This is a genomic window from Myroides sp. DW712, assembly GCF_046557355.1.
In the GTDB taxonomy this organism is placed as follows: Bacteria; Bacteroidota; Bacteroidia; order Flavobacteriales; family Flavobacteriaceae; genus Flavobacterium.
Window position 1 is genome coordinate 288,358 of the sequence record NZ_JBKFDO010000001.1, and the last position, 57,671, is coordinate 346,028.

At 34.5% G+C, this 57,671-nt stretch carries 55 protein-coding genes and 3 pseudogenes (1 of these 58 running past the window's edge); 34 read left to right on the forward strand and 24 right to left on the reverse strand.

Going from position 1 to position 57,671, the window contains the following annotated elements:
* Positions 1 to 712, forward strand: partial view of a hypothetical protein gene (locus tag ACLJX0_RS01315; RefSeq protein ID WP_410877836.1) — the 3' portion only. Its footprint begins 53 nt before the window's first position; only the last 712 of its 765 coding nucleotides appear in the window; its start codon lies off the left edge, out of view; the stop codon is at positions 710 to 712.
* A 66-nt stretch (positions 713 to 778) separates the two neighbouring features.
* Here the strand turns inward: ACLJX0_RS01315 and ACLJX0_RS01320 are convergent.
* Positions 779 to 874 (reverse strand): annotated as a pseudogene (locus ACLJX0_RS01320) (RteC domain-containing protein); the annotation flags it as partial.
* Positions 875 to 1,241: 367 nt separating this feature from the next.
* On the opposite strand from ACLJX0_RS01320, the gene ACLJX0_RS01325 reads away from it, so the two are divergent.
* Positions 1,242 to 1,430: a hypothetical protein gene (locus ACLJX0_RS01325; protein WP_410877837.1), complete on the forward strand. Its 189-nt coding sequence runs from the start codon at positions 1,242 to 1,244 to the stop codon at positions 1,428 to 1,430.
* A gap of 167 nt (positions 1,431 to 1,597) precedes the next feature.
* Here the strand turns inward: ACLJX0_RS01325 and ACLJX0_RS01330 are convergent, their stop codons facing one another.
* Positions 1,598 to 2,353: a LuxR C-terminal-related transcriptional regulator gene (locus tag ACLJX0_RS01330; protein ID WP_410877838.1), complete on the reverse strand. Its 756-nt coding sequence runs from the start codon at positions 2,351 to 2,353 to the stop codon at positions 1,598 to 1,600.
* Positions 2,354 to 2,454: 101 nt separating this feature from the next.
* On the opposite strand from ACLJX0_RS01330, the gene ACLJX0_RS01335 reads away from it, so the two are divergent.
* From ACLJX0_RS01335 to ACLJX0_RS01365, 7 genes are all read left to right on the forward strand, one after another.
* A complete protein-coding gene (locus tag ACLJX0_RS01335) occupies positions 2,455 to 2,748 on the forward strand; it encodes a hypothetical protein (RefSeq protein WP_410877839.1) in 294 nt (97 codons plus the stop codon).
* Positions 2,749 to 2,759: 11 nt separating this feature from the next.
* Positions 2,760 to 3,542, forward strand: coding sequence for a hypothetical protein (locus ACLJX0_RS01340; protein ID WP_410877840.1), 783 nt, complete (start codon positions 2,760 to 2,762; stop codon positions 3,540 to 3,542).
* 79 nt (positions 3,543 to 3,621) lie between these two features.
* Positions 3,622 to 4,302: a hypothetical protein gene (locus ACLJX0_RS01345; protein ID WP_410877841.1), complete on the forward strand. Its 681-nt coding sequence runs from the start codon at positions 3,622 to 3,624 to the stop codon at positions 4,300 to 4,302.
* 85 nt (positions 4,303 to 4,387) lie between these two features.
* Entirely contained in the window at positions 4,388 to 4,948 is a 561-nt protein-coding gene (locus tag ACLJX0_RS01350) for a hypothetical protein (RefSeq protein ID WP_410877842.1), read from the forward strand.
* Positions 4,949 to 5,015: 67 nt separating this feature from the next.
* Positions 5,016 to 5,573 (forward strand): hypothetical protein, encoded by a 558-nt coding sequence (locus ACLJX0_RS01355; RefSeq protein WP_410877843.1) that lies wholly within the window; start codon positions 5,016 to 5,018, stop codon positions 5,571 to 5,573.
* Positions 5,574 to 5,646: 73 nt separating this feature from the next.
* Positions 5,647 to 6,435 carry a hypothetical protein gene (locus ACLJX0_RS01360; RefSeq protein WP_410877844.1) on the forward strand — a complete coding sequence of 263 codons (789 nt, stop codon included), beginning with the start codon at positions 5,647 to 5,649 and terminating at the stop codon, positions 6,433 to 6,435.
* A 20-nt stretch (positions 6,436 to 6,455) separates the two neighbouring features.
* Positions 6,456 to 6,950 (forward strand): porin family protein, encoded by a 495-nt coding sequence (locus tag ACLJX0_RS01365; RefSeq protein WP_410877845.1) that lies wholly within the window; start codon positions 6,456 to 6,458, stop codon positions 6,948 to 6,950.
* Between the two features lie 359 nt (positions 6,951 to 7,309).
* Here the strand turns inward: ACLJX0_RS01365 and ACLJX0_RS01370 are convergent.
* Positions 7,310 to 7,480: pseudogene (locus ACLJX0_RS01370) on the reverse strand (response regulator transcription factor); the annotation flags it as partial.
* Between the two features lie 874 nt (positions 7,481 to 8,354).
* Here ACLJX0_RS01370 and ACLJX0_RS01375 point away from each other — a divergent pair.
* The 5 genes and pseudogenes from ACLJX0_RS01375 to ACLJX0_RS01395 all read left to right on the forward strand — a co-directional run.
* Positions 8,355 to 8,513 (forward strand): annotated as a pseudogene (locus tag ACLJX0_RS01375) (ATP-binding protein); the annotation flags it as partial.
* Positions 8,514 to 8,894: 381 nt separating this feature from the next.
* Positions 8,895 to 9,317 (forward strand): hypothetical protein, encoded by a 423-nt coding sequence (locus tag ACLJX0_RS01380; RefSeq protein WP_410877846.1) that lies wholly within the window; start codon positions 8,895 to 8,897, stop codon positions 9,315 to 9,317.
* 257 nt (positions 9,318 to 9,574) lie between these two features.
* Positions 9,575 to 10,105: an SMI1/KNR4 family protein gene (locus tag ACLJX0_RS01385; RefSeq protein ID WP_410877847.1), complete on the forward strand. Its 531-nt coding sequence runs from the start codon at positions 9,575 to 9,577 to the stop codon at positions 10,103 to 10,105.
* Positions 10,106 to 10,462: 357 nt separating this feature from the next.
* Entirely contained in the window at positions 10,463 to 11,026 is a 564-nt protein-coding gene (locus ACLJX0_RS01390) for a hypothetical protein (protein WP_410877848.1), read from the forward strand.
* Positions 11,027 to 11,514: 488 nt separating this feature from the next.
* The gene (locus ACLJX0_RS01395) at positions 11,515 to 12,117 is read left to right on the forward strand and encodes a hypothetical protein (protein ID WP_410877849.1); all 603 of its coding nucleotides are present in this window, start codon (positions 11,515 to 11,517) and stop codon (positions 12,115 to 12,117) included.
* 191 nt (positions 12,118 to 12,308) lie between these two features.
* Here ACLJX0_RS01395 and ACLJX0_RS01400 read toward each other — a convergent pair whose 3' ends face one another.
* The gene (locus ACLJX0_RS01400) at positions 12,309 to 12,602 is read right to left on the reverse strand and encodes a helix-turn-helix transcriptional regulator (RefSeq protein ID WP_410877850.1); all 294 of its coding nucleotides are present in this window, start codon (positions 12,600 to 12,602) and stop codon (positions 12,309 to 12,311) included.
* A gap of 255 nt (positions 12,603 to 12,857) precedes the next feature.
* Between ACLJX0_RS01400 and ACLJX0_RS01405 the strand changes: the two genes are divergently transcribed.
* On the forward strand, positions 12,858 to 13,340 hold the full coding sequence (locus tag ACLJX0_RS01405) for an Imm30 family immunity protein (RefSeq protein WP_410877851.1): 483 nt from the start codon (positions 12,858 to 12,860) through the stop codon (positions 13,338 to 13,340).
* 8 nt (positions 13,341 to 13,348) lie between these two features.
* Here the strand turns inward: ACLJX0_RS01405 and ACLJX0_RS01410 are convergent, their stop codons facing one another.
* On the reverse strand, positions 13,349 to 13,648 hold the full coding sequence (locus ACLJX0_RS01410) for a hypothetical protein (RefSeq protein WP_410877852.1): 300 nt from the start codon (positions 13,646 to 13,648) through the stop codon (positions 13,349 to 13,351).
* A gap of 713 nt (positions 13,649 to 14,361) precedes the next feature.
* Here ACLJX0_RS01410 and ACLJX0_RS01415 point away from each other — a divergent pair.
* From ACLJX0_RS01415 to ACLJX0_RS01445, 7 genes are all read left to right on the forward strand, one after another.
* Positions 14,362 to 15,225, forward strand: coding sequence for a helix-turn-helix domain-containing protein (locus ACLJX0_RS01415; protein WP_410877853.1), 864 nt, complete (start codon positions 14,362 to 14,364; stop codon positions 15,223 to 15,225).
* A 219-nt stretch (positions 15,226 to 15,444) separates the two neighbouring features.
* Positions 15,445 to 16,569, forward strand: a complete 1,125-nt coding sequence (locus tag ACLJX0_RS01420; protein WP_410877854.1) for an efflux RND transporter periplasmic adaptor subunit — start codon at positions 15,445 to 15,447, stop codon at positions 16,567 to 16,569.
* An 11-nt stretch (positions 16,570 to 16,580) separates the two neighbouring features.
* Positions 16,581 to 19,715 carry an efflux RND transporter permease subunit gene (locus ACLJX0_RS01425; protein ID WP_410877855.1) on the forward strand — a complete coding sequence of 1,045 codons (3,135 nt, stop codon included), beginning with the start codon at positions 16,581 to 16,583 and terminating at the stop codon, positions 19,713 to 19,715.
* A gap of 84 nt (positions 19,716 to 19,799) precedes the next feature.
* The gene (locus tag ACLJX0_RS01430) at positions 19,800 to 21,191 is read left to right on the forward strand and encodes an efflux transporter outer membrane subunit (protein ID WP_410877856.1); all 1,392 of its coding nucleotides are present in this window, start codon (positions 19,800 to 19,802) and stop codon (positions 21,189 to 21,191) included.
* 194 nt (positions 21,192 to 21,385) lie between these two features.
* Positions 21,386 to 22,423, forward strand: a complete 1,038-nt coding sequence (locus ACLJX0_RS01435; RefSeq protein ID WP_410877857.1) for an alpha/beta hydrolase — start codon at positions 21,386 to 21,388, stop codon at positions 22,421 to 22,423.
* Positions 22,424 to 22,468: 45 nt separating this feature from the next.
* Entirely contained in the window at positions 22,469 to 23,728 is a 1,260-nt protein-coding gene (locus ACLJX0_RS01440) for an erythromycin esterase family protein (RefSeq protein WP_410877858.1), read from the forward strand.
* Between the two features lie 75 nt (positions 23,729 to 23,803).
* Positions 23,804 to 24,247: a hypothetical protein gene (locus ACLJX0_RS01445; protein WP_410877859.1), complete on the forward strand. Its 444-nt coding sequence runs from the start codon at positions 23,804 to 23,806 to the stop codon at positions 24,245 to 24,247.
* Between the two features lie 234 nt (positions 24,248 to 24,481).
* On the opposite strand, the gene ACLJX0_RS01450 is transcribed toward ACLJX0_RS01445, so the two are convergent.
* The 10 genes from ACLJX0_RS01450 to ACLJX0_RS01495 all read right to left on the reverse strand — a co-directional run bounded on the left by ACLJX0_RS01450 (position 24,482) and on the right by ACLJX0_RS01495 (position 35,033).
* Positions 24,482 to 25,372 carry a hypothetical protein gene (locus tag ACLJX0_RS01450; RefSeq protein WP_410877860.1) on the reverse strand — a complete coding sequence of 297 codons (891 nt, stop codon included), beginning with the start codon at positions 25,370 to 25,372 and terminating at the stop codon, positions 24,482 to 24,484.
* Positions 25,373 to 25,449: 77 nt separating this feature from the next.
* On the reverse strand, positions 25,450 to 25,674 hold the full coding sequence (locus ACLJX0_RS01455) for a helix-turn-helix domain-containing protein (protein ID WP_410877861.1): 225 nt from the start codon (positions 25,672 to 25,674) through the stop codon (positions 25,450 to 25,452).
* Between the two features lie 242 nt (positions 25,675 to 25,916).
* Positions 25,917 to 26,858, reverse strand: coding sequence for a site-specific integrase (locus ACLJX0_RS01460; protein WP_410877862.1), 942 nt, complete (start codon positions 26,856 to 26,858; stop codon positions 25,917 to 25,919).
* Between the two features lie 433 nt (positions 26,859 to 27,291).
* Positions 27,292 to 28,338 carry a hypothetical protein gene (locus ACLJX0_RS01465; protein ID WP_410877863.1) on the reverse strand — a complete coding sequence of 349 codons (1,047 nt, stop codon included), beginning with the start codon at positions 28,336 to 28,338 and terminating at the stop codon, positions 27,292 to 27,294.
* A 7-nt stretch (positions 28,339 to 28,345) separates the two neighbouring features.
* The gene (locus tag ACLJX0_RS01470; RefSeq protein ID WP_410877864.1) at positions 28,346 to 28,930 is read right to left on the reverse strand and encodes a DUF2971 domain-containing protein; all 585 of its coding nucleotides are present in this window, start codon (positions 28,928 to 28,930) and stop codon (positions 28,346 to 28,348) included.
* 4 nt (positions 28,931 to 28,934) lie between these two features.
* Positions 28,935 to 31,184, reverse strand: coding sequence for an AAA family ATPase (locus tag ACLJX0_RS01475; protein WP_410877865.1), 2,250 nt, complete (start codon positions 31,182 to 31,184; stop codon positions 28,935 to 28,937).
* A gap of 39 nt (positions 31,185 to 31,223) precedes the next feature.
* A complete protein-coding gene (locus ACLJX0_RS01480) occupies positions 31,224 to 31,922 on the reverse strand; it encodes a hypothetical protein (protein ID WP_410877866.1) in 699 nt (232 codons plus the stop codon).
* A gap of 141 nt (positions 31,923 to 32,063) precedes the next feature.
* On the reverse strand, positions 32,064 to 33,191 hold the full coding sequence (locus ACLJX0_RS01485; RefSeq protein WP_410877867.1) for an HNH endonuclease: 1,128 nt from the start codon (positions 33,189 to 33,191) through the stop codon (positions 32,064 to 32,066).
* A complete protein-coding gene (dcm, locus tag ACLJX0_RS01490) occupies positions 33,191 to 34,645 on the reverse strand; it encodes a DNA (cytosine-5-)-methyltransferase (RefSeq protein WP_410877868.1) in 1,455 nt (484 codons plus the stop codon). The genes ACLJX0_RS01485 and dcm overlap by 1 nt, the downstream gene beginning before the upstream one ends.
* A gap of 103 nt (positions 34,646 to 34,748) precedes the next feature.
* Positions 34,749 to 35,033, reverse strand: a complete 285-nt coding sequence (locus ACLJX0_RS01495; RefSeq protein ID WP_410877869.1) for a helix-turn-helix domain-containing protein — start codon at positions 35,031 to 35,033, stop codon at positions 34,749 to 34,751.
* Positions 35,034 to 35,354: 321 nt separating this feature from the next.
* Here ACLJX0_RS01495 and ACLJX0_RS01500 point away from each other — a divergent pair, with 321 nt between their 5' ends.
* Positions 35,355 to 35,555, forward strand: coding sequence for a hypothetical protein (locus ACLJX0_RS01500; RefSeq protein WP_410877870.1), 201 nt, complete (start codon positions 35,355 to 35,357; stop codon positions 35,553 to 35,555).
* A 25-nt stretch (positions 35,556 to 35,580) separates the two neighbouring features.
* On the opposite strand, the gene ACLJX0_RS01505 is transcribed toward ACLJX0_RS01500, so the two are convergent.
* From ACLJX0_RS01505 to mnmE, 7 genes are all read right to left on the reverse strand, one after another.
* Entirely contained in the window at positions 35,581 to 36,186 is a 606-nt protein-coding gene (locus ACLJX0_RS01505) for a BfmA/BtgA family mobilization protein (protein ID WP_410877871.1), read from the reverse strand.
* A gap of 268 nt (positions 36,187 to 36,454) precedes the next feature.
* A complete protein-coding gene (locus ACLJX0_RS01510; RefSeq protein WP_410877872.1) occupies positions 36,455 to 37,303 on the reverse strand; it encodes a toprim domain-containing protein in 849 nt (282 codons plus the stop codon).
* Positions 37,304 to 37,505: 202 nt separating this feature from the next.
* On the reverse strand, positions 37,506 to 38,744 hold the full coding sequence (locus tag ACLJX0_RS01515) for a primase-helicase family protein (protein ID WP_410877873.1): 1,239 nt from the start codon (positions 38,742 to 38,744) through the stop codon (positions 37,506 to 37,508).
* A gap of 101 nt (positions 38,745 to 38,845) precedes the next feature.
* Positions 38,846 to 39,136, reverse strand: a complete 291-nt coding sequence (locus tag ACLJX0_RS01520) for a helix-turn-helix transcriptional regulator (protein ID WP_410877874.1) — start codon at positions 39,134 to 39,136, stop codon at positions 38,846 to 38,848.
* Between the two features lie 102 nt (positions 39,137 to 39,238).
* The gene (locus ACLJX0_RS01525; protein WP_410877875.1) at positions 39,239 to 39,907 is read right to left on the reverse strand and encodes a hypothetical protein; all 669 of its coding nucleotides are present in this window, start codon (positions 39,905 to 39,907) and stop codon (positions 39,239 to 39,241) included.
* Positions 39,908 to 40,043: 136 nt separating this feature from the next.
* Positions 40,044 to 41,171 carry a tyrosine-type recombinase/integrase gene (locus tag ACLJX0_RS01530; protein ID WP_410877876.1) on the reverse strand — a complete coding sequence of 376 codons (1,128 nt, stop codon included), beginning with the start codon at positions 41,169 to 41,171 and terminating at the stop codon, positions 40,044 to 40,046.
* 149 nt (positions 41,172 to 41,320) lie between these two features.
* Positions 41,321 to 42,712, reverse strand: coding sequence for a tRNA uridine-5-carboxymethylaminomethyl(34) synthesis GTPase MnmE (mnmE, locus tag ACLJX0_RS01535; protein ID WP_410877877.1), 1,392 nt, complete (start codon positions 42,710 to 42,712; stop codon positions 41,321 to 41,323).
* A gap of 135 nt (positions 42,713 to 42,847) precedes the next feature.
* Between mnmE and ACLJX0_RS01540 the strand changes: the two genes are divergently transcribed.
* A complete protein-coding gene (locus ACLJX0_RS01540) occupies positions 42,848 to 43,534 on the forward strand; it encodes a hypothetical protein (RefSeq protein WP_410877878.1) in 687 nt (228 codons plus the stop codon).
* Between the two features lie 80 nt (positions 43,535 to 43,614).
* Positions 43,615 to 44,448, forward strand: coding sequence for a universal stress protein (locus tag ACLJX0_RS01545; RefSeq protein ID WP_410877879.1), 834 nt, complete (start codon positions 43,615 to 43,617; stop codon positions 44,446 to 44,448).
* A gap of 52 nt (positions 44,449 to 44,500) precedes the next feature.
* Here ACLJX0_RS01545 and ACLJX0_RS01550 read toward each other — a convergent pair whose 3' ends face one another.
* Entirely contained in the window at positions 44,501 to 45,094 is a 594-nt protein-coding gene (locus tag ACLJX0_RS01550; RefSeq protein ID WP_410877880.1) for a hypothetical protein, read from the reverse strand.
* Positions 45,095 to 45,346: 252 nt separating this feature from the next.
* Between ACLJX0_RS01550 and ACLJX0_RS01555 the strand changes: the two genes are divergently transcribed.
* Positions 45,347 to 46,333: a hypothetical protein gene (locus tag ACLJX0_RS01555; RefSeq protein WP_410877881.1), complete on the forward strand. Its 987-nt coding sequence runs from the start codon at positions 45,347 to 45,349 to the stop codon at positions 46,331 to 46,333.
* Positions 46,334 to 46,387: 54 nt separating this feature from the next.
* Positions 46,388 to 46,846 (forward strand): PaaI family thioesterase, encoded by a 459-nt coding sequence (locus tag ACLJX0_RS01560; protein ID WP_410877882.1) that lies wholly within the window; start codon positions 46,388 to 46,390, stop codon positions 46,844 to 46,846.
* 66 nt (positions 46,847 to 46,912) lie between these two features.
* On the opposite strand, the gene ACLJX0_RS01565 is transcribed toward ACLJX0_RS01560, so the two are convergent.
* Complete coding sequence (locus ACLJX0_RS01565) at positions 46,913 to 48,313, reverse strand: glycosyltransferase family 2 protein (RefSeq protein ID WP_410877883.1); 1,401 nt, start codon at positions 48,311 to 48,313, stop codon at positions 46,913 to 46,915.
* Positions 48,314 to 48,763: 450 nt separating this feature from the next.
* On the opposite strand from ACLJX0_RS01565, the gene galE reads away from it, so the two are divergent.
* The 7 genes from galE (at position 48,764) to ACLJX0_RS01600 (ending at position 57,576) form a co-directional block, all read left to right on the forward strand.
* The gene (gene galE, locus ACLJX0_RS01570; RefSeq protein WP_410877884.1) at positions 48,764 to 49,786 is read left to right on the forward strand and encodes a UDP-glucose 4-epimerase GalE; all 1,023 of its coding nucleotides are present in this window, start codon (positions 48,764 to 48,766) and stop codon (positions 49,784 to 49,786) included.
* Positions 49,787 to 49,800: 14 nt separating this feature from the next.
* Entirely contained in the window at positions 49,801 to 50,292 is a 492-nt protein-coding gene (locus ACLJX0_RS01575) for a DUF4199 domain-containing protein (RefSeq protein ID WP_410877885.1), read from the forward strand.
* Positions 50,293 to 50,455: 163 nt separating this feature from the next.
* Positions 50,456 to 51,097 carry an HdeD family acid-resistance protein gene (locus ACLJX0_RS01580; protein WP_410877886.1) on the forward strand — a complete coding sequence of 214 codons (642 nt, stop codon included), beginning with the start codon at positions 50,456 to 50,458 and terminating at the stop codon, positions 51,095 to 51,097.
* 672 nt (positions 51,098 to 51,769) lie between these two features.
* Positions 51,770 to 54,058 carry a TonB-dependent receptor gene (locus ACLJX0_RS01585; RefSeq protein WP_410877887.1) on the forward strand — a complete coding sequence of 763 codons (2,289 nt, stop codon included), beginning with the start codon at positions 51,770 to 51,772 and terminating at the stop codon, positions 54,056 to 54,058.
* A 12-nt stretch (positions 54,059 to 54,070) separates the two neighbouring features.
* Positions 54,071 to 55,351, forward strand: a complete 1,281-nt coding sequence (locus tag ACLJX0_RS01590; protein WP_410877888.1) for a hypothetical protein — start codon at positions 54,071 to 54,073, stop codon at positions 55,349 to 55,351.
* Positions 55,352 to 55,355: 4 nt separating this feature from the next.
* Positions 55,356 to 56,549: an alpha/beta hydrolase gene (locus ACLJX0_RS01595; RefSeq protein WP_410877890.1), complete on the forward strand. Its 1,194-nt coding sequence runs from the start codon at positions 55,356 to 55,358 to the stop codon at positions 56,547 to 56,549.
* A gap of 1 nt (position 56,550) precedes the next feature.
* Positions 56,551 to 57,576, forward strand: coding sequence for a YncE family protein (locus ACLJX0_RS01600; protein ID WP_410877892.1), 1,026 nt, complete (start codon positions 56,551 to 56,553; stop codon positions 57,574 to 57,576).
* Positions 57,577 to 57,671: the final 95 nt, after the last annotated feature.

Sequence of the window (57,671 nt, forward strand, 5' to 3'; positions counted from 1 at the left end):
ACTAAACTATAGATATAAGTTACCTTATATGTTGGATAAAAAAATAGCGATTAAATCAATTGAGTATGATGTGGAAACTTTTTTAAGTAATGGTATAAAGCTTATTGGAGACCGTCCATCTACAGGAGCTATGTATTATTTACATCCTTATAAGAATAACGCATATATTCACGCGAATAATGTTGAAATGTATCTATTAGAGGAAAAGCTTACTCTTTATAGAAGAGTTGGAGCTTTGTTAGGTGCTACTTCCATAAGTACAAAAGTTGTTTCAACAGAAAGTGAAAAGTTAGAAATTGATGTTGAGGGAAAAGTACGTATACGACTTATAAATGCCAAAGCCAATGTGAATTATCAGAAAGACTCAAAATATAGTAGATTTGAAATTGTGTCTGAAAAGATTAAGCAAGAAGCTCACTTTGATCGAAATAAAAATATAGATGAGTTGCGTATGTTAATTGATAGATTTAATCTTCATCACGAAATAGGCATCACTTCACTTATAGAGGCAAGAGATTCTCGAGATTCAGGAGTCTTATTAAAAGAAAGGAAGATTAGTTCAGAAATTTCTTCTGAATATAACAGTTTACTAAAAATTTCTGCACAGTTGAGTGCTCCAGTTTTTAATGTAAGTTCAGAATTTAAAAGGAGTTTAGAAACTGTCAAAAGATTGAATGTGGAAATTGAATTTGTTTTTGATGAAAATAATTAATACGATTTAAGTTTTTATTTTAACTGTCCTTAGAATTTATTCACGGGACAGTTAAGATAAAATTAGTTAATACTCTTTATCCATATATTCTTCCAACCCCTGTTTCAACTTGTCCAAATAACAAGTCCTTGATTTAGCCCTTGTTTTCATCCGGTGAAAAGCAGGATAATAACAATGTTTGCGGTAAACCAAGAAGGAGTTGGAGTCGCATTCCTATCATCTGCGTTGAAGGAAATAAAACCCGCATAGGTTAAGTGTCCTAACGTTCACCTAAACGTTTTCAGTTGTTTCCAATACCGCTACTGTACCATACGAGTTACATCTTTTGTTTACATTATGCTGTGATTAAAGGCGGGATAAAAGTACAGCATTTTGTTTTTCTTTTTTAGTGTATGTGTTTGATATCTACTGTTTTATTTCTTTTGTATGCGTCTTTTTAAGGAGTTTTGTAGGCTTCCCTATTGAAGAATTTAAATTCTTCAATAGGGAAGCCTACAGTAGTATTTTTGGAAATGCACTACGTCTCAATATGAAGATTATAGAAGTAACCTATTTGAGTACAGCTATTAAACAAATTCGATTTAAAGGAGATATTTCCAAATGGAATTTTCAAGCAGGCTATGCGAATGTTATTCGAATCAACGATACCGAATTTAGCAATTACACCGTAGCGGCTTACAATTTAGAAGAGAGCACATTTGATATTATTTTGGGGTAAGATTACGATAGGAATACTAAGATTGAGGGTAATCAAAAGAGAGAAGTGTCTTCCCTTTATTACCGTCAGATTTTAATTTAGATAGTGCTTCTGGGGCTTCGGTCATCGAGAAAATTTTACCTTCCTTTTTTAGGAATAGTTCTTATACTACCACGTTGATAACTAGGTTATACCCAACCTTCTCGAATGGATTTTACGATTAATTCTTGTAGATTCACACATCCTGATTTTTGTAAAATATTCTTGCGGTGATTGCGGATAGTAAAGATACTACGTCCTAAAATTGTAGCTATCTCCTCACTTTTTTTCCCTTGTACTATATAGTGTAATATTTCCTGTTCTTTAGCTGTAAATAGTTTCTTAATGATGTTAAATACCTCGGTTAGGTGAACATTGTAATAAGAGGGAGCTCCTTGCATGCCAATAAAGGATAATTTGGGTATTCCTGTGATATTTAAATGGGTCAGATCCGTGAAAATCCCTAGTGTTCTTGCACCGCCTTCAGGGAAATAAAAAAGCGGGACAATTTGTTGTTGAATTCTTTTATAGTTTCCTTCTTTCGTCCTAAAGCGATAATCGTAAGCAAATTTATATTTGAAGAACAGTTCTTGATCTAATCCCATGAAAAAACGCACAGCACTTTGTTCGTAATGATAAAAATAGGGTAAATCTTCAGGATGAATATTATCTATAATTTCTTGTAGAAAAAACGCATCTGCATCATACCCCAACACTTTTTTGATACTTGGACTCACGTACTCTACCTCAGCTTTTAAAGTATTGAAAATCAAGTAAAAATAATCTCCAAAGTGAAATACATCCATATAGCGATTAATGAGCTCTTGTTGTGAAAGATCAATGGGTTCGGTTACGCCTTTGGGAATATCGTCCCAAATATCGCGTATTTTATCAATTTTGTTCATCGTTAGTTTAGTAGGTGTTAGGTTTTTATAGCTAGGTGTAGCTATTTTATATCAAAAATATAAAAAATACCTTTGTTAGGTTAATTTTAACATAAAGAATTATGAACATAGGAGCAACAAAAATTGGAGATTTTTTTGGTAAAGGTTTCTTACTAGACACCCAAAGTCTAAAAGCACAAATGTATTACGGTAATGCTAGTGCCATAGAAAAATATGAGACAGAAGTTTTGGATAAAGTGAATCAATTACTTAGTTCGAATGAATTTAAAGTAAAGTTGTGCAAAGATCATCATGTGCTTTTCACTGATTCAATAAGAATGACTTCCTCTCTTGATAATCCATTAGGTAAATATTCACCTGAAGATAAAACTACTAATTATAAACCTACAATTTAACTAACTAGCTCATGAAACCGTATTACATCTTATTTACACTGTTTTGTGGTTCTGTTTTATACGCGCAGGATATTCCACAAACACAACCTGAAACCGATAGCATTGCTAAGCCCGTAAAAGGGAATCTGATAAAATTAAACCCTATTCCATTAGCGTGGGGAACAGGTTCAATAACCTATGAACGAAAAGTAGGAGGCAGATTGGTTGCAGGTACAACCGTAAATTACCGTCCGACAAGTGGAGCGCCGTTTAAAAGCACCCTACAAAAAATATTTGAAAGTGATGACAGTGATGGAGATGCCACTTTTGAAATTGATAAACTAAAGTATTCAAATTTTTCATTTGCGCCGGAAATCAAATTGTATTTGGGCAAAAAAGGAGCTTTTCAAGGATTCTATATCGCTGCTTTTGCTAAGATTGAAACCACTAAAATAAACTATGATTACCAATTTGATGAATTGATAATGTTAGGGGAAGATCCTAATCTTCCGTTGACAGGTAAGATCAAGGCTTTTTCGGGCGGACTTTACTTTGGAGTTCAATGGTATTTGGGCAAAAACATTTATCTGGACTGGCAGATTATAGGCGGAAATTATGGTTCGGCAAATATTGATATCGTTGCCAACAAAAACTTATCGGTAGAAGAACAGGAAGCGTTACAGGAATTTGCAGAAGATTTAAAAGACAGTTTTGACAAAATTGATTATGAAGTCAATGATAAGGGGATTAAGCTCAAAGGGAAAATGCCTTGGGCGGGTTTGCGTACAGGATTAAGCATAGCCTATAGGTTTTAATGATACAGCGTAGAACTGCTAAAAGACAATATTGACGACAAAACTAAAAATTTAATAAAGTAAACACGATTAATAGGTAATGAAAACATTTAAACATTTAAAGAACAAGGGATTAATCTTTTTTTTAGGATTGATCATGACGGCTTGTAGTAGCAGTGATAACAACACAGGGGATTGTATTACACAAGATGATATTAACAGATTTCAAAGTAAAACAGAGGCTTTTTCTGCTAATCCCACAAAAGCAAATTGTGAGTCCGTAAAAGCTGCAGTATTTGATTATTTAAATAAACTAAAAAACTGTTCTGAAGCAACAGAGGCTACAATAACATGGATAGAGCAATGGCGAGATATAGATTGTAGTGGTTTTAATTCGGATGGTGGAAATAACACTGGAGGAGGAGGAACAGGGAACAAAGAAAAACGAGACGTAACATTTTGGACGAGTGAACCCAAAATGGTTGGTGTAAGTGTTTATGTAAAAGGTTCGTTTGCAGGTACGTTTACCAAGTATATAACAGGAGTAGAGACTATCAAAGGTGACAAGGATCCGAATGCAATATATATACCTTTTTTTTGTGGCTCTATGTGTGTACCCTGCTATTTACCTGGTATGGTTACGATACACGCATTAGAGGTAGGCACACATACTTATTCTACTTCGGATGGAAGAAGCGGCACTTTTACTGTATTTCCCAAAAATCCACCTTATGATACGGCAGCTTGCAATACACATCCAATCACAAATTATGTCTGGTAGATTAGATCTATTAAATCCAATATAACTAAAACAAACGGCGAAGCCGAAAACCGCATAGAGTAGGCAAAGTTAAAATTATCTTAGTATGAAAACATTTAGATTATTGAAAAACAAGGGATTAGTTCTTTTTTTAGGACTTATAATTACGGCTTGTAGCGGTAGTGATGATAACAATAACGGCGGAGAAAATTCTGATCACTTTAAGCATGTACCCAAAGGAGAAATTGTATCTGTTGAAAGACGTTTTGTAACCTTAACTGGATACGAGGAAAACACTGCGACCTTAAACGCAGTAACAACACTTAATACGAATGTACAAAAGTGGTGGAAGTATGTGGATGGAGAAATAAGATATCGTTGTGACGGAAAAGATGAATTTGAGGATGCTGGTGAATCGGGTGATTATTTTGCATTTTCACCGGATGGGAAACTATATTACAAATATGGAAAAAACGGAACTCCTGAAGTCGATAGTAATTGGAGATGGACGGATAGTTCAAAATCAAAAATTATAGTTAGTACCGAGGGAGAAGAAAGTATGGTGTATGAATTTACTGCGCTCAATCCCAATCTTGTTGTTTACGCAACCTATCTATCCGAAGGTAATTGTAGTTTATTGGGTTGGGCACGCTTTGGAAACGATTAGTATAAAAAATTGGTATTGGAACCAATCAATAGACAGAAGAGTAAATCAAATTAAAATTGAATTCACTATGAGTAAAATACTTAAAATAGCAGGAAAAGTGGGGGTAATTCTCTTACTTGGGGTAGCAATTATCGCATGCAGCAACAGCGATGATAATGGAGGAAGTGGGGACGCTAAATATTTAGAAAACGTGCCTAAAGGAGAAATTGTACCAACAGAACAACGCTTTGCGACCTTAACTGGTTATGACGAAAATGCTTCTACAAAATTGACTGCTACAACTGCAGTAAACCCAAATGTACAAAAATGGTGGTCTAAGATAAAAGTTGGAGCAGTATATGGAACGGAAAAAACGGAAAATAAAGCAGATTTTTTGTACTGGGCATTTTATCCCAATGGAAAAATATACTTTAAATATGTACTTGAAGACACCCCCATAGAATATGCTAATTGGAGATGGACAGATAGTTCTAAATCAACAGTTACACTTAGCTTTTCTACCCATGATAAAGAATTACAATACAAATTCACAGAACTTAACAACGCTGGATTCACCTATGCTCATTTAATTTCTGAAGATGGATTTACTTCAGTTTTATGGGAACAATACAAATCGGGCAAGTAAGATTTAAGTAAAACAAATACAAACGACGTGACAAAAAAATAAATAGAGCCGATAGAATTAAATTTATAATAGAATGAAAATACCTAAACTAGTAAAGAGCATTGGATTAATTCTTTTCTTGGGATTAACAATAACAGCTTGTAGCAGTAGTGATAATCATAAAGAAGCTGAATCTGATCAAGGAGGTTTTTTCAACCCTAAAGGAGATTGGAAATTAACCTTGGAATACGAGAACAATACGAGAGTCTATACTTTTAGCACAAATGAAGAGGGCATTTCTCATGATGCTTATGGTCCATTTACCAAAACGGTATTATCACATAGGAATAAAGCACTAAACATGAAAACTGAATGGAAATGGAATGATGACGGAGATAATACTATTGATATTGATCTTAGGTCCAAATTTAGCATTCTATATTTTGATGCTCCTAATCCAGAAGCGAATAGGTTTATGACTAAAGTTCATTATAATTATGAGCAGGGTAGCAATTCAACTTGCTATGTTACTTTAGAAAGAATGTCAAAATCAGATGACCCTAATGCTAAAAAATCCATTGAAGGAATTTGGGAGCACAGTAATTCAAAATATCAAGTAAAGATAGAAGGAAGCAAGGCAATTATATATAATTTGGATCGTGCGCCTGTTTATTTTCCTAAAAAATTAGTAGGGGATACCTTTTATGATAGAATTACAAAAACAGGAGATAGAACATGGAGTGCAGATTCTTATCAATGGAAATTTACTGATGATGATTACGAAAATGGAAGATGGGTAAACGAAGGAAATGTAACATTGGAATTAAGCACAGATGGAAATCAGTTTTATCAAGGAACAAGAACTTTTAATCGAATTAAATAAAAATCTATAAATTTTTAAGTATGAAAAAATTAGTTTTAGTAAGTGCTACTTTATTTGCTTCTATTTTAGGAGCAAAAGCACAGGAAATTAAATGGGGAGCAAAAGCAGGAATTGATTTTGCAACTGTAAAAGTTAAAATGAATGGAGGCTTTTGGGGAGAAACAGTCGAAGCTTCTGAATCTCAAACTGGTTTTTTTGTGGGTGGTTTTGCCGAAATTAGCTTTTCTGAGAAATGGGCTGTCCAGCCAGAAGCACTTTACGTATCTATAAAAGATGCCAGTATGCTTAGCGTACCTGTTTTAGCTAAATACAAGGTAGCTGAAAAGTTTAACTTGTTAGCTGGACCCAGTTTAAATTACAATTTAGACTGGGATGACGAAAAGTTTAAGGTAAATATTGACTTTGGTGCAGCGTATAATATCAATGAGAATATTGGAGTAAGTGCTAAATACTCCATGGGATTTGGAGATATACAGCTAAATGGTGTGTTTATGGCGGTTGAGTATAAATTTTAAGTATTTTATTGTGCTACATTGAAATTAAATTTGTAGAGATAACAGCATAGAAACTGTACAACTACTAGTAAAGGTAGCACTAGTACAGTTAAGGTACTTAAAAAATAAGGATGATCTTTTCTTTTACTGCTTGTTGAAAAGTAAAAACGATATAATGGAGTAAAACTAATCTCCTCCAAAGTTTAGTAGGCAAAGCAGAGAAGAAGTTTGATACCTCTCTTGCTATAAAAAGAAGAGTAGGCAACAGGTTTTGAATTTAAACCAAAATAATCATTAGTAAATAAAGGAATAGAAGTTATCTAAATAGGATAATTTCTATTCTTATTTTAGATAAAGTTGTTTACGCAATCCAATTACACTCAACCCTTTCGGATGGATTTTACGATTAATTCCTGTAAATTTACACATCCTGATTTTTGTAAAATATTCTTGCGGTGATTGCGGATAGTAAAGATACTACGATTTAGAATGGTAGCTATTTCTTCGCTTTTTTTGCCCTGTACCATATGGTGTAATATTTCCTGTTCTTTAGGGTGAAGAGTTTGTTGGCAAGCGTAAAGGCTTCCGTCAAGTGAACATTATAATAGGAAGGAGCATCTTGCATGCCGATAAAGGATAATTTGGGAATTCCCGTAATATTTAAATGGGTTAGATCAGTGAAAATTATCCGATCGCGCGGATTTGTAATCCGTGCGCTAAATTGTAAAAGAAAGGTTGTTGTAAAGACATAATTACTATTTCAGTTTGGTATGTAATTATTCAGATTTAAATAATAATCTTGAGGCTGTGTTTAAAGGATAGATATAGATACAGATTGCACTTATAGTTTTAGCTAAATTGAACGAAGTTAAACCTGATTGTGTGGATTTGTAGCCTGTATGTATAAATAAAGGCACGGATTGCTAATCCGCGCCATCGAGGGTTAGTTAATACCAACAAGAGTTTTAGGCCTTTTTACCAATCTTACCCTTTACAATCCCTTTACGATCTACCTATAATCTCACACTTTACCCATCCGTCAATCAACATTTGTTGTATCCACTAGTCATTCCGCAACGTGCTGTCAGCGCCAGATGCCTCCTTCGCTTCTCAGGATGACCTAAGGGGAAAATTTTCTTATTTTCAGGACAGGTAAATGGGATTGTTAGTAGCCGTTTTGATTTTATTGTTCATAGTTGAAAAGTTTGCAAAGTGTTGGGAAAGTTTCGGATAGTTTGTTTTCGTCAATTTTTCATTTGTCGGTTGTGGGTTTTGGCTTTGGTTTAGATGGAAAACAGCCAAACGGGTTGATGCAACTGGATTAGTTACACAAACACAAGATCAAGGAGGGGGAATTAAGAATAGCTATTATGCCAATGGCTCTTTAAAAGAAGCAGATTACGAAGGGATACACCTTTTGATAACCTAATCAGAGAAGCACTCTTTGATATTGTTGATCAAAGGTATAATCAAGCTTCTATTATCCTGTCTTCACAAATACCTGTATCGGCTTGGTACGCTTTAATCGGAGAAAATACGATTGCTGACGCTGTTCTTGATCGTATCGTGAACTCTTCCCATTGAATAGACCTTAATGGGAAATCAATGAGGAAGACAAACTTTTAGCGTTTGAAATAACTTTTTTCGCATTATTGTAGTACTTTTAAAGTGGCACCATTTGACCAAAATAGGTGGCACGGTCTGACCGAAATACCCAAGGTATCCGAAAAAAGATGTTTGATGATCTAGATGTATTACTTACTTTATCTGAAAAGGCTGAAAAATACAGTGATAGTGCTCGCAAATTTGCTGCTTAAAAGAAACAAAACCCCTGCTTTTTCTAGTAACCATCATTTATATTTTTTACATTTAACAACTAATCAAAAGAATAGGTTCAGTTGTTCTTGTATAAGGAGATAGGATGCTTATAAAGACAACATGCAACAGAATTAAAAACACAAGAATATGAGTTATGACTTAATGGTTTTTAAAAAAGAAGCCGCACCCAAGCAAAGAGCTGACTTTATGGAATGGTATGACCATCAAACGGAATGGACGGAAGATCACAGTTACAATGACCCAAAAAATACTGCGCTCGAATTGAACAATTGGTATGTAGAAATGATTCAAACTTTTCCCAATATGAATGGAGCGGATAGAGAGGATCTAGACGATGATGATTTTGATGATGCTTATGAATCGGACTACTCCATTGGTAAAGATGTGATCTATGTGGCATTTGCGTGGTCGATTGCAGAAGAAGCCTACAATAAAATGTATGAATTAGCAGCAAAACACGGCGTTGGATTTTTTGATGTATCCAGTAATGAAGGAGCGATCATGTTTCCAGAAAATGGAAATTTAGTTCCGATAGATACCAAAGGATAAGGATCTACTACGGTAGTGCCCACATCATCAACGAATGCAATATAATGGATTATCTGTTGAGCAACTTGGGTTAGTGGATTCAAAGCGTTTTGAACTGTATGCTTTATGATTCTAATTAAGAAACGACCAGATAGTAGCAAAAATGGAAAACATAAAATGGCTCGTTTTACAATTGATCAACTTAGGAATGTTGTTGTTGCTATTGCTATTGAAATAGATAATGGAGTAAGACAAAATACAAAGTGTTGTAATTAATTATGAGTGAACTTAAAATTAAAGTTATTGGTGAACCAACCATATTTGGAAATTTAGAATATTTAGAATCACATCGATTCATTAATGGTTTACCTTTTCCTAATTCTTATAAAAAATTTGTACGAGAATACGGATATGGCTTACTCTTAGGTCAATTTCATATATACATACCAATGGATAGCTATGGTGATTCTTGGAATGTAAAAAGTAATAGTATAAAAGCAACATATTATACTGATTTAGAAACTAATGATATTTGGTTTGAATTAAAACCTGATGCTTCTATTGAAATAGCAAAGAATTTGGTTCCATTTGGTTCAAGTGATAATGGATACTATGTATTCTGGGACATAGAATCTTTTCTCGAAGGAGAATATGATATATATATAACTGATTTTCGCGGTACAGGATTTAGAAAAATTGGAAAAACATTAGAAGAAGTTATAAGGAAATTTGTAACAAATATTGATTTTTTACCATTTTTGACAGCGCGTTCACCAAACATTTTTCAATGCTATACTAGTTTAAAATAGCTTTTTAATTAAGGATTGTTTTTATTTAGAAAATTTCTTTTGCTCTAAAGCAACACAAATAGACGATGACACATTATCTCTGTGAGGGCAAGTAGGAACAAAACGCAATTCTTTACGAAATGAATGTACGACTGTGAAAATGGGGAAAATAGAAGGTACTTCCTTCGACTGGATTCTTTTTTGTTGCAATTTGCCCTACTTTTTTAAAAAATGTACGCAATTGGAACTATTAAAAATGAAAGAGACAAAAAAAGAGCACGATGGCAAAAGTTTTAAAAGAAAGTACAGCGGATTTAAAGGTACTATTGAATTCAACTAAAGCACCTGAAAGAAGAAAAGCAGCTAAACTCATAGGAGTTGGAAGTAGTTGAGCTTGGAGACGTATTATATCAAGCATATCTGAAAGAAAGCAAGATTCCAAAAGCATGGGAAACCCAGTGTATCATGATAAAAGCTTTAGGTAAAATTAAGTATAAGAATGTTCTTCAAGAGTTATCTATTATCATAGAAAATAATATAATACATGACATGATAACGAATGAGGCAACTTTAGCATTTATAAGAATAAAAAGGGAAAATAAAAATGATATAATTCCTATTCTGAAATTATTGAAAGAAGGCAATTTATCAGTACTTAATGGAGCATTAAAATCGTTGGCATTTGATGATGTTATCCCTGAAAAAGAAGATAGGTATACACTTATTGATGCAGTTAATTTAAAACAAACGCTTATAAAAGAACAACATAAGGTTGGGGTTTTTGATCCAAGGGAGTATTTGTTATCTGCAATGTCTAAGTGGGATAAAAAAGATCCTAAAATTAGTAGTTTTATAGAAGAATGTTCTAAAGATGAGTATTTAGGAAAAAGACATACTCTAATTGAAAAAGTTAGAAAAGGTAAGAAAGTATACGCGGAGTAAGCGTTGAATCCTTTCTTTGTCCGATCGCGCGGATTTGTAATCCGTGCGCTAAATTGTAAAAGAAAGGTTGTTGTAAAGACATAATTACTATTTCAGTTTGGTATGTAATTATTCAGATTTAAATAATAATCTTGAGGCTGTGTTTAAAGGATAGATATAGATACAGATTATAGTTTTAGCTAAATTGAACGAAGTTAAACCTGATTGTGCGGACTTGTAGCCTGTATGTATAAATAAAGGCACGGATTGCAAATCCGCGCCATCGAGGGTTAGTTAAGTATAGGACAGACCTATCTAAAATACTTGACAAAGAAGTAGTATTGACTCTAGAAAATGACCACGAAACAATTCTTTTTCGAGTTAATAAAGACAAAGTAGAATTTGGTAAAAACATTATTCCACTAATTGGAGATTAAGAACACAATATCAGAGATCTCTCCCATCATGGGAAAATACAACTAAAGAGCATAAATTAAACATGAGTCAATATGAAAGTGAAAATACATTGTAAAATAGCTATACTATTACTTCTAGTATTATTTGCCTTAGTCAGTTGTAAAGATGATTTTAAGGTATATCCTATTGGATTAGATGCAATAGATCTAGGCAATTTGGAAGAAGAATTGTATATTAAAGAAATTGATTTTAGGTATCTGGAACGGGGAAATACAAATTTTAATGAGATTGTTTTCACATTAAATCCTTTAAATGCAATGCGCAATAGTAATCCAAATTTTGAGTTAGATGAGTCATTGAAGGTTGACATCTGGTTGACCTATAAAAACAAAAAGTATAAGATTTTTCAGCAATTTTTGTCTATACATGATATGTATAAAGGAGAGTTTTTTACTGTAGAGTGTGGGACTGAATCTATGGATACTTCAAGTGAACTTTATTCTTTTTTTCAAAAATTTGATTCATACAATACCAGGGAAAGAGTTGAAATATTAAAACAAGAATTACCTAAATTCAAATTGTATATTAGTTTTAGAAATGAAATTATGGAATTGACGGTGACAAATAAAACAAATGCAGTCTATACTAAAGTTCCTAATCATATGAGAAATATTATTAGTATAAGTTATGATTAGAACGAGTTAATGATAAAAAAGCAGTAGACCATTTACTTTCTACTGCTTTTTTCGGTAGTAGAAATCAAAACCCAATCTACTAGATTGGTACGTTTAATTTTTGAAACAAGTTAAAGATAGAATTGTTTTAATCCCAAAAAATAAAATATTGATAACTTTCTGCCTCAACATTTAAAACCTCAAAAATCAATCTAAAATTCCTTCTTTTTTAAGACATATTGGCGTGCTTTTTCTTGAATTTGATTATCAGATAAATACTTGTTTTTTAGTAGCCACTCATTAATTTCAGATTTCTGAAAGAACAAGTATGTACCATTCGGTTCAGCGTAGGGGATTTTACTATAGTGAACCAGGTGATAAATATACGATTTTTTGAAACCAGTATATTTCTCTAGTTCTTCCACGGACAGAATTTCCTTGTGATTAGCAATGATGAGTTGCTCTAAGTAGTCAAGCTTTTCAAGAATAAGTTTGATAGTTTCCATAGTCAATTACTTTTAGAATTAGAAGCAAACTACAGTTAACTAGTAAAGAATGTATATCAAGTGTAATTTAGGGTAGTACTTGGCCTATTTGGAATGCTTTCAGAACTTTTAGATCATACCACGTATTTCAAGTAAAATAAACTACTAGATTTTCGAACATAATTAGTAGAGGAAGTTAAGTATAAAAAGGTAACTTTGAAATAGAACGAAACGGCGAATGACAAGGAATCAACATAAAAAAATACGACAAAAACGATGAAAACAAGGGAAGACTTAGCCTTACAGCTATTTACCACTAGATTACTGACGACTGAGGAAGAAGTGGAACAATTTGAAGAAGCCTTAACCCTCTTGTATCAACAAGAAAAAATAGAGCATCTCCCGTTATTTCTAAGCGTATTAGATGATCGAACAGAACAGGAAGAAGTCATGTATGGCGTACTCCATGCGATCGAATCCTATGTAAGCACTTTAGGGTTTTCCAAGTATATTGAGCTTATTTTAGCCGCTATGGATTCGTTTCAGGAACAGGCGGAAGAATGGCAAGAACTGATTTTTCTTCGAATGATTAATAGCGAGGCGTGTTTTGATGATTTATTGCGCATTGTCAGCCACCAACAAAAGGAGGAACTAAGGGAGGAATTACGACTTATTTTCTTGCGAATTACACAAAGAAATGAAGCTAAATTTGGAGCGCCATGTAGCTTGCTCTTAAGTGCATTAGATCATTCAAACTAAGATTTTTCTTATAAAAGTACGCACTGCTGATCTTGAATTATTTGATTCCTAAGTAAGGCGTATTTGAAGGTAATACTATCCTGTTTGTGTATGTCGCTTAGAGGAATGGATACATTTCGCAATTGCGCATAGGATCTGGAATACCAGTGATTAAATAGTTCGTATTTCAAGGTGTCATTGTGAACGGTTATCGTGATATCGTAATGACCAGGTAAAAATTTGGGACCTTTATGAGAGGTAAAAACTTGTTCTTGCGCCTGCAATGTAAATGTACCAAGTAAGGTTAGAAGTAAAATGTAGTTTTTCATTGGTGAGGGTAATGAGGTTTAGTATAGGTTAATTTATTAAAGTTCGCTAAGACTCAGGTGAACGATACGGATCATTTACAGTGATAATTTTCTCTACTACATCCCGAAACGTCAGTATAGATCCCGTTTCTAATGCAACTGGAGTGAAGGGTAAATTTAAAAAGGATTTATCCAAATGCGCTGTTGAAGCATAATCGAATACCTCAAGACCTTTTTTCCTCGAGCTAGGATTCCGATTTGTTCAATCATAGCAGAAAAATCAGTATGGAGATAGGAGGCAATAGGGGTCTACAAATGCGATGTTGCTCTATAAAAATGTTGAGGATATCGAGCGCATTCAATTGTTGAGGTAGGGTGTTCATGACCAAGTTTACCATATAGATTATAGGCTAAGATAATCAATAGCTGCTTCACTAAAAACAGAAGTTGCGAACTACTTTGTTACGAAGGAAGCACACAGTTGATATGAAATTTACGAACAACCAAAACAAAAAATTGTATATTGGCTTGGAAAACAAGAGTATAGAAAAACAAAAGCCAAGGATACCATTGGTTTCCAAAATAGAATAAGGAAGTTGATTCATGACATTATTTTTTATGAGTCATCTCGTTTGAAACAAAAGATTGGATTTTCGAATGTACTGGGGAGTATAGCTATAAAAACGAAATTATTGTAAATAACTTTCTATTTTTGTCTATCAGCTAGATAAGATATGAAAAATGTAAAATGGGAAACCTTAGATCGCTTAAAGACTAATTTCAAAGAATTAGAGGCAAACGAGCACTATATTTATATGCCGTTTATTGATCTAGTGTATTATCCTTCGGAGCCTTATCGAGCGAATTATTATGGAATAGGACTTCTGGAAGAAGGGGAAATCACCTTTTATATTGATCTTACGGAATATACCATCAAAGCCCCGGCAATCATTTTTGTTGATACAACTTCGATAAAAAGATGGGATAAAACGCGTCCCACCTATGAGATGGTGAGTATTCTTTTTTCGGAAGATTTTTTACAGGATAAATTAGTGGAGAATAATATCTTGGCTTCTTTTTCTGACTTATCTAGTCTAGGTGGTTGTGTTACACAGCTAGACGATAGCGAGTTTGAACGCTTTAATGCGCTGTTTAAAGTCATTGATTTATACGCTAATTCTGATAGTTCCTTTCATATAGAAGTAGTTCGAGGAGTGATTTACAGCATGATGAACGACGTGGCCTATCTGTATGAAAAATATGGCAATGTGACCAAAAACGTACCTAGTTTAGCACTTAAGTTTAGGGAAACCGTAGCTAAACATTGTATAGAACATAGAAGTGTGCAATTCTACGCCTCATACCTCCATGTTCATCCTAAATACCTCAGTCAAGTTATCTCATCAGAAACGGGATTGACAGCTAGTGAATGGATACAAAAACAAGTAATCTTAGAAGCTAAAATCTTACTACAAGACCAAAACCTAACTATAGGAACCATCGCAGAGTTACTTCATTTTAGCGATCAAAGTACCTTTGGTAAATATTTTAAAAAGTATAATGGCATCAGTCCTAATGCTTATCGCCAAACGTTGTAAAGACAACGCTTGTCGAATAACATCTTCTTTAATAGGAGAGACAGATTAGGGGGGAATCAATAAGCTCCTTTCTTTTTTCTGCAACCTTACCTTTTGACTAAAAAATCTACTTTTTACCCCTTTACCTCCTTTTGTATTGATGATACATTTGCTGGGTGTTAGCATAGACGAAAAGCGGCTAGCTAACGCAATTGTTCAATCCATACTAAACAGTTACAGATGAAAAAAGGATTTACTTTTTTATGTCTTGTTGCACTGATCTTATTCGGGGCATGTCAAGATAAAAAACAAGAGGAAGCGTGGGGGACAGTGGATCAAGTAGAGCCATATCCCGTCCTTTTAATACAACCCGAGAACGCCCATTTATTTACAGATTATCCTGTGGTTTTACAAGGGATAAAAGATGTAGCGCTGCGTCCAAAGATAGATGGTTTTATAGAGGAAATCTATGTGGATGAAGGGCAAACGGTTAAAAAAGGACAGCTGCTATTCAAAATCTACGCCCCCCAATATCAACAGGAGTATAGAGCAGCAGAGGCTTCAATCAAAAATGCAGAAGCGGAAGTAAACAACGCTCGTTTACAAGTAGCTAAAGCGAAACCCTTAGTTGATGAAGGAATTATTAGTAGCTATGAGTTGGCTGCTGCAGAATACGCATTAAAAAGTAAAGAAGCACAACTGACACAAGCTAAAGCGAATGTCAGCAATGCACAGGCGAATGTTGGTTATACGCAAGTAATTGCTCCTTTTGATGGTGTAATTGGATTGATTCCCTATAAAGTTGGCGCATTGGTAAGTGGTATGTCTCCGGAACCTTTAACCACCCTTTCTGAAATAGGAAGTATCCATGCTTATTTTGCGATGAATGAAAAAGAGTTTATCAATTTTATTCAAAAAGCAGGAGAACAACCCTTAGAACAGCAACTAGCTAGTATACCTGAGGTTTCCCTTTTATTAGCTAATGGGAATGCATACAATTATAAAGGAAAAATAAATACAGTAAGTGGTCAAGTAGATCATCAAACTGGAAGTGTGAGCTTTAGAGCGGTTTTTCCTAATCCACAGGGTGTATTGCGCAGTGGAAATAGCGCTACAATTCGCGTGCATGAACAGCTAAGTGAAGCCATTTTAGTTCCTCAAAAAGCAACTTTTGAGCTACAGGGTAAGCGATTTATCTATGTGGTGAATGCGGAAGGTGTAGTGACTAGCACAGCAATTGAAATTATGGAGAAAGTTCCTTCTAGCCAGTACTTTGTGGTGACAAGTGGACTAAAATTTGGGGATACTATCGTAAGTGCCGATATCGGTGGGTTACGAGAAGGAATGAAGATCAAACTACAATAAAGGATAGCAGTATGTTGAAAAGATTTATAGAAAACCCTGTGTTATCCACCGTGATATCAATCATTATTGTAATACTAGGGTTATTAGGACTGTATTCATTACCTATCACGCAGTATCCTGAGATCGCACCACCGACAGTACAAGTGACTGCAAACTACCAGGGTGCAAATGCGGAGGCTGTAATGAAGAGCGTCATTGTTCCATTAGAAGAACAGATTAATGGAGTAGAGCATATGGCCTATATGAGCTCCAAGGCGAGTAATGATGGCTCGGCTGTTATTACCATTACCTTTGTACAAGGAGCCGATGCTGATATGGCAGCGGTAAACGTGCAGAATCGCGTGAGTCAGGCTCTGAGTCAATTGCCAGAAGAAGTAATAAAACAAGGCGTAACTACAACCAAGCGATTGAGCAGTGAAATATTTAGTTTCTTGCTCTATAGCGATGGTAATCGCTACGATCAGGCCTTTTTAGAAAACTATGCGCGTATTCATATTCTGCCTCAGATTAAGCGAATCAACGGAGTTGGAGATGCCTCTATTTATGGAGGACGGGAATATAGTATGCGAATCTGGCTTAAGCCAAACGCAATGGCCTCTTATGGCCTCACGCCAAGCGATATTGTGGCGGCTTTACAAGAACAAAATGTAGAGGCTGCCCCTGGTAAAGTAGGGGAAAATAGCAAACAAAGTTTTCAGTATGCCTTAAAATATACCGGACGATTAGAAACGCCTGAAGCATTTGGCGCTATTGTTATCCGCTCTACTAATACAGGTAAGATATTGCGTTTGCGCGATGTGGCAGAGATAGATTTAGGCGCCTATTCGTATGGGATGACCGTAACTGCTTATCAACAACAAGGTACTTATATAGCCGTTAATCAGGTGGCTGGATCGAATGCGCATGAGATTATCAAGCAATGTGAAGCCTTGTTGAAAGAAGCAGAAAAAGAATTGCCTGCGGGTGCGAAGTTTGAAGTCTATGCTAACTCTAATGATTTCTTGTTGGCCTCTATTGATAAATTAATTGCAACTTTACTAGAAGCTTTTGTATTAGTTTTTATCGTGGTATTGGTATTCTTACAAGACTGGCGTTCTACTTTAATCCCCGCTATAGCAGTGCCAGTGGCCATTGTAGGTACCTTCTTTTTCTTAAACTTATTTGGTTTTTCTATTAACTTATTGACTCTTTTTGCACTGGTTCTCTCCATCGGTATTGTAGTAGATGATGCGATCATTGTAGTCGAGGCGGTTCATGCCAAGTTATATGAAGGGGCTGAAACCGCTAAGAAGGCTACTATGAGTGCCATGAGTGAATTAACCACGGCTATTATTTCGATTACCTTAGTGATGTCAGCTGTATTTGTGCCTGTTACTTTTATTGAAGGATCTGTGGGGGTGTTTTATAAGGAATTTGGCATCACCTTAGCCGTCGCTATTTTGATTTCAGCTATTAATGCCTTGACCTTGAGTCCAGCGCTATGTGCTATCATGTTGAAGCCAACCTCTGGAATACAGCAAGAGAAAAGGGGATTTGTAACGCGATTTAAAACCGCTTTTAATAGTTCCTTTGATCGAATGACTAATCGCTATGTTGGGATATTGGGCTTCTTAAATAAAAATAAATGGTTGTCTCTAGGCAGTGTTGTTGTCTTTGGTGCCTTGTTTGTATTCTTAACCAAAACAACACCTACAGGATTCGTTCCTAATGAGGATAGCGCTTCGATCTATGGTAATATTATTCTTGCTCCTTCTACTTCTTTAGAAGAAACAGAGCGTATTGCTAATGAAATAGATAGTATAGCCATGAGTATTCCTGAGGTGAAGTTTACTTCCTTATTATCAGGGATGGACTTCTTTAGTGGGAATGGTAGTTCCTATGCTGTAGAATTTATTAAATTAAAACATTGGAAAGATCGACCAAATCCCGAGCAAAATATTCACAGTGTAGTAGGGCAATTGTTTGCTAAAACCGCTCATATCAAGGATGCTTCTATTGTATTTTTTGCAGCACCTACCTTGCAAGGATTTGGTAATAGCTCGGGATTTGAAGTACAATTACAAGATAAAACAGGTGGAGATTACAAACAGTTTGAAGAAATAATAGGAGGATTTTTGGGTGCGTTAAATGAGCGTCCTGAGATTATGTATGCCACCTCGTCTTTTACGACTAATTTCCCTCAATATGAAGTGTCTGTCAATGTAGCAAAAGCCAAAGAAGCTGGTGTAGGAGTGACGGAGATTTTAACTACGTTACAAGGGTATTTAGGAGGTATTTATGCTACGAACTTTAATCGATTTGGCAAGCAGTATAAGGTAATGATTCAAGCAGATCCAAATTTCCGCGAGAATAAAGAGGCTATCGATCGGCTATATGTAAAGAATGAACAAGGGATTATGTCGCCGATTACAGCCTTCATTGACCTAAAGAAAGTATATAGTCCAGAGTTTTTGACGCGCTTTAATTTATTCAATGCTGCTTTTGTCAATGGTAGCCCGAATCCAGGATTTAGTTCGGGAGATGCTATTCGCGCGATAGAAGAAGTAGCCGCACAGACTTTACCTCAAGGATACGGATTTGAGTATTCAGGACTGTCAAGAGAAGAGCGTGGTAGTGGGAATCAAACTGTTATTATTTTTGTACTGTCTATTCTCTTTGTTTACTTCTTATTAAGTGCACAGTTTAAAAGCTATATTCTTCCATTGGCGGTGTTGTTTTCTTTGCCCATAGGGCTCGCAGGTGCCTTTATCTTCGCTAAAATATTCGGTTTAGAAAACAATATTTTCTTACAGATTAGTTTGATTATGCTCATTGGGCTATTAGCCAAGAATGCTATTTTGATTGTTGAATTTGCGCTACAGCGCCGACAGCTAGGACAGTCTATTACTGAGGCAGCAATAGAAGGTGCTCGTATTCGTTTACGACCTATTTTGATGACCTCATTTGCTTTTATTTTTGGGTTGTTACCCCTGATGTTGGCAACAGGAGCTGGGGCTCTAAGTAATAAATCAATTGGTACAGCAGCAGTCGGTGGAATGTTAATCGGTACCTTGATAGGGGTGTTGGTTATTCCTTCTTTATTCGTTGTATTCCAAGGGCTACAAGAAAAAATAAGTGGTACTCCAGTACGAGAAGAAGAAGCGTAATTGTAAAGTGATAAGCCTATACGCGCGACTAAAATAAGCGCTTATAGGCTACACAATGAAGTCAATAAATAAAGTATCAAAAACATGAAATGGACCTATAAAATATATATAAGCGCACTGGCTTTGGGAGTAGTAGCTTCTTGTCAATCCGCAAAGACCTACCACAAACAAGAAACAATAGACCAAGCATTGTATAGAGCACTAGACAACGAGGATACGTTGAGCATAGGCATGTTGCCTTGGCAAATGCTGTTTAAAGATGTAAAGTTACAGGCGTTAATAACCGAAGGAATAGAAAATAACCTAGACCTAAAGATGGGAGTCGAACGACTCTATGCTTCACAGGCTTTAGTTAAACAAGCTAAAGTCGCTTTTTTACCTGATTTAGATCTAGGTGGTGGAGTGAAGCGATCAAGATTAGCTTATCCTCAGGGATTTGGTTTTGTAAAGAATGCTACCCAGCATGATGCATTTGCTACTACTTCTTGGGAGATTGATGTATGGGGAAAATTAGCAAGTAGTAAACGGGCTGCATATTATAGATTGTTGCAATCAGATGCGGGACAAAAAGCAATACAAACGCAAATAGTGGCTCAGATCGCTGATTATTATTATCAATTACTAGCCTTAGATCAGCAAGTTGGTATTATCGAACAAACCATCGTGAATAGAAAAGAGGATTGTACTGTCATGCAAAAACTCAAAGAATCAAATGTAGTTACTGCCGCTGCAGTAGTACAAAGTGAGGCAAATTACTATGAGGCAGCGGCTACTTTACCAGATGTGAAACGCCAAATCAGAGAAGTAGAGAATGCTTTGAGTGTTTTATTAGGGAAACTTGTAGGTACAATTGATCGAACCAATCTTGCAGGGCAAGAATTACCGGTAAAACCAAGTATTGGTATTCCTGCTCATTTATTACAACATCGACCAGATGTAATGGCCGCTGAGTTTGAGCTAGCGGCTTATTTTGAAGATGTCAATGTTGCCAAGCGCGCTTTTTATCCTGCATTAACGATAACAGGAGGTGTAGGTTTCTCAAGCTATGAGTTCAAAGATTGGTTTACTTCTACAGGATTGTTTGCCAATATAGCAGCAGGGGTATTACAGCCAATTTTTACTAAAAGGCAAAACAAAACCAGGTTAGAAATAGCAAAAGCAAGTTATAAAGAGAAAGTGTACAACTTTCAAAAGACCTTACTTGTTGCAGGTCAAGAGGTATCGGACGCTTTATATGCTTATGAGAGGGCAGGGGAACAATTATCCATGAGACAACAACAAGTAGATAAATTAGCGCTAGCTGTTGATTATACAAAGAAGTTGTTAGTATATCATTCGTCAACAAATTATACCGATGTGTTGACTTCAGAACAAGCCCACCTGTATGCGCAATTAGCACTTAGTAATGATCACCTAGCAGAATGGCAAGCTATTATTAAGCTTTACAAGGCATTAGGAGGAGGTTGGAGGGACTAATATTTTTTGCCATTTGATGTTCTACTATAAAAATGTTGAGGATGTCCCTACTTACATTCAACTGTGTTCAGAGCCGTATTAAACGAAAATAATAAGTTAAAATAAACATAACCTTGTTACTTGTTAAGATGTAATTAACTAAGTTTATTTCTCTATTAAGTGAAATATATATAAATCAAATAAAATAAGTAACAATGAAGATGAGATATCTCGGGGCTTTTCTTTTATTAACGACCCTTTGTTTTGGACAAAATGTAAAGACTCCATACGAATCCTTTATCACTGAAAAGGACAATTATGCTATTTCCACAATCAATTTTAATGTGCCTGCCTTTGATTATAGACAAAAAGTGGACAGTGTTTCTTTTGAAGGGAGTTTAATTCTTCCCAAAGATGGTTTTGATCAAGTGGTGATTATTAAACCCGGAACGGGCTATAATACGCGCAATACCCATAGTCCTTTAGCGGAAGCTTTATTGGATAATCACATTGCTGTGTTTCGATATGATGAACGCGAAATGGGAAATTCCAAAGGAGAAGGAGGAGGTGATATGCTTTACACCGCTACCATGATGGGAGAAGAGTTGGCTAGTGCGTTTAACATGCTAAAGAAACATCCAGACTTACAGGGTAAAAAAATAGGAATTATTGGTCATAGTCTAGGGGGTGTAGCAGTTATGGATGCCTTAGAACACGAGATTAATCCAGACTTTTTAGTGCTTTTTGCTGCTCCCGTTGTTACAGGTAAACAACTATTCCTCTATCAATTACAAAACAGTGAAAATATATTTAATGATTACTTTCTCTACGATACACTTGAAGAAAAAGAGAATATATGTTCGGAGTTAATTGATTTTGCCATTGCCCATCAAGAAGAAAAAAGGTTTTGGAAAGTGTATAGAAAAGAAGTAAAGAGAGTCGGTTACACAAAGAAAAGACATGCTACTCGTTTCCCTTTTTTACTTGGCTATCTGGAGCGTGATTTAGTGTCGAAAGACCGTATTGATGTATTGAAAAACACCAATATCCCCGTTTTTTATATGATTGGTTCGGAGGATGTGATTGTCGATCCGGTAGCGAATATCAATCGCTTAAATAGCCTCGCGAATCCTGCGATAGCTGCGATAGTAGTAGAGGGTGAAAACCACTTTTTCTCGGATGGAGAAAGTACGCCTTATGACATTCACCAACAACCAAAACAACAAATGGTAGATTGGATTAAAAGACAATAGGATGCCAATCTTCTACAATTTAATTTAGTATTAATCAAATCATTTATGCTACTAATGGTCAAAACTATTACAGTGCTTTTATTTGCTGTGGCCACCTTGTTTTCAAACGCTCAAGAGGCAACTGTCGAAAAGCAAATAGCCTCTTATATGATTCCATTCGAGCAGGTGGATCAGGCTTCATTTGAAGCAATCGCCCAGCGCATTGGGGATAGCGAAATTGTCATTTTGGGTGAATCCGGTCATGGAGATGGTAAAACCTATGAGGTTAAAGCAGAGCTTGTTCAATATTTGATGAAAGAAAAAGGATTTAATACCCTAGCGATAGAAGGGGAGGGATTCATTGATTTAGAATTAAAAAATAATGCCTACCCCGATCTTTTTCCCACTGCTGATTTAAGTAAATGGAAGCCACATTGGGGAGATGTGGTGCAGACCAAGGGGATGGTTCTGAATATTTTGCACAATGAAAACCTCAATTGGAAGTACATCGGCATTGAAGGATATAATCGCAATGTTCCCGTAGAAGATTTCCTTTATGCCGCCTTAGAAAAAGTGGATATTGATGCAACCACAAAGAAGCAGTTTAAGGAAACCTATGAAAAAATGAATCGGTTTGATGAAGAGATAACCGTGGAAGAAATGGATTTTATCTTACAAATAATAACGACTATCATTGAAAGTGGAAAAGATGAAACTAAAAATGGATTTACGACCCAGGCTTTAGTCAATATTAAAGGAGGGATAGAGGATTATAAATACAGTATTGTTTTAGGTGGATATGAAGGTGAAAACCAATATGTTAATATTCGAGATAAACGCATGGCTGAAAATGTAATTTGGCATAAAAAGAACAATCCAGGTGCGAAGATTATTGTTTGGATTGCCAATTTTCACGGAGCAAAACACGTACAAAACGTGCGCTATAGAGAAGAGGATCCGACGTTGTATCAAAACTATAAGCTGTTTGCTGAATACTTAGTCGATGCGTTTCAGGATAAAGTCTACAGCATGGCTTTTATATCGTCTTCAGGAGAGGTAAAAGATATCTTAACAACGAGTGAGCTGCATCAAATTTACACTCCTGAGAATGCCTTAGAACATTATTTACATCAGGGTAATACGCCCTTTGGTTATCTCGATTTTAATGAAATAAAAAAGAAAGAACCTACACTCAAACAAACCACATTTACCAGTATGATACTGGGTTATGACAATAAACCTGGTACATGGTTGGATGTATTTGATGGCGTTTTTTACATTAAAACGAATGAGCCTTTAAAAATGGCTGAGTATAAAATCTGGTAAGAGACAGGTTGATATAAAACGAATGAATCCCCTTGTATCATCTACTTCATCCTGTAATTTTGTGATAAAATAAGTATGAAATATAGAATAACCTTAAATAATAATTACCCAAATAAAATGCATGGAGTGCTTTTATGTGAAGGAAATCCATTACACTATGTGTTTTTTATGAAACCTGATCCGTTAGATTTAACTATGCGTATAGATTTTTTAGATTTTGATACAATTGAAAAGAAATGGGACTGTATTCCAACAGACAAAGTAAATATATATTTAATTAATCAAAAAGTGATAGATTTACTTCACTTGCATGATCCAAATACCTTTGAATTATTAGATGTTTCAATATATTCAAATCATGTTTTCGTTGAAACGGAATATAAACTATTACATATTTTAAATCATATAGATCAGGATAAGATTAGTTATAAAGATGGTATTTGGGTAGATCAAGATTTTAGTAAAGCCTATAAGAAACACAAACTCAAAGGTTGGGTTTTTGATCGTGAAGATGAATAAATTTTTATAGATAGTGAATCAAATATACCGACGATTTCTCGCTTGGAATAGTTAGTAGATAGATAGGGTATCTAAATAGGACTTATTGCTCAATCAAAAAAAGCCAAGGGATGTTTTTATCCTTGGCTTTGGTGTAATCATTTAATAATCAAACCTTCATTTTAACACTCAAATCAAAGTTCTGGAATGCGAACAGAAGTAACATTATAAAATGAATGTGACAAATAATAAGGTTTATTGCATTGTATTCAAAATACGATAAACTACTTCCTTGTTAACTCCCAATTTTCCACGCCAAGCTGAAAGAGGAAAATTGACTTCTGTTCGGTGATTTGGCGCTTCTTGATGGAGTTGTTTCTCCCAAGAAAGTAATTGATGATAAGGCGTAAAACCATTGAGCATGCTGTAATCCTCAACGAGCTTATTGCGTAAAATACCCAAAGCAGCTAAAATACGCAACAACCAAGTTCGGGAGGTATTGTTGCTATTTGGGAGTATCTTTGCTTTTGAAATTCGGTTTAATAGATCTGTAGGTGTTTCATTTTCATTGGCTTGCTCGATACAGGCTATAAGATTTTTAAATACCTCTATATCATTTTTATTCGCTTTAATTGGGGCTAAGGTTGAGATTTCTCTTAAATCTAAAAGGATTTCTGTATAACCACCAATACGACAATAACCGATGTATAAATCATGGCTGTTCTTTCCATCATTCTCCCAGTTCTCTTTGGGCAATCCACATATTTTACAAGGATTTCGAAAAGTGTCTTCTTCAAAAGGTTCGAAAATATGATCGGGTAGATGCTTGGCGTAGGCATAGCTAATGATGGGCTGTAAGCCACGGTGAAGTCCAGTGCCAATAGCCTTGATAAATAAATGATAGATTTTATGTTCTAATCCTTCTTGATTGACGATTGTTCTTAAATTCTGTACAACTTGATTGTGCTGATAATGTTCAATTTGATTGATTGAATACCCACTAGCAGCCAATAAAGAAAGATCTTTTTCTTTTATATTATCGGGTTGTAGTTGATAGGTATAGAACTTTTTATCGCTATCATAAGCTACTGTATTTTGATGTAAATAAACTTTAGATAGAATCTTGATTAGTTTTGGATCGATCATGATAGTTGGATTGTGCTAGAATAGTACTAAGGTATTTAAAATTTCACTTGTTCTACTTTTTAATCCGATCATTTCCGCTAAATCATTTTGTTTGTAGCCATTTGCTCCATTCTAAATTTAATCGCTTCAATTGGATTTGGTAAATCCATAGGAAAATGTTCTTTTTCATATTTTTCAATCAACATGCCCAAAATCTCCAATTCATCACTATCCTCCGTTCCAGGAAGTGCATCAAAAATCAACGCTAGTCTCTCTAAAGCTGCTTCGTAATCTTGTTCTGATTTTATAGGTTTCAATTTCATAATTTATATGGTTTATACAGAATTACAAATTATTTTTCAATTAGGGAACTTTTTTAAAATATTTTATTGAATCGCCCGCTAAATAAAAGTATAATTATTTGCTTATAATCGTTCAGCCTTTTAATAAGTTTTTTTAAAGAATAAAGCGTTATGAATTAAACACTAGGATAAAACTAAAGCCAAGTGTACTTTCAAGTACCACTTGGCTTTAGTGTAATTATAATCTGTAATTAAACTTCCATTTAAAACCCAAACTTAAGTTCTGGAATAAGCTCAGAGGCTTCTTTCATTTTACTATCAATGATCTTGGCGTAGATTTGAGTCGTTCTAATTTCTCGATGTCCTAAACGCTTGGAAACCGTGTAAATATCAGCTCCATTCTCTAAGAGGAGTACCGCATTGGTATGTCTCGCGCTATGGAAGGTAATATGCTTGTGAATACCCGCTCGGTTACACCAACGGACAATTTCATTATTGTAAATAGCAGAATATTTAAGATTAGTAAAAACGAGTTGATTCAGTGATTCTCTTTCCCCTAAGAGATCTCTTGCTTGTTTGGAGATATAAAGATATTCAACACCTTCTGTTTTTTCTTGTCTATAGATGACTCTACAAGCATCATCTTCGTCTCTTACTTCAGACCAAACAAGTTTATTAATATCCGACCAGCGAAGACCAGTTAAACAAGAGAATAAAAAGGCACGTTTAAGTACCTCGTATTTACAATCTGTTTTTACAAGACGTTGTACCTCATTAAACGTTAGGTATTCCCTTTGACTTTCCGCTTGTTTAAAACTCTTTACCTTTTGAGCATAGTTAATCGTTAGATAACCTTCTTCAAAGGCTAATCGAAGTGCAGCTCTAAATTTATTGAGATAGGAGTATTTTGAGTTTAATGAAAGCGGAAGTTTACTTTTAGTAAGGGCCTTTGTATCAAAGTAATGTCGGACTTTTTTTAAGAATTCATCATCTACTTCGTCAAAAGTAAAAGTAGTAGAAATACATTTTTTTAAGTGAAGAAAACTAGCAGCCCAGTTTCCATAGTTTTTAGGACTTTCGTATTTCTCTTCCATTTTTTCGTGAAAGAAATCTAGGAAGCAACGTTGTCCTTTGTGTTTGTTTTTAATTCCGTATTTACCTCTAAGGTTCTCGCTTTGTCTTATGGCTAGTATATTCTCAGCCATTTGAAGCGCTTCTTTGTTTTCCTTTCTTTCCTTTGGGCTATTAGGAGCACCGTGGAGGAAGAGTTTTAGGTTTTCAAATTCTCTGATGTGTCTTTTTTTACCTTCTGGGGAAACCTCAATTCCTTTATAGTATTCTATCTGAAGGCTAATTCTACCACTAGGCGGTTTTCTTTGTTTAAGTGTGATGTTTATAATGTTCTATATTAGGTTAGGGAGACTCAATTTGTACCACATTTGTACCACACTTTTTTATTATGTGGTACTAAATATAGAAAATAAGGACATCATACAAAAACATTTAACACTTAACTATTTGATTTTCAAAGCATTTAAAATAAAAGTATTAAAAAGACAGGTTATTTACCAATACAATATCTTAAATATGTTGATTTACAATGGATTGAGAGGATTATGTGATGCGGATGTGGTGAGTTTAATTGAGAAAGAAATTTTTCATAATTTGTATTTGTTCGAGTGTGAATTTTATTGCCTCGTTGATATCAGATAGTCTTTCCGAATCATTTAATTTATAACATATAAAATCTTTTTTATCTTCATGAGAACTAAATTTATCTTTTCCAATATTTGTTAATATCTCATCTCTTTTATCAGTTTCTTCTATATAACAATATACAGAAATGTAGAATTTATTGTCACTACTAAGGACTAAAGTAACATTATTTTTATTTTCAAATGGGTAAGCCCTTATAGCAATTTCATTTTTATCCCATGCGTTATTAGTGATAGGAAGAATACTTGTTAAACTAGCTTCTTTAAAAAGTTTATTCGCTATATTTTTTATTGAAGTATCTAAAATCTCTTTAGCTTTCAAGATTGATACAAAATTTTTTCCTACGAAAGTCATATCCTCTTGTTCCATAGTGTAGATGTCTTTATTTTTAAAATGGTTTATAAAATCTATTATATAATAATCCCAGGATAAAGATTTATCTTGAGTATTAATCACATTAAATATATTAGAAAAAGTATCTTGTATTGATATAAACTTCCAAAAACCTGATGCTATTTCTTCTTTATAAGATAATATTACAAACTTCTTATTTTCTACATTTGAAAAATAGCGATTTATTTCTGTCTCATAATCTTCAAGAGGATTATTCAATATATGATTAATTTTAACCTCAATGGCAACTACAATTTTTTCATTAAACAATATCAGGTCAATACGATTACCTTCTAACGTTTGATGTTCTAGTTTAACTCTACAAGTTTCTTTTAGACAATCAACTTCTTCTTTATTGCATACATCATTTAATAACATTTCGAGCACAACTCCTCTAAATTTTGACTTACAATTATCAGAAAGAATGAATGACAATATTTTTGTAAAAGGATTTTCATAATAAGCTTTTGTACTCATAGAAAAGAAATTATCAGATGAGTCATCCTTATTTAATTTTTTATATATATTGTCTATATCAGTAATAATGGTTTGAAATATTTCTTTGGCTTTTTTCATGATATATTTATATTGGAATTACTTCATCTGTGATAACAATCATTGGATTTATTTTATCAATAATTTTTTTAATAAACTCTTTATCATTATCTGACATTTTACTTCCAATTATTATTTCATATACTTCTACATCAATAAAACTTTTATTCTGTATAAAGACTCTTACTTCTTTTTCGTAATCCCAAATTTCAAGTTTACGACTAAGTATATCAATAACAGATTGAGATGTGTAATCTTGTTCTTTTAAAGTAGCTAATCCTGAATAATTAATATCTTTTATTAAGACTGAAGGGGCTTTATCCGTAACTTTTACACCAATTGCTACTCCTTTATGCCCATTGGCATAATGTGACCACATTAATTGATTGTCACTTGTTTTGGATAAAGAGCATATTTTATAACTTCCTTTATTGTTATATAGTTTGTCTCGAGTTTCTTTCTGTAATTCTCCTTTTATATAATAATATTGACCTTCTTGAGGATCATTTAAGTCTTTATAATATGCTGCATATAAACGATTGTTTAGTATTATATCTAAAAAGTTTTTTAGATTATCTATACTTCTGTATTTATACAATATATCCTTTTCCATTTTATTAGTTAATTATAGTTTCTGTAGGATTGATATTTGTGTTACTTTCTATCCCCATCATCATTTCATAATGACCGATATTATTTGTATGCACAAAAATATCTTTGAAGACTTTCAAATAAATTTCAATTGATTGATCTGGTAGTTCAACAAATAAGTCATCAGGTAACGTATGTGAGCCCTCATTAATCCAACTAAGTAGCGATCTAAATATTTCTTTTTCTTGTGGATTCTCAAATTTAGATAGGAGAGTATCATCTCTTTTACTTCCAAGGATACTAAAGTAGTTTTCTATAACCCTCCTCATCGCATTTTGAACCGTTATTCCAGAATTGTTATTGTAATCTTTTATTTCATTCCAAAGTAATTCATATGAAGATGAAATAGGATTCTTTTCATTAAAGGGAAAAATATTAGTTATAGAATTTATCTTTCTTAAAATATAATAATTGTTTTTTTCTCCTTTACCTCTATTTAATCCCTCAAATGAAGCTTCTTTATGAAAATAGATATTGTGAGTTAATAAAATAACTTGTTTTATATTTCCTTTATCTAAACGTATATCTTTTAAAATTTCTTTAATTAAGGTACTTACGATAAATAATACGTTACTATCTAAACTTGAAATAGGATCATCAATAATTAAAATACGTTCTTCATTCACTGAGTCTTCATTATGGCCTCCTTTAGTAAGTTGAAGATAATATAGAAAAGTAATAAATGTAACTTCACCTTCACTTAATGTATGCTCAGCAATTTCACCGTTTTCTCTTTCAATTTGATAAAAACCAGGTTCCGTTGAAGGTACAATTTTGAAATTTGTAAAACCATATGATAATAATAACCTATTTATTTCATCAATTGTGGGTTGAATACTTGTAACGGTTTTACTTAATTCTTTTACTTCTAGCTCTAAAGCTTTGTATTCCGCTAACTTTTGAACTAATTGAGCTTCTAAGGTTGCTACACCTGTCTCTAATCCACTTTTGCTTGTAACAAAAAGATTGATTTCAGCTTTAAATTCTTCAATTAGGAATTTCCACACAGAATTGACTAAATTCTTCTTTTCTGTAATAAAATTAGCTACAATACCATTGTGTTTCACTATTTCACTATTAGCATTTGAAATTAATCCTTTAATTAAATCGAATTGTTCTTTCAAAAGTGTCATTTCAACAATTCTACTAGGTTCTTTTATTTTATTATTTAGAAACTCATTATTAATACTTATTTGACTTATCAATGTTTTCAGATAAGCTGAAAATTTATCTACATCTAACTTTGTATCTATAGAACTCTTTTCTCTTTGCTCAATATCATTAAGTTGATTAATCAAATTTTCAGTTAGTGAGTTATATTCACGTTTGTAGTCTTTAATGGAATTGATATCGTTTAAATAGTTTTCATCAAAATAAGTTTCTAGTTGATTCTTGAAATCATTAGTAATGGTTTGTTGTTGACAAAAAGGACAACTATTATCATCCTCTTGAATATAACTTCTTCCTTGATTTACCCAGTCATTAGTATTAAGTTTCTGAATTAATTTTGCTATATCTACATCTGCTTTACCTACAATTATTTTTTTCCAGATTAAATTATTTTCTATTTCAATTACCCTATCATATTCGATTAAGTTTATTAAAGAGATATCTTGGGGGACAGATCCAAAAATAGTCCTTGCTTTCTCTCGCAATACTTCTATTGGTTCCCAAATAGCTATATTAGTTGAAGATTCGTCCAATAGTCTACTTTTAAATAACTCACCTGATCTCATTGAGCCAATAAAAGCCTCCTTAAATTCTTTGTCGTATTTTTTAAATATTTTAGTCCAACAATTTTCAGTAAACTTTTTTTCTAAAGCTTCTTTTTTCTGAATTAGAGCATTTTGTGTATCACGTTTTTTAACTCCTTCATCTTTTAGTTTTTTTAGTTCTTCTGTTTTATTTTCAATAATCGTAATTTGGTCTGTGGTAGCTTGCCCAAGAGTAAAAACACCGTTTAATTTTCCGTTACCAAAATTTCGTTTTCTAAATTCTTTGTTATAAACCAAAGTTTTAAGATGAGTTTCATTCTCCCATTCTATCGAACAGCTCATATATTTTTCATCACTAGGATTCAAAAGGAAATTGGATAGAGTTGTTTTTCCACATCCATTTGTTCCATATATAAAATTTATTTTTTTTAAATTATCTATCTTAACTCCATTTATATAGTCATAGGTTGCTATATTTTTTAAAGTAATCGATTTTATCATATTCTTAGTCTTTTAAAGGTGTGTCCTTAATAATTTTTCCTATTTCAAAACCTCTGCCAAATGCCATACTAAACGTTCCCTTGTACCTAAATCTAAGGCTCTCTGACCACTTAACATACTTGTAAAGAAAATCTTAGTCCCCTTTAATTCTACTGGTTGAAGGATGACATGCGTTCCGATATTCTTGTCAAATTCGGTTTCAATCCAATCACCTAACCAAATAGCAACCTCATTTCCATTTTTATCATGGTGTCTGTTCAATCCTAAAAATGTTCTTATTAAAGCATTACTAGCGACAATTACTTTTGGTTTTGTACGCAATAGTCTTTCTTTTAGTACTTCAAGTTGTTGAGCAAGGAATATTCTACCTTGTTCATTGTTCATAAAAACCTTTTCAATTCGAGCTTGCTTCGTTTCTCTGAATACAAAAAGGTCAAAATGAGTCCACTTTAAGTCTATTTGATAAACTTCTTTTAATCGCTCTTCAATAGTGAAAAAAGGTTTGAAATAACTTAGATCTTTAGAAAACTCTTTTGTCCAAGGAAATATTCCATCAATTTTATCTCCTCCAAATGAAGGATTCATTCCTAGAAAAAGAAGATCCGTATCTGTTTCGTTTTCATCATACTGAAAAGTTATTCCTCTCTGTATGATTTCTTGAATGTCATTAGATAAATGAGAGTTATTACTCGTAATTGATTTGTATTTTTCAATTAATTCGTCTAAATTTTTATACATGTTTTTTGTTAAGTAAAGTGATATATTTTAACGTAAAAATATCAAAACAAAACATAAGAAACTAAAAGAAAAATGTGAAGCTTATATAATTCTGAGTATAAACAACAACAGCCTTCGAGTTGAAGGCTGTTATAAGATTTTTTAAATTAAATCATCAATATTATCTAAGAATACATTTCTACGGTGATATTCTAAGTATTCTTCTCGATTTTCAGGAAAGATTCTTAAGATTGGTCTAGCTGTAGGATTAATATTTAGTTTACTCCAGGTATAATTACTGAGTTGTGTGCCACATATTAACTCTCCATTATCAGTAAATGTGATATACCCTTGATCAAATAATCTATCATAAGTTGGAGATAAAGCTAATCCATTCAAATAGTCAATTGCTTCTTCCACTTTGTTCTCTTTAATGCATACATTATAGGGTTTAATATGACTTGCAATTAATAACCTTTCATCACTTATCTTTGAAAAAGGACATTGTACCATATGTTCAATCACAGCAAGTCTATATGCATTTTGTCCAATTCTATAATTTCTTTTATTTTCCTCAATCTTTTGTGCAGCTTCCTCTTCTTGAGGGGCAGTCTCTAAAGCATTTGGATGTACGAAAGATCTATACTGATAGTCAAGTAAGATTCTAAAATAAAAACGAGGAGTCTGATCTTCATTTTCAGGATTAGAAGGGACTAATTTTAAAATTGATAAATAACTAATCTTAGGTAAAATTAATTGTCTCCATAATGCCCAAATGTTATCATCAGATCTTATGTAACCTCTGTTTTGCCTCTGTGTCAAATTATCAGAAGCATCATAAATTGAAAAATAAATATAATCCTCATTTAAAGCTTCGACACTATTTAACCTATCTTCATAAAAGTCACTAATATTTTGATGATAAATTTGTTCTTTAGCCATATATTCATTGCGAGCATCTTTTAAATATTTTAAAAGATTAGATTTACTAAAGAAACATCTCTCTTCTGACACTACTGCATTGAACTCTTTAGCAGCATTGAATGTTTTTCTATTTTTATCTTCATCAAGATACTCTGTTCCCCAATTATCATAATCAAAGAAGTTGGATAAATTTCTCCCTCCTTGACCTGCATAAGTCCCAATATGTTTTTTTGACTCTCCATTACCTCTAAATTGTGCTAATTTATTAGTTCTATGGATAAAGCTATCCTCTGCTCTAAAATCTTGTATAGAATCTACTATATAATATTCAGTATTTTCAATTTTAATTTTTTGAAACGCCTCCATTATTTAACATGTTTTGTTATATCTATTTGCTTAAGTATTGCAATTAAAACATCAACAACAATACTATTTCCTGCTTGTCGATATAATTGAGTATCACTTACAACTTGTTTGAAATCATCTTGATATCCCATTAATCTTAAACATTCTCGAGGAGTTAGCTTTCTAATTCTACCCGAATGTGTAACATAATTATCTACACCAGAGCGGTGCATTTTATGCATACTTTGCAGTAATGGTCTAGCAATTTCTAAATCAGTTTCAACAGATGTTTTAAATGTTTTTGTACCTGTACTTAGTACATAGTCTTTTGTTTTAGGAGACAAATAGTACTTTTCTTCCACTTCATTGACGTCAAAGATAAATTCATTAAATTCTTTTTGTTCTTTTTCTTCAAAAACAAAATCACCATGCCAATTAAATTGTTGGTTTGCCTTTTGACAAAGAGCTATATCTCCATTAATTTGAGTGTATCTTTTATTGCGATTCTTAGAGCTAGTTACAAATTTTACACCTTTTTCTTTTAAATAGTATTTACTATCAATATAATCTTCTAAAAAATCTTGCATTTTGCACTCTAATTCAATTCCCTCAGGAAATGTAAAATCGATTGAATTGTCTTTAAATCCAACAACAAATATTCTCTCTCTATGCTGAGGAATTCCATAGTTTTTAGCATTTAGAACTTGGTAGAAATATTTATAACCTAAATCATCAAAGGTGGCCTTTATTACTTCAAAAGTATTACCATTATCATGATTGATTAATCCTTTAACATTTTCATAAATAAATACATTAGGCTGACTCTCTTTAACAACTCTAGCAAATTCATAAAATAATGTTCCTCTTGTATCTTCAAATCCTTTTCTTTTTCCAACCATCGAAAAAGATTGACAAGGGCTTCCTCCAACTAATAAATCAATTTTATTTTTATACTTTGAACCTTTTATATTATGAACATCCTCGTACCAATTACTTTCATCAATGTCATAATTTGCAAAATAACTTTGTTTAACAAATTTGTCATTATCACAAGCAAATAATATTTCTGTTTCTAAATTTAGTCGTTTAAAAGCGTATTCTATTGCTCCAATACCAGAGAACATTGTTGCTAATTTTATTTTAGCTTTTTTATTAATAAACTCTTTTTTTCTCCAATCTTCATTAAATTTGAGTAGTAATTGTTCTTCTACTAAATTAGATATAGATTTAATTTCAGGGTGAAATTTAGAATCTTTTCCTAAGAGAGATTGATAATAAAGATTCAATAGAATATCTTTTTTTACATTTAAAGCTTCAGATAATTTATCAATTAGTTCTATCTGTAGTTTTCTTTCTCCTTTTTCTATTTTAGATAATGTAGAGGTGTCTATACTTATTTCTGATGCTACTGTTTTTAATGGAAGCCCTAACTCATTTCTTCTCTCTCTTAAATATGTACCAACTTTATTTTCCATGTAATTAGATTGTTTTGTCCAAAAATATGGAATTTATTTTAATTAAAAATATCTATTTAGATTTAAATATATACCTGAAATGTATTTTGATAGATAATCAAAATTATTCAAGCTCCCAAGTCAATTTAGCCCCCAAAGCATTCAATACTTTAAATACAGTAATAATCTTTACATTAGCGGTGCTCTTTTCTATTTTAGATATTTGCGCTTTTTGAACCCCAACTAATTCACCCAGTTGAGCTTGAGTTAACCCATTTTGTTTTCGGAGGATTTTAATTTTGGCACCTATTAATTCAAATTGAATTTTCGACTCAAACAAGTCGCGTTTAGGTGTTCCAAGAGGACCTATTTGTTCATCGATAATCTGATCTAAAGGATATGTTTTCATAGTCTTGTGATTTAGAGTACTAAGTTAGCTGTAAGTTTCTTAAAGAGGAAACTTATTGTGGTTAATAGCAATAAAATTAATTTAGCTTGTGAAAGAAAGAGTATTTTTAAGTATTGTATTCTTACATTTGCACTTGTCATTATTAGAGTAGATCTCCCGAATAAATTAGTGTGATAAAACGAACGATTTTGGAGTTCCAATTTTCAATAAACTTTTACTTCAATATATTATACAGTAACTAGGCGTTTTTAGCTGTGTAATGGTATTACAATGCTAAAAAAACTTAGTTTGATTAGATCATTAATTCAAATTTATACAACTATGACCAAAAATTTATTTGATACTTTCGGACAGTTAGAGTCTTTAAAAAGAGAATCTTTGTCCAAAGAATCCGAGGTTCCATTAAATTGTTATATCCCAAAATCATTAAGAGAGAATCTAAAGATGAAAGCTGCAAAAGAAGGTGTGCCAATGAAGAATTTAATCATCAATGCTTTAAAAGGATTTTATACTGATTTATAAGTGGATTGATCCTTTGAGGATGTGGTTATAAGCTGATTTTTTTGAGATCATCGTATTCATTCTTGCTTAATTTGATGACGAATGAAGTACTAAAACCTGTTTTTTTTTCTGCTTTATCAAGCAGGTTTTTTAGCTTGATTTTTAGGATGGCTTGAGTCTCCTTTTCTTTTTTGAGCAAGAGTTCTTTTCTTTGCAATACTTCAAAGTAATCATCGTTAATATTGGATGAATGATTACTCTCTTTTTTTTCTTCAATAGCTTTTTCTTGTGCAATTTCCTCTCGCAATTTGTTTAGAAGTTTGTCTTTAGCAATATGTAATAGAACATCTACTTCAGAAGCAATAGTCTCATTTTGCTTCATTAATCGGTCAATTTTTTTGTGATATAAATCGCCAAACCACTTTCGAAAACTATCATCTCTATTGATAAAATCTCGATTTATTTTGTCTATACTAGATTGAATGTTTAGGTTGATATTTGACTTCGGACTTAAACCGTTTTGAATAAAAAAGTCAATCATATCTACTACACATTCGTTGATCTTTTTATATTGATATTCTCGGCAAATTTTATCTAATTTGTTCTTAGTTGAGCCTTTAATCCTAATTGAAGTGTCTTTAAAATCCTGCATGCGTGTAATTTGTTGAATTTAAAATATTTATCCTGTTTTTATTCATTTAAGTATTTTTACAAAATAAATTCTTGTATACAAAATACGTATGTAAACTAATTGATTAAATGATAGTTATGCCTTTTTGTATACATAAAATAGTTTTTGTATAAGTTCTTTTTAGTTATAAGTATTTAGTATACAGGTTGTTGACTAATGTACTGCGGTTTATCGCAGTACCCTCTTGCTTATATTACCCACCCGTTAGTAATTCCTATAGATATGATTGTTAGTCCCTATTTTTATTGATTAAATAGTCATTCACGTCTTTGTGATTTTTGAATAGATAACGAATGTCTTTGGTGTAATTTTTATACTTTTTTTGAAAGTAAATTGTTGTTTCATTTCCTGTATTATCATTGTCAAAACACAAATAAATTCTCTCGTAATTGCTGTCTAATTCAGGTACTGTATCCTTTTGAGAAGTGCTGTTTAAAATAATATAATTAAATCTGTTTTCTATTTTGGGATATAGCATAAGTAGACTTAGAAAATCGATCCAACCTTCAAATAAAATAACTTGATTACGGTTGTTTTCAATTAATGTAATACTTTTAGTGCCTAAGCAACCTTTGAAATATCTATTTCTAATTTCAATACCTTCTAACACGTTTTTAAAACCTATTCCAAAGTATTTTTTATCGTTAAGGCTATAATGGAGTTCTACACAGTATTTTCTAGCCATTTTAAGACTGATATCCCTGCTTTGTATATAATTGATAAGCTGCGTATTCGTTAGAGGCTTAATTGCTCTTATTTCGTAATTCTTTTCTTTTTCAATAGTATCGTTTTGAAAAGTAGGCTGGTGAAAAGAAAGAGATTCATCATCCAAAATCTGTAGTGCTACTTTTAATTCACACTTATAATATCTCATTACAAAGTCTAAAACGTTTCCGCCTTTTCCTCCTCCGTGATCATACCAAAGATTCTTTAAAAGGTCTACTTTGAAAGATGCTGTTGCTTCATTCCGAAACGGACTTAAGTACCAAGCTTCCCGATTATTCTGTTTGACTTTTTTAGTTCCTATTTTTTCCAAAATAGACGCTAAACTTATTTTTTTTGCTTCATTGCATGTCATAATTCTACGTGACTTAAATTTTACTGATTTTTTGATGATTGATGACAGAGGCTTGTAACTTATTGATATTTAAATCCATAAGCTGTCATCAAATTGTCATCAATCATCAAACTGCTTTTAAAACTGTCATCAAAGTAAATTTGATGACAGTTTTGATGACGGTTTTGATGATGTATAACTTATTTATTTTCAATAGAGTACACTACCTGTCATCATTGTCATCAAAAAAATGTGATATTTTGCTCAACTCAATTTCATAATAGCGTCCCTTTCTATCTAATCTTGTTATTTCTCCATAGGATTGGTAGTCATATCCCGAGTATTTATTCGAATTACTAGATGGAGTAAAACCCCAATTCTTGAAAATAGTTCTGACATCATTTGCTTCGATATTACTTCTTTTATTTAGTTTTTTTATAATAGCACAGGTTTCCATTGGTGTGAGACAGATTACTTTATCGTCAAATCTTTCAGCAATTTCTCTCAGTAATTCTAATACGTCCTCTTGTAATTTGTTTTTTTCTGAATTCATTAGCCTTATAAGTGCATCAGTGCGTATTTGTTCAGGTGTAAACCACATACGAGTTTTCTTGGTTGTTGAGTAGGGGATAGTGTGTAAATAATTAAGAAAATCAGGAATTTCTTTAAAAAGTAAGTCTAAAAAATCTGGGTTCTTTTCTATCTGTGGAATTTTACGCACCCAAAAGCGTATTTCTTCTTTGTCTATCTTCATGAACGAATCTTCAAAATTACTTGTCATGACAAATTTGTAAAAAGATTCTACTTCTTCTTTATCTCTACCTTTTCTTTCAATTTTATTTCTATCAGCTGTACTTAAAAACTTGATGCGTTCAGTGATTTGTTGATTATCAGTAACTACTTCATCAATGAGCACTAATAATTTACCATCTAAATCTGAGTTAAAGTTGTTTACAAAAGATTCTGCATTGATGTAAGTAGCATTAAAAGAAAAGACCTTTCGAAGGTATTTAAGCATTGTTGATTTACCTGTTTCTCTTGCTTTAGAAACTAATACAAGTACGGGTAAAATCTGAGTCGGGTATTCTAATAGAATTTTAAAATAGTCAAGACCTAAGTGGTATTGTTCTCCGAAAATGTGACGTATAAAATCTAACGTATATTTTAGTTTATTTTCTAAGAAAGACAAGTCATCAATAGATCGTTGTACTTGGTAGTCTATAGGGTGGTAGATGTTGTAGAAGTCAGCTATCTCTCTACTGTAGTTTATATGTTGAGGGATACAACAGAAACCATAGTATTTTTTAATATTAGAAATAAAATCTTTTCCAAAATCATTTATAATAGTTTCCTTGTTCCAAGGAAGCATAACTTTTTCAGTTGTTTTATTGAGCGTAGGTCGTTCGATTATGGCATAATAAGCTGTACCCACACGAATAAATTCGGCAGAATCTAAGTTCATAATAAATAGTAGATTATAATCCTTATATTTGCACTATAAGGATTTGATTAAAAAATCAGACAATAGTAATCTGAAGCGTTCAAAGGGCAATTTTGAACGCTTTATTTTTTTCTGTTTTTAAAAGAATAGTCTAAGGCCTGTTGTTGTATCTGAGATATAGATTGACTTTTATTTTGAAGTAGCCATTCGTCTATTTCTGACTTTAGGAAGAACAGAAATTTACCATTGGGTTTTGAATATGGTATTACGTTTTTATGCACTAATTTGTAAATGTGTGAACGTGTGAAGCCCGTATAATTGATTAAGTCCTCTACATTAAATATTTCTTTCGTTGAATCAACAATTAATCGCTCTAATCGGTTTAGTTTTTCTAAAATCATTTGATTTTCCATTGCTTTCTGTTTTTAAGTTTATGAAAGCAAAGGTGTAGTAAAGGAAAAGAAAATAAAAAAAGGTATAAGGTAGTTTGTTTTAAATCAACGAATTACTTTATGTTATCCGTTCTTTTTTCGCCATTTACAATAGGCTGCATTTAGATTGTCTTCATCTATAATTTCTCCATTTCGAGTAAAGTTTTGAATAATGAAATTATAAAGTTTAGTTCGTTCTTTATCAAATAAATCTAAAATACCATCTTCTATTACTTTATTAAGCAGTTCAAAAATTTTTTTATAACCAACCATTTTATTTTTCTCTTTGTGTATACAGTTGAATTTATTAAGATTAACTTTATTTTTACCCCATTCGGTTGTTATATCTTGGTAATTATCGAAATATTGATGAAACTCACTATTTATTTCTTTTAGTTCCAACGGAGACAAATCTTTGAGTTTAAAAGTAGAATAAAATTGTTTTCGAGGCGCGAATGATCTGTTGGGGGTGCAGTTGTTAAGAAATGCATTACTCCAGGTGAAATTTAAAAACCACATACACCATAAGAAAGCGATAAAAAGTAAGCTAGTATAAAGTGGCTCATACCAATCATGTATAACTTGAACACGTGTAAATAAGAGGAAAATAACAATTGCTAGCGGACTAAAAAATGCGTAAAAGAAAACACGAAATCGCTGAGTTTTATTATCTAGAAATTTAGTCTTAGTATTTACTCTTTCTAGTTTTGTTTCATAGAAATGATTGAAGTAATTTACCCCTAGTTTTCCCATAAAATATAGCCATAGAATTGACATAATAGCAATATAAGATAGGTATCCAATCAAGTAATACGTTGAAAGAATTGAAAAACTTACTAAGAGTAATATAATTGTTGCGATAAGTAGATTTACACGTTTATACATAATCTTAAAAACTTAGTTCAGGAATTAAATTAGAAGCTTCTTTCATTTTCTCATCTACAATCTTAGCATAAATAGCAGTAGTGCGTATTTCACGATGTCCCAAACGTTTAGAAACCGTGTAAATATCCGCTCCATTCTCCAATAAGAGTACCGCGTTTGTATGTCTTGCACTATGGAAAGTGATATGCTTGGATATCCCAGCCTTATTGCACCACAGCACAATAGCGTTGTTATAAACAGCTGAGTATCGTAAGCCGATAAACACTCGATCCCGATTGCCTTTGCGTTCGCCTAATAGCTCTCTAGCTTGTGTAGAAATGTAAAGATACTCAACACCATCGGTTTTTTCTTGTCTGAAGTTTACCCGACTTGAATCATCTTCATCGCGAACTTCAGACCAGGTCATGTTGTGGATATCTGACCAACGCAAACCTGTAAGACAAGAAAACAAAAAAGCACGTTTTAATACTTCATATTTACATTCTGTATGGGCTAGTTGCTGTACTTCATTAAACGTTAGGTATTCCCGTTGGCTTTCTGCCTGTTCAAATGACTTGATTTTAGCTGCATAGTTTAGAGCTAAGTAGCCTTCATCAAAGGCTGCGCGCAAACAGGCTTTAAATTTGTTGAAGTAGGAGTATTTAGAGTTAAGTGATAAAGGGAGATCACTCTTGGTACGTGCCTCTTTATCGAAGTAAGTACGTACCCGTTTTATAAACTTCTCATCTATGTCGTCAAAAATTGTGTTAGGGGAGATACATCGCTTTAAGTGAATCATTGTAGCCGTCCAATTGCCATAGTTTTTTGGGCTATCAGATTTCTCTTCTGTTTTCTCCTGAAAGTAGTCTAAAAAGGTTCTTTTGCCTTTGGTGGTATTCTTTAGTTCAAAGCGACCTTGGTAAAACTCAGCTTCTCGAATAGCTAAGATTTGCTTGGCAAGTGCCATTGTTTCTTTATTCTCTTTTCTTTCACCAGCATTCTTAGGTTCGCCGTGTAAAAAGAGTTTTAAGTTTTCGTAATCTCTAACGGTTTTTCGTTTACCGTTAGGTTGGAGTATGGTACCTTTATAGTATTCTATAGATAGGTTAATCTTACCGCTTGGTAATAGACGTTCTCTTAGTGTGATTTTCATTATGTGATGCAATTTGCTACATATTTAAAATATGTGATGATTTTGTAGCAACGAATATACTAAGAAAGGAACATAAAAGAAAAGACTATCAGTGTTAATTTACTGATAGTCAATTAAAAGAAAGTATGTCTTAACAAGGGAAACGTAATTTATTTACCGATACAAAAATTAGCAAAAATATTCCCCAGTAACTCATCATTGGTAACTTGACCCGTAATTTCCCCGAAGAAATAGAGCGCTTGACGAATATCGATGGCCATAAGATCTGCGGAGAGATTCGTTTGAAGTCCCCATTTCACCTTTTCGATTTCTTCGAGTGCTTTGAGGAGGGAGTCGTAGTGGCGGGTATTCGTGACGATGGTTTCATTATTGCGGAGTGCTCCTGTGTTGACGAAGCCCAGTAGCGTTTGTTTCAGCTCCTCAATACCGACGTTGGTTTTGGCCGACATCAGCATCAACCCATCAATTTGCGATTGAAACAAATCAAGTTGCTCCTGAGTGAGGAGGTCCTGTTTGTTACACACCACAAGAAGTGGTTTTAGCGGATATTTATTTTTTAGTTTTTCTAGCTCAATGTTAATTTGGGCGATGGATTGTTGAGTAAGCTGTCCTCCGTCAATTAAGTAGATGACCACTTGAGCGGCTTCAATTTTCTCAAAGGTCTTTTGAATCCCGATGCTTTCTACCACATCTTGTGTATCGCGAATTCCTGCTGTATCAATAAAACGAAAACCAATACCGTCGATGACTAATTCATCCTCGATGGTATCACGTGTAGTTCCTGCAATATCCGAAACAATAGCACGTTCCTCATTCAATAGGGCATTGAGTAAGGTTGATTTACCAACGTTTGGTTCCCCAACAATAGCAACCGGAATACCGTTTTTAATCACATTTCCAACCGCGAAAGAGTCGATTAAACGTTTTAGGACGAATTCAATACGGTCGATAAGTGCTTTGAATTGAGTGCGATCTGCAAATTCCACATCCTCTTCTGAGAAATCCAATTCCAGTTCGATAAGTGAAGCAAAATTGAGGAGTTGCTCACGGAGTAGCGCAATCTCATTGGAGAAGCCACCGCGCATTTGCTGCATAGCAATTTGGTGACTCGCCTCATTATCTGATGCAATTAAATCCGCTACTGCTTCAGCTTGGGAGAGGTCTAACTTCCCATTCAAGAAAGCACGCATGGTAAATTCACCCGGTTGCGCCATTTTAGCCCCTTTTCTCAGGCAAAGTTGAATAATTTGCTGTTGAATAAATGTTGAACCGTGACACGAAATTTCAATCGTATCCTCTCCCGTGTAGGAATGCGGATTTTTAAATACAGAAACTAAAACCTGATCCAAAACACGTTCCCCATCGACAATATGTCCAAGATGCAGTGTATGTGTTTTTTGTTTCGTTAAATCCTTCTTTTTGATCGATTGAAAAATGCCGTTAACCAAGGCAATAGCATCTTTTCCCGATACCCGTATTATAGCAATTGCCCCAGCACCCGAAGGTGTTGCTAAAGCAACAATAGTATCTTGTAATATCATTTGTTCCTCTAAATAAGGACAAAGATACTATTTATTCAGCAATCTTATAATAGGAGTAGAGGAAGGAATCATGTAAGTTAATTCCTTATATTTGAGTGTAAACTCGTAGCCAATGAAAAAGACGAATACCTCCGTGTGATTTATACCGTGGAAGAACACCCTGATTGGATGAGAGCTTTTGGAGAAAGCGTAACAGAAATCAAAGAAGTAGAAATTGTTGGCGATTCCGATCTCGTTATCCAGCTATTTTTTTCGTATTGGAACACTAAAATTTATGAGGAAATACCAGTACACAGCTATAGTACATCCAAAGAAGTGATGAACGATTATGTTGTGTTGAGTGCCGTAGCATTTAATCAATATAAGATTACGATTACTAAGGGCAATATGGAAATGAATTATGCCAAAACATTCGGTCTACATCAAAAGATGTCTAGTCTCACCAACCTCACCAACCTCACCAACCTCACCCAATCCTCACCCAATCCTCACCAACCTCACCCAATCCTCACCAACCTCACCCAATCTCACCAACCTCACCAACCTCACCAACCTCACCAACCTCACCAATCCTCACCAACCTCACCAATCCTCACCAATCCTCACCAATCCTCACCCAATCCTCACCCAATCCTCACCCAATCCTCACCCAACCTCACCAATCCTCACCCAATCCCCACCCAATCCTCACCCAATCCTCACCAACCTCACCCAATCTCACCAACCTCACCAACCTCACCCAATCCTCACCCAATCCTCACCCAATCTCACCTAATCTCACCAAACCTTCTCCAATCCTCATCAATAAAAAGATACCTATAAATACTTCGATTTTTGAGAACAGGAAACTCAAAAACTAATCTTAAATTCTTATCTTTATAGAAATCAAAATTAACACTACTATGAAAAAAATACTTTTTCCAACGGACTTTTCAGAAACAGCAAATAATGCACTTATTTACGCGCTAAAAATGGCTGAAAGTCAAAATGCAACGCTGTTTGTGTTACATGCGTATGAAATGCCTGTAATTTCCGCTACAGCCAATCCTGTAATGGTGCAAGACGTATATAAGTCTATCGAATTAAGCAATTTTGAAAACTTTAAAGATCAAGTGCCTTTCATTCGCGATATAGCCAAAGAAAATAACTTAGACCAGGTGCCCATGCATTTTATCCTAGAGGAAGGGTTCCTAAATACAATTTTAAAGAAAAGAGTAGAAGAAGAGGAAATCGATTTAGTGGTTATGGGAACCAATGGAAATTCCGGATGGGATAGAAAGTTATTGGGGTCCAATACCGTGAATGCAATTAATTCTTTAAAAGCTCCCGTGTTAAGTGTACCACACGATGCGGTTTTCAACGGAATTAAGTCCATCGCCTTCTCTACGTTATTTGCGCCAAGTGATAAAATTGTACTAGACAAACTAGTAAAAATCGCTAAAGGGTATGATGCAACAATCAAGTGTATCCACGTTATCGAAGATGTTGATAAAGTGAATCGCGAAGTGGTAGAGAGTTGGTTAGAATATTATGATGGACATCCAATTACTTTTACCTTAGTAGAAGGAAAAGATGTTGAAAAAGAAATCTTTACATTTTTGGATAGAGAAAATATTGATTTACTTGTTTCGGTTAAGAGAAATAGAAGTTTCTTAGATAAATTATTCACTTCGAGTATGACTAAAAAATTAAGCTATCATAGACATGTGCCAATTATAGCGTTCCACGAAGAATAAAAACTAAAAAAGTCGTAAAGTTGATTTGCTTTACGACTTTTTTATTGAACATCTATTTAGAAATAGAAGGGTCAATTTTATTCTTATTGATTTCATCCTGAAGCTGTCTTCTGATTTTTTGCTCGCGTTCTAAAGACAATTTTCTGAATTCTTCCAATTCATCATCTGTTTCTTTTAATTTTTGAAGGGCATCTTTTGTATGAACATGACATTTCTTAAAACGATAGTAAAAGATGGCAACAAGAATAAATAACAAGCCAAAAAGGGCTAGTATAACCGTTTGAATCGTGTTTTTTTCTGCCGTAACCCCCAAGAAATCAAAGTGTTCTGCTTTGGCTAATGAGGTTTCTAACTCTTTTTGTACAGCAGCCAATTGCTGTGTAGTCGTTTCCAATTCTTTTTTGTATTGTTCAATCAATGCCTGATTAGCCACTAATTTGTTTGTATGTTGGTGTAGCGAATCTTCAACATTTTGTTGTAAATCTAAAAGACTTTGCTTATCAACAATTTTGAAGTTTTGATAATTGGAAGATTTATTAAATAACGTAGAGAATTGATGGGTAATGGTTTTGATATTGCCTTGCGCAAAAACAGTACTTGTCAGTGCTAGGGTGGCAACCAGTAAAATACGTTTTGTTCTTTTCATTGAGTAACTATTTTGTATTACAATTTTTTCTAGAGCTCTAAGATAAGTTATTTATTAGGATAAAAAAGCTTAGGTAAATAGATTTTTTAAGAAAATTTTATTTTTATTTTTAAATCTATTGGCAAAAAAAATGTTATTAATATAAAAAATGCGAACTTATGTCGGAAGAATGAATTAATTGCGAAAAATTAGTGCGACTTTTATACCATTTTGTAAGGTATAACGTTAGTTTAGAAGTAAAATTGAGAACAAATGACAGAAAAATATTTTTCTACTAGGCAATTGCTATTCTGTTGTGTGGGGATATTCTTTTTAGGATTGATGACAAATTATGCACAGTCGTTAAATCAAGATGAGGTGACGGCAGTAAAAATGTGGTTGGATGAAGATGGGGATACAAGCTTGTATATCAAAGTGAGTGCGGCTTGTAACAATTATGACAGTAAACGAGCCTTTGATTTTATCGGATTGCCTTCTGCGATTTCTCTTACGTTAAGAAATGATTTGGGTGATACTTCTTTCGTCTATGAGCATCCGCGCTATGCTTCTTCTATGCTAATGTTTTATAGTGAAGCGGTATGGTTTAAAACCTATAATTGGAAACAAGCGGTTTTTATTCCCCTTTTTTATTGTAGTCAAAAACATGGAGCCACAATGCCATTATCTTATTTAATCTTGTATAACCAAAAAATGCACGTAGTTCATTTTTCTTTTCAATGTAAACCCGAAGTATGGGGTAAGTGTACGCCTGTATTTAAAAAGCGAAATATAAAAAGTCAATTAGCTTCGTTGCCAGACGCTCTTCAAGCGGATTTTATTCAGTACGTAAAGGATATATATACCACAAGAGAGGATTTATATCCCAATCACATGACATTCAAACAAAAGAAATACAAAGATTGGAATCTTGAGTCGGTTGTATCCCTTGTAGAAGCGAGTTATCCTCACGAATTACTCCATCGACTGCATACTTTTATTGAGGATCAAAAGTGGAAATTAGCCCAAGCCTATCTTAGTGAGTTTGAATATCTCTATGTAAAGGAAGACGATATCGTTGTGATATCGGGTTTCCGCACAAGTAAACAGACTTATCAATCGGAGATGAAACGCTTTGTTCAAGCTAATTTTGAAAGTGAAAAACGAGTATTAGAACAAGCCAATCACTATGTAGAAGAGGGAGATTTTCAACGAGCTTATCAGATGTATAAAGCAATAGTAGCGGAATTTCAATCCCAATAGTTTTTGCAAATCAAGTAAAATACTTACCTTTTTAACGCAACTAAAAAAGACCATATGAAAAAAGCAATACAAGATTTATATCCAGAAAATTTAGCCCATTGTTTTGGATGTGGAAAAGCAAATGCCGCTGGACATCAACTGAAAACCTATCTTGAAGGGGAGGAAGAAACTATCGCGCACTTTACACCAAAGCCTGAATTCACAGCATTGCCGGAAAGTGTTTATGGCGGATTAATCGCTTCATTATTGGATTGCCATGGAACAGGATCAGCAGCTGCCTTCTTATGTTTGGCTAATCACATTCCCTTAGTAGAACCTATTCCCGTTCGCTGTGTAACGGCTTCACTTAAAGTAGATTTTAAAGCCATGACTCCCATGGGGGTACCACTCCTGTTAAAGGGAAAACTGAGAGCAATAGAGGGAAGAAAAGTATGGGTTGATATGACGCTATCCGCTAATGAAGTACTTTGTGCTACTGGAGAAATTCTTGCCATCCGACTAAAAGAAGAATAAAATAGTACAAATAGAAAACGAGCGATCCATTTGAATCGCTCGTTTTTGTTTAACTATGGATAACTACTATTTAGTAGGAAGTGTTCTTGTTAACCAACCTCTGCGTTTGGCTGTTGCAATCGCATAGGGGGTAATCCAAAAGAGGGTAAATGTATAGAAAATACTATAGGTATACGCCCAAAATGAATCTTTAAGGTTGTACTTCTTCGCGTAAAACAAGACTTGAATAGAGGAGAAGATTAAAATTCCAGCTAGAGCACTACTAATAAACATAATAGGATAGCTAAGGATTAAATACAACATGAGAAGCATCATGGGATAAGCTAAAATCACCTTTAGCCATTGGTTTAAGAGTAGGATACGAGGTCCAACAGTGGAGCCTGTTCGAAACTTGCGAAATGCAAATTTACTCATCATGATATTTTCTCTTACATTACTGCGTTCCCACCGAATAAACATTTTGTACAATCCCTTGAAATTCTCTGGGGTATTGGTGAGTACATATGCATTTTTTTGGAATAATACGTGATACCCTTGCTTTAAAATCATATTGGTCATGGCACGATCTTCTCCAATATCAGAGGGTGTTCCCATAAAAGTTTGATTAATCCACTGTTCTAAGCAGTTCATAACCGCCTCTCTTCGGTAAGCAGCAAGAGCGCCAGGGGTACACAATACGCTATTAAGTGCACTTTGTGCTGATCGGATAAATTCGAAACTAAAAACAAAACTCACGTTTAGCATTTTAGGGATAATCCCATCTTCTGTATTTAGTACTAAGACATTTCCTCCAACAGCACCACATAAAGCATTGTTTACAAAAGGACTAACTAATTGTCTCAAGGTGTCTTCTCTTACAATGGAATCACTGTCAACCGTTACAAATACTTCTCCTTTACCTAGCTTAAAGCCGCGATATAACGCATGTCTCTTGCCCATATTACGAGGTTGTTGATAGATGGATACGCGAGAACCAAGCACTGCTTTCGCTTTTTGCATCCAAATCCAAGTATCGTCTTTACTACCGTCATCAAAAGAGATAATTTCTAGCTTATCTGCTGGATAATCACTCTGCGCTAAACTCAACAAGGTATCATAAACTAAACGCCCTTCGTTGTAAGCAGGAACAAGAACCGTACAGATAGGTAGTTCACTGTCTTCAACTGGAGCTACAGGTTTGTATTTAAAGTATTGATAAAAGATATAGAGTAAGAATAGTACTTGTACGGCTAAAAGCGTCATGCTGATGCCAAAGAAGAGCTGCCCTCCAAATCCTTCTAGCTGTTTCAATTGCATGCGTTCAAAATACGGATGAAAATGATAAAGAATAATCACACTGCTAAATAATAGGACAAAAGTTAGGGCTAACACGAAATAGTCCGTTAGACTAAAGCGCTTTTGTTTATTCGAATTTTGCGAAGTATCAAGAGATGAATACGCAAGTTTGGGGACGTTGTTTGTTTTCATAAGTATGTCAATTAGTAGATAGGAGCTTTTCTTGATGGTCTTTCTAAAGGAAAGTAAAAGCAAGAAGGGTACAAGTTGTACGCGCTCTTGATTTGTATAGTGCAAGATGCGTGCCATTTGATTTTACTGGGGTTTCACTAGGTTTTTACCCTGTTAACTTCCCCATATTGTTGATTTGGACTACACATTGTTTAGTTCAAAGCTAAGGCCTATGAAAGCCAACACAACCAATCTACTTTGTTTTCCAAGGCTTATTATAAGCGAATTACTAATCCATGTAATATTGATAAAATGAGAATAAGGCTCGTTTCCGCTCGCTAAGAGGATAGAAGAGCGGCAGTCGTTTGCTTCGATTATGTTTGCGTTTATCCTTTCTAAAGCAAAATTTTACCACAGAAATAGTTAAAATTCTGTTACCTTTGAAAAGGATGATTTTTTAAATTAATGTGGATGAAAATACTAGTAACAGGTGGACTAGGATTCATAGGTTCTCATGCCGTAGTAGCTTTGCAACAAAAAGGATATGATGTGGTTGTTATTGATGATTTATCTAATGCTTCGATAACGGTAGTGGAAGGAATTAAAAGGATTACAGGTCAAGCTCCCATTTTTGAACAACTAGACTTGCGAGATAAAGAAGCTGTATTTCAGGTCTTTGATAAGCATGGCGATATGGAGGGCGTGATTCATTTTGCTGCTTCTAAAGTGGTAGGGGAAAGCATGAACGAGCCCTTAGCCTACTATGAGAATAATTTCTTCTCTTTAATTAATGTGTTATCTGCCATGAAAATGAAGGGGTTGGATAAAATAATTTTCAGTTCTTCTTGTACTGTTTACGGACAAGGGGAAGCCATGCCTATTACGGAAGAGGAGTCGATTAAAACTGCGCTTTCACCCTACGGAAATACCAAGCAAGTAGGGGAGGAGATTATTGTTGATTTAGCTAAAGCATACCCCTTACAAGCGGTACTGTTGCGCTATTTTAATCCCATTGGCGCACATGAGTCAGGTTGTATCGGTGAATCACCCGTGGGGATACCTTCCAATCTGATTCCATATATTACGCAAACCGCTGTGGGAGTTCGGCCATATCTTTCTATTTACGGTGATGATTATGATACGGCAGATGGTACGTGTGTACGCGATTATATTCACGTAGTGGATCTCGCAGATGCACATGTCCGAGCGCTAGAATACTTGTTGAAAAAAGAAAATACAAAACAAATTGAAGTATTCAATGTCGGAAATGGTCAAGGGTATTCTGTACTAGAGTTAGTTCAATCCTTTGAGCGTGTAAGTGGAATTAAAATTAACTACAAAATTGTCAAGCGTCGTCTTGGAGATGTTGATAAAGCCTGGGCGAGTACAGCTAAAATTGAACGAATATTAGGGTGGAAACCAACCAAAACAGTAGATGATATGTTAGCTAGCGCTTGGAATTGGGAATTAAAAAAGAAAAATTATAACCTCTAATACAGCCAAAATCAATGAATAAAATTAGTAGTGAGATAAAATGGGGCCTTATTTTCTCCATCGTAGGAGTAGTGTGGATGTTGCTAGAAAAAATGACAGGATTACACGGAAAATATATTGATTATCACCTATATCTAACGAATTTATTCGCTATACCTGCGATTGGTATATTCGTATTGGCCCTTCAAGATAAAAAGAAGAATTTCTATGACCGAGATATGACTTATAGCGAAGGTATGCTCTCGGGGGTAGTGCTATCCTTGGTTATTGCAATTTTAAGTCCATTGACACAGGCTATAACCAGTTTTGTAATTACCCCAGAGTTTTTTCCAAACGTGATTAAACGATCGGTTGAATTGGGCTATTATGCAACAGAAGAAGATGCAGCCAGTTATTTCAATTATGGGAATTACGCCAGACAAGGCTTTCTTATGTCCTTGATGATGGGGGTAGTTACCACAGCTATTGTAATGATTTTTGTTCGTTCTAAAAGGACTTCATCTTAGCTTTAAGAACATACCATATCAATAGGGGAAAAGTGATGAATAATTGATTAATTTAGCTCAAATTAGTGCAAATACTACCTGTTTTTTTATTCTATAGGTAATTGTGTGGAAAATATTTCACAAAAGCCAATAAAGTTGTATCTTTAAAAGAAAAGATAAACATATGAGTAGTATTATTTTAAATCGCATCAAACAGAATGTGAAGCATTGGTATCTTCCTGTTATTTTAGGTGTAGTATTCATCATCGCTGGTATTTTTATCATGATGACGCCTGTTGCCTCTTATTTATCCTTAGCCTTATTGTTTAGTTGGCTTTTCTTTTTCTCGGGAATTGCAGAAATAGCGTTTGCTTTGAGTAATAGAAAACAATTAGACGGTTGGGGATGGATTTTGTTCTCTGGTATTGTCGATGTTGTACTAGGTCTAATTTTGTTGAGTAAACCAGCAATAACCTTACAAGTATTGCCCATTTATGTGGGATGTATTTTGTTGTTCCGTTCAGTGCGTAGTTTGAGTATGGCAGTAGAATTAAATAATTATGGTGTAAGAGGGATTTCTTCTATGGTACTCTTTGGAATTTTAGGTTTGCTGTTTGCTATTTTTATGATGACCAATCTTGAAGCAGGAGCATTTACAATTGTTTACTGGACAGCTTTTTCAATTATAACCTTAGGTTTATTCAGTGTTTTGTATGGAATAAAGCTTAAGAAACTAAAGAAAAAAGGCGCTCACATTAGTGAAGAATTAGCTAAAAAATGGGAAGCAGTTCAAGAAGAAGTACGCAAAGCTATGGATAAAGAATAACGTAATAACAATAGAAAAAGGATGCTCGTACGAGCATCCTTTTTCTATTGTTTATTGGAGGTACAATCGGCTTATTGTTGCTTTGTTTACTATTTTTACCGCCTTAGAACGCTTTGGAATCTTTACAGCAAGAGTTGGCGAATGTTTCATTAGAGGGAATTGAAATATACGAATTGTGAATATCCCCTGAAAATACGATATCTTCTACAGTCTTTTAATTTTTTTGTACTACTAATGGTTTAATATAGTGACTCTTCAGTGAAGAACTGAAAATAATTCAATATACTATCAAAAGCAAAGTCTACTGGTTTGTTTTTTCTCTTTCTTTTTTTAAGAATTCTCCAAATGTTGCCATACTTACGTCTTGCTAATATTTAACTTGCTTCTTTTTGGTAAATGTATAAAAGTTTTTCAACTAAATGAGAGAAAAGGAGATCAAACAAATCTTTTATTTTTGGACTTGCTTAGTCTATTGAAAAAGGACTATAATGGTAAAAATTGATTTTCACCATTCATCAAAACATTATTTAGAATTATTCTTGTTAATAAGCTTTTTTAGTCTACTTTTGTATTTATTTAAACTAAATATAAATAACAGGCGTGTTTCGTAAACTTTTTCTATACAGTATCTTCCTTTCTTCGAGTGCTTTACTAGCGCAACATAAGATTTTTTTGATTGTTGAAAATCAAGAACATCAACCTGTTCCTGGGGCTATGGTATATCTGGATCAAGAAACCTATACCACAGATGAGAATGGACGTATCGCTTTGGAGGTAAAAGAAGAAAGAAAGGGAAGAACAATGGTATATATGGAGGGTTATCAACCCTTACAGCAAGTAGTACAACTCGTGAATGGAAGTAGTTATACCTTGCAATTGAGCAAGGAGGTCACCCTTTTAGATGCTATTCAGATTACCAAGCAAACCGAAGAAAAAGAAGTAAATCGAGGCATCATCCGCACCTTAGTCGTAGATACCAAGAGTCAGGTATTGCGTCCAGCTTCTCTGAGTGATTTAATGAATCGCGCTACAGGGGTTCGCATCAGAGAGAGTGGTGGATTAGGGGGAGAAACCAACGTGAATCTAAATGGTTTTCAAGGTCATGCTATTCGTTATTTTAGAGATGGAATTCCCTTGAGTTATTTAGGTGAAGGATACAATCTATCGAATGTGCCCTTAGAGGCCTTGAATAAAGTAGAGGTGTACAAAGGGGTGATTCCAGTTCATCTAGCCAGTGATGTACTGGGGGGGGCCATTAACCTCGTTTCTCAAACGAACTTAGCGAATGATTTGAGCGCTTCTATTGCGTATGGCTCTTTTAATACACTTCGAACGGCTATTCGAGGACACTATAACCGCAATGATTATGTGTATTTAGGGGGAGAATTCTTTTCTAACTATGCAGATAATGACTATAAAATCAATACTCCCGATGCAGAACTAGCCAGTTCAACACCTAAGGTTCGTCTCTTTCACAATCGATACCGACACTATTATGGCCATGCCTATCTCGGGGTAAAAAACCTAAAAGCAGCTGATCTGCTGCAAGTGGACTTGCACTATTATAACGTAGATAAGCAGATTCAAAATAGCCCCACTACCATGGTAACTCCGTATGGAGGTATTGAGCAACAGCAACACAGCTGGGTACCCACCCTGCGTTACAAAAAGAAGCTTTTTCATGATCGGTTGACGATTGATCAGTTTGTGGCGTATAATGTGGTCAAAACCCAACTCACTGATACCCTACAAGGACGTTACAATTGGTTGGGAGCATTTTCACCTCGCGGGTATAGAGGAGAAGGTGATCAACCTACAGATGCGGCTCTTGATATGACGTTTTGGACTAGTCGTACCTTGCTGGGATGGCAATGGAGTACAACCCAACAGTTGTGGTTAAATAATACGTACAACTACACTAAACGCCTCGGAACGGATGTGTATGGAAAGAAAATTGAAGATACCCAACAACCAATTATCGAGATTCCGTCCTATTATAAAAAAAATACCGTTGCTCTAGGGCTAACAAGCCAATGGTGGAATCACCGAGTTGAGACTACAGCAATTCTTAAAAACTACAGCTATACTAGCGAAGGGTTAAATACAGCTTATAACGTGGACCTGAGGAGTGCAGACATTCATTATACGTCAAATAACGCGTGGGGATGGGCTCTTGCAGTGAAATACCCATGGAAAGAAAACAGTAACCTAAGATTTTCTGTAGAAGATGCTCGTCGATTACCAGGGTATAGCGAGCTGTTTGGAGATAACCTCTTTATTGCTTCTAATTTTGACCTGAAACCAGAGCAAAGTTTAAATTTCAATCTTGGTATAGATCAGCAATTCGGAAGATTCGAATACAGTCTAAATACTTTTTATCGCAAAACCAAAGACATTATTGTCCTAACAGCTGGAAATCCCCCTTTGTCGCTCTTTGTTAATAAGGAGCGCGCTTTGGGATATGGATTTGAAGGGGATTTCTCTTATACTGTTACACCTTCTACTAAATTCTACACCAACTTTACATGGCAGAGTATTCGTTATGGTCGCTTTGATCAACTAGCGGATCAATGGCTCAAAGGCAATCGCGTGCCTAATATTCCGTATTTCTTTGCCAATCTAGGTGTCGAACAAACGTTGAAACGCCTCTTTACAACCCAAGATAGGGTGATGCTGTATGCTAATCTGAATTTCGTACGTGAGTTTTATATCCAACCCATTGACAAATCGATGGAACCCGGTGGTTTCCTTGGCCTTTTTGGGAGTAGCAAGGGAGACGTGAAAAATGCAGTACCTGATCAAACTTCCCTAACAGTTGGTTTGGTCTATGAATGGCCTACTAATGGTTGGTCTGTGGGATTGGAGGGACGAAACTTATTCAATCAGGAATTATACGATTACTATAAAATTCAAAAAGCAGGTAGAAGTATCTACTTGAAGTTCAATTATAAACTCAATTAATCTATGCACACCATGAAACGAATAGTATCCTGGGCTTTTATTTTACCGTTAGTCTTGACAGGATGTTCTTCAGACGACAACGCAAAACCAGATCCTACACTGCCGCCAACTGGAAAAGAAGCACACTATTTTGTGATGACTTTAGCAGAGGGGAAAGGACCTATTAAAAATGGATTTCTTAAAAGTTATGGAGAACTTCCATCAGGAACTATCGATAACGCCACTGGAAATACAACAGCCGCTGGTGGAATGGGAGGCTACCGCCAATATGGCGATCGCGTCTACCGTATGTTTGACGATAATAATGCGAGAAGTTTAGGACAATTTGTCTTTACTGATCAAGGATTTTATACCACTACATCGATTGCAGTGGAACCGAAAATAGCAGGATCGGGGAATTTTACCTTGACGAATGACCATCAAACAGGGTACTATTTCGAAGGGGCACAACCCACAACGATTCAGATTTTTGACCCAATTAGCATGGCCAAAAAAGGTCCATTGGGAGATTATACGACGCAAATTCAGCAATTGGAAGCAACCTTACAGCTAACAGGTGTCAATTTCCGAGCCATCGGGCAACATTTCTTAGCTGTAAATGGGGATAAATTATATGCTGACATCACCTTTGGTAAAAATCAAGGTGCCCAAGGAGGAATGTTTGACGGCGTGTCATCGGACGTTCATCTTGCTGTAATTGATCTAAAAACAGGGGCTTGGATTGGAGATACTAAGGTGAAAAATACTGGGAATATTGCCTTTGTTGATGAAAATCCGCTCTATTATTTTGATGAAAACAAGGATTTATATTTGATTACCCAAGGCATAAAGACTGGTGGTTTAGGCGATCACTCTAAAATAGCGCGTATTAAAAATGGAGCAAATCAAGTCGATACTTCTTGGGAACTTGATTTTAATACTTTATTTAGTCAAGTGGCTTCTGGGAAATTCTCTACTATTTTTGTCGAAAAAGGAAAAATTATCACCCTTATAAATGAGGTGACTTTGGCCGATCCGCAATCAATTAATTTAACACCGATTTGGAAATATGTAGTGATTGATATTCAAACGAAAGCAATTACACCAATTGCTATTGAAGGCGTAGGATTGGTAGAAACACCAGCAGCAGCCCTCGGCGTGTCAAAAATTGACGATAAACGCTTTATCCGTGTGGTGAGCGATTCAAAATTAGGATTTTACGAATTGTCTAGTGACTTCTTAACGGCTAAACCTGCAATTACCATTGGTAAAGGTGGAAAACCGCAAGGATTATTTAAAGTGAATAGAAAGTAAACGAATGAAGATTAGTGTATTAGTAATAATACTTGGAGGAATAATAACCATGAATGTACAAGCTCAAGTGGGACATACCATACAAATCAACCTGGCGGTTGAGGGGGAGGCCCACACCGAAGAAGCCATTTATATAACGGGGAATTTCAATGGATGGAATCCCAAAGAGGAACGCTATATCTTGGAACCACAGGCCGAAAAAGCTGGATTCTATAGCCTTACACTCTACAATATTCCAACAGGGGTATTGGAGTATAAGTTTACGCGCGGGTCTTGGCAAACGCTAGAGTGCTCTCCGAAAGGGCGATTGATGAATTTACACGATTGTGTCGTGCAAGACGATCTCATAATCCAAGAGAAAATTCTCGCTTGGCGCGACCGCTATCCTGCATCAACTGCACCGGATCAGCTTGTTGTCGTTGAGAATTTCATTCTTCCCGAACTGCAGCGAACGCGTGCCATCCGAATTTATATTCCGAAAGACTATAAAATTAGTAAACGGGCTTATCCTGTTTGGTACATGCACGATGGCCAAGATCTGTTTGATGAGGCCACTTCTGAAGGACGATTAGGCCCCGTAGAATGGGGAGTAGATGAAATAATTGAGCGATTTGGTGATCAGTATATCATCGTGGGAATTGACCATGAATACGAAAAAAATACAAGAGGAAAAGAATATGCTTTTTTCCCAACCACGCAAACACCAATAGCGGAAGGAAAACAATATTTAGCCTTTATTGTACAAACACTTAAACCCTATATAGACGCCAATTACCGAACCCTAAAAGCAAAGGAATACACAGGAATAGCGGGAGGATCACTAGGAGGATTAATCTCTTTATATGGAGGATTGACTTACCCAGAGGTTTTTGGTAAAGTAGGGGTTTTTTCACCCTCACTTTGGCAAGATCAACAGCAAGTGATAGCGTATATGGAAAATTTCACTCCCGAGCATAAAAAACAACTGCAACAGCAACGCTACTTCTTTTATGCAGGGGGAAGAGAAAATCGAAAAATAGGAGCTGGACAAGTGGTCCATATGGATCATGATGTCTTGGCTTTTGTTCAACAAATGAATGACCGTTTCGACGTTCAACAGGAAGTAAAAATAGATCCGATGGGAAAACATGGAGCCTGGTATTGGCAACAAGCATTCGCCTGGATGATCGAATTAGATAACCAATTTAATAGTAAATAGTATGAAATACTCAAAACACATGACCCTGGCAGGAGCTTGCTTTTTAGCGCTGTCAACTACTGCCTTTGCACAAACCATAGATAAAAGTCAAGCTGTTGGAAAAGGCCTGTATGAATTGACGTACAACAGCGGAGATAACAGCGTATATGTTGCTTCTGTTATCGATTTTAAGAATAAGGAAGGTATAGTGTACAAGCTAAATGGAAATACCTTAGCGGTAGAAAAGGAAATTAACGTACAAGGAAATCCTATTTTTGGAATTGCCGTGAATGAGAAAACACAAAAATTGTACGGAACCAATACCATTACCAATGCCATTACTATGGTAAACCTAAAAACAGAGGAGGTAAAAGTTATTCCTGGAACAAATGAAAAAGGACACAACAGAGAAATTGCCATTGACGAACGTACCAATACCATCTATGCTTCGGATACACAAGAAGAAGGTAAAATTTGGATTATTGATGGAAATAAAGACGTATTGGAAGGGTATATCGAGAACACAGGAGTGTTTACTGCTGGTTTAGCATTTGATACAAAAACCAATAAGCTTTACGCTACGAATATGGGAACTAATGAAGTAGCGATTATCGATCCAAAAACGAAGAAAGTAGTGAAGAAATTTGCTTCTGGTGGAGAAAGCCCAATCAATGTGGCAATTGATGAGGCAGGTAGACGCCTATTTGTAACGAATTCATCTACAGGATTAACGATTTTACACGCTGATTCAGGAGAACTTTTGAAAGTAGTGAAATTCAAAGGTGGATCTTTAGGGGTGAAATATGCCCCAACAGCAAACAAAATTGTACTAGCCAATAGAGATAGTGGAAAAACTGTAATTGTTGATGGTAAATCTTATGAAGTAGTTGCTGAACTAGAAACGGGATCACATCCCAACACAGTAGCTGTTAATGTTAAAACAGGAACGGCTTATGTAACGAATAAAACAAAACGTATGCCTAAAGAGGAAGGAAAAGAACCTCAAGTGGATACGAATGGTGATATTGTGAGTAAAATCCAATTGTAAGTTAAAGCGTTAGATTTTAAATTGTAAAGAGGCTGCCGGAGGCAGTCTCTTTTTTTTTCGAGTAAAATGAACGATACGAAAGAAAGAAAGAAAGA

Excerpts from the sequence above, each read along its gene's own strand:
- mnmE (WP_410877877.1), bottom strand. The coding sequence starts at position 42,712 with ATGATATTACAAGATACTATTGTTGCTTTAGCAACACCTTCGGGTGCT.
- ACLJX0_RS01575 (WP_410877885.1), top strand. The coding sequence starts at position 49,801 with ATGAATAAAATTAGTAGTGAGATAAAATGGGGCCTTATTTTCTCCATC.
- ACLJX0_RS01600 (WP_410877892.1), top strand. The coding sequence starts at position 56,551 with ATGAAATACTCAAAACACATGACCCTGGCAGGAGCTTGCTTTTTAGCG.
- ACLJX0_RS01515 (WP_410877873.1), bottom strand. The coding sequence starts at position 38,744 with ATGAACTTAGATTCTGCCGAATTTATTCGTGTGGGTACAGCTTATTAT.
- ACLJX0_RS01400 (WP_410877850.1), bottom strand. The coding sequence starts at position 12,602 with ATGGAAACTATCAAACTTATTCTTGAAAAGCTTGACTACTTAGAGCAA.
- ACLJX0_RS01410 (WP_410877852.1), bottom strand. The coding sequence starts at position 13,648 with ATGAAAAACTACATTTTACTTCTAACCTTACTTGGTACATTTACATTG.
- ACLJX0_RS01340 (WP_410877840.1), top strand. The coding sequence starts at position 2,760 with ATGAAACCGTATTACATCTTATTTACACTGTTTTGTGGTTCTGTTTTA.
- ACLJX0_RS01470 (WP_410877864.1), bottom strand. The coding sequence starts at position 28,930 with ATGGAAAAGGATATATTGTATAAATACAGAAGTATAGATAATCTAAAA.
- ACLJX0_RS01460 (WP_410877862.1), bottom strand. The coding sequence starts at position 26,858 with ATGGCTGAGAATATACTAGCCATAAGACAAAGCGAGAACCTTAGAGGT.
- ACLJX0_RS01555 (WP_410877881.1), top strand. The coding sequence starts at position 45,347 with ATGACAGAAAAATATTTTTCTACTAGGCAATTGCTATTCTGTTGTGTG.
- ACLJX0_RS01580 (WP_410877886.1), top strand. The coding sequence starts at position 50,456 with ATGAGTAGTATTATTTTAAATCGCATCAAACAGAATGTGAAGCATTGG.
- ACLJX0_RS01335 (WP_410877839.1), top strand. The coding sequence starts at position 2,455 with ATGAACATAGGAGCAACAAAAATTGGAGATTTTTTTGGTAAAGGTTTC.
- ACLJX0_RS01415 (WP_410877853.1), top strand. The coding sequence starts at position 14,362 with ATGAAAAATGTAAAATGGGAAACCTTAGATCGCTTAAAGACTAATTTC.
- ACLJX0_RS01550 (WP_410877880.1), bottom strand. The coding sequence starts at position 45,094 with ATGAAAAGAACAAAACGTATTTTACTGGTTGCCACCCTAGCACTGACA.
- ACLJX0_RS01455 (WP_410877861.1), bottom strand. The coding sequence starts at position 25,674 with ATGAAATTGAAACCTATAAAATCAGAACAAGATTACGAAGCAGCTTTA.
- ACLJX0_RS01545 (WP_410877879.1), top strand. The coding sequence starts at position 43,615 with ATGAAAAAAATACTTTTTCCAACGGACTTTTCAGAAACAGCAAATAAT.
- ACLJX0_RS01425 (WP_410877855.1), top strand. The coding sequence starts at position 16,581 with ATGTTGAAAAGATTTATAGAAAACCCTGTGTTATCCACCGTGATATCA.
- ACLJX0_RS01360 (WP_410877844.1), top strand. The coding sequence starts at position 5,647 with ATGAAAATACCTAAACTAGTAAAGAGCATTGGATTAATTCTTTTCTTG.
- ACLJX0_RS01590 (WP_410877888.1), top strand. The coding sequence starts at position 54,071 with ATGAAACGAATAGTATCCTGGGCTTTTATTTTACCGTTAGTCTTGACA.
- ACLJX0_RS01405 (WP_410877851.1), top strand. The coding sequence starts at position 12,858 with ATGAAAACAAGGGAAGACTTAGCCTTACAGCTATTTACCACTAGATTA.
- dcm (WP_410877868.1), bottom strand. The coding sequence starts at position 34,645 with ATGGAAAATAAAGTTGGTACATATTTAAGAGAGAGAAGAAATGAGTTA.
- ACLJX0_RS01510 (WP_410877872.1), bottom strand. The coding sequence starts at position 37,303 with ATGACATGCAATGAAGCAAAAAAAATAAGTTTAGCGTCTATTTTGGAA.
- ACLJX0_RS01430 (WP_410877856.1), top strand. The coding sequence starts at position 19,800 with ATGAAATGGACCTATAAAATATATATAAGCGCACTGGCTTTGGGAGTA.
- ACLJX0_RS01560 (WP_410877882.1), top strand. The coding sequence starts at position 46,388 with ATGAAAAAAGCAATACAAGATTTATATCCAGAAAATTTAGCCCATTGT.
- ACLJX0_RS01520 (WP_410877874.1), bottom strand. The coding sequence starts at position 39,136 with ATGGAAAATCAAATGATTTTAGAAAAACTAAACCGATTAGAGCGATTA.
- galE (WP_410877884.1), top strand. The coding sequence starts at position 48,764 with ATGAAAATACTAGTAACAGGTGGACTAGGATTCATAGGTTCTCATGCC.
- ACLJX0_RS01420 (WP_410877854.1), top strand. The coding sequence starts at position 15,445 with ATGAAAAAAGGATTTACTTTTTTATGTCTTGTTGCACTGATCTTATTC.
- ACLJX0_RS01380 (WP_410877846.1), top strand. The coding sequence starts at position 8,895 with ATGAGTTATGACTTAATGGTTTTTAAAAAAGAAGCCGCACCCAAGCAA.
- ACLJX0_RS01365 (WP_410877845.1), top strand. The coding sequence starts at position 6,456 with ATGAAAAAATTAGTTTTAGTAAGTGCTACTTTATTTGCTTCTATTTTA.
- ACLJX0_RS01345 (WP_410877841.1), top strand. The coding sequence starts at position 3,622 with ATGAAAACATTTAAACATTTAAAGAACAAGGGATTAATCTTTTTTTTA.
- ACLJX0_RS01330 (WP_410877838.1), bottom strand. The coding sequence starts at position 2,353 with ATGAACAAAATTGATAAAATACGCGATATTTGGGACGATATTCCCAAA.
- ACLJX0_RS01525 (WP_410877875.1), bottom strand. The coding sequence starts at position 39,907 with ATGGGAAAACTAGGGGTAAATTACTTCAATCATTTCTATGAAACAAAA.
- ACLJX0_RS01355 (WP_410877843.1), top strand. The coding sequence starts at position 5,016 with ATGAGTAAAATACTTAAAATAGCAGGAAAAGTGGGGGTAATTCTCTTA.
- ACLJX0_RS01440 (WP_410877858.1), top strand. The coding sequence starts at position 22,469 with ATGCTACTAATGGTCAAAACTATTACAGTGCTTTTATTTGCTGTGGCC.
- ACLJX0_RS01475 (WP_410877865.1), bottom strand. The coding sequence starts at position 31,184 with ATGATAAAATCGATTACTTTAAAAAATATAGCAACCTATGACTATATA.
- ACLJX0_RS01565 (WP_410877883.1), bottom strand. The coding sequence starts at position 48,313 with ATGAAAACAAACAACGTCCCCAAACTTGCGTATTCATCTCTTGATACT.
- ACLJX0_RS01485 (WP_410877867.1), bottom strand. The coding sequence starts at position 33,191 with ATGGAGGCGTTTCAAAAAATTAAAATTGAAAATACTGAATATTATATA.
- ACLJX0_RS01385 (WP_410877847.1), top strand. The coding sequence starts at position 9,575 with ATGAGTGAACTTAAAATTAAAGTTATTGGTGAACCAACCATATTTGGA.
- ACLJX0_RS01445 (WP_410877859.1), top strand. The coding sequence starts at position 23,804 with ATGAAATATAGAATAACCTTAAATAATAATTACCCAAATAAAATGCAT.
- ACLJX0_RS01595 (WP_410877890.1), top strand. The coding sequence starts at position 55,356 with ATGAAGATTAGTGTATTAGTAATAATACTTGGAGGAATAATAACCATG.
- ACLJX0_RS01350 (WP_410877842.1), top strand. The coding sequence starts at position 4,388 with ATGAAAACATTTAGATTATTGAAAAACAAGGGATTAGTTCTTTTTTTA.
- ACLJX0_RS01480 (WP_410877866.1), bottom strand. The coding sequence starts at position 31,922 with ATGTATAAAAATTTAGACGAATTAATTGAAAAATACAAATCAATTACG.
- ACLJX0_RS01435 (WP_410877857.1), top strand. The coding sequence starts at position 21,386 with ATGAAGATGAGATATCTCGGGGCTTTTCTTTTATTAACGACCCTTTGT.
- ACLJX0_RS01505 (WP_410877871.1), bottom strand. The coding sequence starts at position 36,186 with ATGCAGGATTTTAAAGACACTTCAATTAGGATTAAAGGCTCAACTAAG.
- ACLJX0_RS01495 (WP_410877869.1), bottom strand. The coding sequence starts at position 35,033 with ATGAAAACATATCCTTTAGATCAGATTATCGATGAACAAATAGGTCCT.
- ACLJX0_RS01465 (WP_410877863.1), bottom strand. The coding sequence starts at position 28,338 with ATGAAAAAAGCCAAAGAAATATTTCAAACCATTATTACTGATATAGAC.
- ACLJX0_RS01530 (WP_410877876.1), bottom strand. The coding sequence starts at position 41,171 with ATGAAAATCACACTAAGAGAACGTCTATTACCAAGCGGTAAGATTAAC.
- ACLJX0_RS01450 (WP_410877860.1), bottom strand. The coding sequence starts at position 25,372 with ATGATCGATCCAAAACTAATCAAGATTCTATCTAAAGTTTATTTACAT.
- ACLJX0_RS01500 (WP_410877870.1), top strand. The coding sequence starts at position 35,355 with ATGACCAAAAATTTATTTGATACTTTCGGACAGTTAGAGTCTTTAAAA.
- ACLJX0_RS01325 (WP_410877837.1), top strand. The coding sequence starts at position 1,242 with ATGAAGATTATAGAAGTAACCTATTTGAGTACAGCTATTAAACAAATT.
- ACLJX0_RS01395 (WP_410877849.1), top strand. The coding sequence starts at position 11,515 with ATGAAAGTGAAAATACATTGTAAAATAGCTATACTATTACTTCTAGTA.